This window comes from Streptomyces sp. NPDC059816 (assembly GCF_042732055.1).
Classification (GTDB): Bacteria; Actinomycetota; Actinomycetes; order Streptomycetales; family Streptomycetaceae; genus Streptomyces.
In genome coordinates, this window is record NZ_JBHWIQ010000010.1 from 127,306 (window position 1) to 183,274 (window position 55,969).

At 72.8% G+C, this 55,969-nt stretch carries 53 protein-coding genes (1 of these 53 cut by a window edge); 26 read left to right on the plus strand and 27 right to left on the minus strand.

Going from position 1 to position 55,969, the window contains the following annotated elements; all coding sequences use genetic code 11:
- The 3 genes in view from ACFV88_RS15645 to ACFV88_RS15655 are tightly spaced (at most 28 nt apart) and all read left to right on the plus strand, a layout consistent with a single transcriptional unit that may run on beyond the window.
- Positions 1–325, plus strand: partial view of an aspartate aminotransferase family protein gene (locus tag ACFV88_RS15645; RefSeq protein ID WP_385490913.1) — the final stretch only. The gene continues 959 nt to the left of window position 1, outside the view; only the last 325 of its 1,284 coding nucleotides appear in the window; its start codon lies off the left edge, out of view; the stop codon is at positions 323–325.
- A 13-nt stretch (positions 326–338) separates the two neighbouring features.
- The gene (gene hydA / locus ACFV88_RS15650; RefSeq protein WP_385490915.1) at positions 339–1,739 is read left to right on the plus strand and encodes a dihydropyrimidinase; all 1,401 of its coding nucleotides are present in this window, start codon (positions 339–341) and stop codon (positions 1,737–1,739) included.
- Between the two features lie 28 nt (positions 1,740–1,767).
- Complete coding sequence (locus tag ACFV88_RS15655; RefSeq protein WP_385490918.1) at positions 1,768–2,769, plus strand: TIGR03842 family LLM class F420-dependent oxidoreductase; 1,002 nt, start codon at positions 1,768–1,770, stop codon at positions 2,767–2,769.
- A 17-nt stretch (positions 2,770–2,786) separates the two neighbouring features.
- On the opposite strand, the gene ACFV88_RS15660 is transcribed toward ACFV88_RS15655, so the two are convergent.
- From ACFV88_RS15660 to ACFV88_RS15690, 7 genes are all read right to left on the minus strand, one after another.
- Positions 2,787–3,857, minus strand: a complete 1,071-nt coding sequence (locus ACFV88_RS15660; protein ID WP_385490921.1) for an LLM class flavin-dependent oxidoreductase — start codon at positions 3,855–3,857, stop codon at positions 2,787–2,789.
- A 3-nt stretch (positions 3,858–3,860) separates the two neighbouring features.
- Positions 3,861–4,727 (minus strand): ABC transporter substrate-binding protein, encoded by an 867-nt coding sequence (locus ACFV88_RS15665; protein WP_385490924.1) that lies wholly within the window; start codon positions 4,725–4,727, stop codon positions 3,861–3,863.
- Complete coding sequence (locus ACFV88_RS15670) at positions 4,724–5,491, minus strand: ABC transporter ATP-binding protein (protein WP_385490926.1); 768 nt, start codon at positions 5,489–5,491, stop codon at positions 4,724–4,726. The genes ACFV88_RS15665 and ACFV88_RS15670 overlap by 4 nt, the downstream gene beginning before the upstream one ends.
- A complete protein-coding gene (locus ACFV88_RS15675) occupies positions 5,488–6,318 on the minus strand; it encodes an ABC transporter permease (RefSeq protein ID WP_385490929.1) in 831 nt (276 codons plus the stop codon). The genes ACFV88_RS15670 and ACFV88_RS15675 overlap by 4 nt, the downstream gene beginning before the upstream one ends.
- Positions 6,315–7,325: an ABC transporter substrate-binding protein gene (locus tag ACFV88_RS15680; RefSeq protein WP_385490932.1), complete on the minus strand. Its 1,011-nt coding sequence runs from the start codon at positions 7,323–7,325 to the stop codon at positions 6,315–6,317. Before ACFV88_RS15680 ends, ACFV88_RS15675 begins: the two co-directional genes overlap by 4 nt.
- The gene (locus ACFV88_RS15685) at positions 7,322–8,341 is read right to left on the minus strand and encodes an ABC transporter substrate-binding protein (RefSeq protein ID WP_385490935.1); all 1,020 of its coding nucleotides are present in this window, start codon (positions 8,339–8,341) and stop codon (positions 7,322–7,324) included. The genes ACFV88_RS15680 and ACFV88_RS15685 overlap by 4 nt, the downstream gene beginning before the upstream one ends.
- A 275-nt stretch (positions 8,342–8,616) precedes the next feature.
- On the minus strand, positions 8,617–8,724 hold the full coding sequence (locus tag ACFV88_RS15690; protein ID WP_385490938.1) for a putative leader peptide: 108 nt from the start codon (positions 8,722–8,724) through the stop codon (positions 8,617–8,619).
- 344 nt (positions 8,725–9,068) lie between these two features.
- Between ACFV88_RS15690 and ACFV88_RS15695 the strand changes: the two genes are divergently transcribed.
- A complete protein-coding gene (locus ACFV88_RS15695; RefSeq protein WP_385490941.1) occupies positions 9,069–9,815 on the plus strand; it encodes an IclR family transcriptional regulator in 747 nt (248 codons plus the stop codon).
- A gap of 259 nt (positions 9,816–10,074) precedes the next feature.
- On the opposite strand, the gene ACFV88_RS15700 is transcribed toward ACFV88_RS15695, so the two are convergent.
- On the minus strand, positions 10,075–10,809 hold the full coding sequence (locus ACFV88_RS15700; protein WP_385490944.1) for an alpha/beta fold hydrolase: 735 nt from the start codon (positions 10,807–10,809) through the stop codon (positions 10,075–10,077).
- Positions 10,810–11,025: 216 nt separating this feature from the next.
- On the opposite strand from ACFV88_RS15700, the gene ACFV88_RS15705 reads away from it, so the two are divergent.
- The 9 genes from ACFV88_RS15705 (at position 11,026) to ACFV88_RS15745 (ending at position 19,916) form a co-directional block, all read left to right on the plus strand.
- Positions 11,026–11,706: a DUF4232 domain-containing protein gene (locus tag ACFV88_RS15705; protein WP_385490947.1), complete on the plus strand. Its 681-nt coding sequence runs from the start codon at positions 11,026–11,028 to the stop codon at positions 11,704–11,706.
- A gap of 156 nt (positions 11,707–11,862) precedes the next feature.
- Positions 11,863–12,690, plus strand: a complete 828-nt coding sequence (locus ACFV88_RS15710; RefSeq protein WP_385490950.1) for an inositol monophosphatase family protein — start codon at positions 11,863–11,865, stop codon at positions 12,688–12,690.
- Between the two features lie 72 nt (positions 12,691–12,762).
- Complete coding sequence (locus tag ACFV88_RS15715; RefSeq protein WP_385490952.1) at positions 12,763–14,184, plus strand: phytoene desaturase family protein; 1,422 nt, start codon at positions 12,763–12,765, stop codon at positions 14,182–14,184.
- Positions 14,185–14,375: 191 nt separating this feature from the next.
- Positions 14,376–14,531, plus strand: a complete 156-nt coding sequence (locus tag ACFV88_RS15720) for a hypothetical protein (protein WP_385490954.1) — start codon at positions 14,376–14,378, stop codon at positions 14,529–14,531.
- 140 nt (positions 14,532–14,671) lie between these two features.
- Entirely contained in the window at positions 14,672–15,931 is a 1,260-nt protein-coding gene (locus ACFV88_RS15725; RefSeq protein WP_385490956.1) for a hypothetical protein, read from the plus strand.
- Positions 15,928–16,440, plus strand: coding sequence for a hypothetical protein (locus ACFV88_RS15730; RefSeq protein WP_385490958.1), 513 nt, complete (start codon positions 15,928–15,930; stop codon positions 16,438–16,440). Before ACFV88_RS15725 ends, ACFV88_RS15730 begins: the two co-directional genes overlap by 4 nt.
- 56 nt (positions 16,441–16,496) lie before the next feature.
- Positions 16,497–17,792: an MFS transporter gene (locus tag ACFV88_RS15735; RefSeq protein WP_385490960.1), complete on the plus strand. Its 1,296-nt coding sequence runs from the start codon at positions 16,497–16,499 to the stop codon at positions 17,790–17,792.
- Between the two features lie 97 nt (positions 17,793–17,889).
- Positions 17,890–19,368 (plus strand): AlkA N-terminal domain-containing protein, encoded by a 1,479-nt coding sequence (locus ACFV88_RS15740; protein ID WP_385491224.1) that lies wholly within the window; start codon positions 17,890–17,892, stop codon positions 19,366–19,368.
- A gap of 47 nt (positions 19,369–19,415) precedes the next feature.
- Complete coding sequence (locus ACFV88_RS15745; protein ID WP_385490962.1) at positions 19,416–19,916, plus strand: methylated-DNA--[protein]-cysteine S-methyltransferase; 501 nt, start codon at positions 19,416–19,418, stop codon at positions 19,914–19,916.
- A 19-nt stretch (positions 19,917–19,935) separates the two neighbouring features.
- Here the strand turns inward: ACFV88_RS15745 and ACFV88_RS15750 are convergent, their stop codons facing one another.
- From ACFV88_RS15750 to ACFV88_RS15795, 10 genes are all read right to left on the minus strand, one after another.
- Complete coding sequence (locus tag ACFV88_RS15750; protein ID WP_385490964.1) at positions 19,936–21,624, minus strand: BCCT family transporter; 1,689 nt, start codon at positions 21,622–21,624, stop codon at positions 19,936–19,938.
- Positions 21,625–22,089: 465 nt separating this feature from the next.
- The gene (gene pssA, locus ACFV88_RS15755; protein ID WP_385491227.1) at positions 22,090–22,869 is read right to left on the minus strand and encodes a CDP-diacylglycerol--serine O-phosphatidyltransferase; all 780 of its coding nucleotides are present in this window, start codon (positions 22,867–22,869) and stop codon (positions 22,090–22,092) included.
- Between the two features lie 91 nt (positions 22,870–22,960).
- Positions 22,961–23,608: a phosphatidylserine decarboxylase gene (locus ACFV88_RS15760; protein ID WP_385490966.1), complete on the minus strand. Its 648-nt coding sequence runs from the start codon at positions 23,606–23,608 to the stop codon at positions 22,961–22,963.
- A gap of 181 nt (positions 23,609–23,789) precedes the next feature.
- A complete protein-coding gene (locus ACFV88_RS15765) occupies positions 23,790–24,995 on the minus strand; it encodes an acyl-CoA dehydrogenase family protein (RefSeq protein ID WP_385490968.1) in 1,206 nt (401 codons plus the stop codon).
- A 4-nt stretch (positions 24,996–24,999) separates the two neighbouring features.
- Positions 25,000–25,527 (minus strand): MaoC family dehydratase, encoded by a 528-nt coding sequence (locus tag ACFV88_RS15770; RefSeq protein ID WP_385491229.1) that lies wholly within the window; start codon positions 25,525–25,527, stop codon positions 25,000–25,002.
- Positions 25,528–25,532: 5 nt separating this feature from the next.
- Positions 25,533–26,498 (minus strand): HpcH/HpaI aldolase/citrate lyase family protein, encoded by a 966-nt coding sequence (locus ACFV88_RS15775; protein ID WP_385490970.1) that lies wholly within the window; start codon positions 26,496–26,498, stop codon positions 25,533–25,535.
- Positions 26,495–28,522 carry a protein meaA gene (locus ACFV88_RS15780; RefSeq protein ID WP_385490972.1) on the minus strand — a complete coding sequence of 676 codons (2,028 nt, stop codon included), beginning with the start codon at positions 28,520–28,522 and terminating at the stop codon, positions 26,495–26,497. Before ACFV88_RS15780 ends, ACFV88_RS15775 begins: the two co-directional genes overlap by 4 nt.
- Positions 28,523–28,543: 21 nt before the next feature.
- Positions 28,544–29,881, minus strand: a complete 1,338-nt coding sequence (ccrA, locus tag ACFV88_RS15785) for a crotonyl-CoA carboxylase/reductase (protein WP_385490974.1) — start codon at positions 29,879–29,881, stop codon at positions 28,544–28,546.
- Positions 29,882–30,371: 490 nt separating this feature from the next.
- Complete coding sequence (locus ACFV88_RS15790; RefSeq protein ID WP_385490976.1) at positions 30,372–31,187, minus strand: TetR family transcriptional regulator; 816 nt, start codon at positions 31,185–31,187, stop codon at positions 30,372–30,374.
- Positions 31,188–31,363: 176 nt separating this feature from the next.
- Positions 31,364–33,238, minus strand: a complete 1,875-nt coding sequence (locus ACFV88_RS15795) for a 3-hydroxyacyl-CoA dehydrogenase family protein (RefSeq protein ID WP_385490978.1) — start codon at positions 33,236–33,238, stop codon at positions 31,364–31,366.
- A gap of 326 nt (positions 33,239–33,564) precedes the next feature.
- Here ACFV88_RS15795 and ACFV88_RS15800 point away from each other — a divergent pair, with 326 nt between their 5' ends.
- Positions 33,565–34,131, plus strand: a complete 567-nt coding sequence (locus ACFV88_RS15800) for a HEAT repeat domain-containing protein (protein ID WP_385490980.1) — start codon at positions 33,565–33,567, stop codon at positions 34,129–34,131.
- A 15-nt stretch (positions 34,132–34,146) separates the two neighbouring features.
- Here the strand turns inward: ACFV88_RS15800 and ACFV88_RS15805 are convergent, their stop codons facing one another.
- From ACFV88_RS15805 to ACFV88_RS15815, 3 genes are all read right to left on the minus strand, one after another.
- On the minus strand, positions 34,147–34,572 hold the full coding sequence (locus ACFV88_RS15805) for a RidA family protein (protein ID WP_385490983.1): 426 nt from the start codon (positions 34,570–34,572) through the stop codon (positions 34,147–34,149).
- Between the two features lie 47 nt (positions 34,573–34,619).
- Complete coding sequence (locus ACFV88_RS15810; RefSeq protein ID WP_385490986.1) at positions 34,620–36,209, minus strand: alpha/beta hydrolase; 1,590 nt, start codon at positions 36,207–36,209, stop codon at positions 34,620–34,622.
- Positions 36,210–36,391: 182 nt separating this feature from the next.
- On the minus strand, positions 36,392–37,438 hold the full coding sequence (locus tag ACFV88_RS15815) for an Rv2578c family radical SAM protein (protein WP_385490989.1): 1,047 nt from the start codon (positions 37,436–37,438) through the stop codon (positions 36,392–36,394).
- A 208-nt stretch (positions 37,439–37,646) separates the two neighbouring features.
- On the opposite strand from ACFV88_RS15815, the gene ACFV88_RS15820 reads away from it, so the two are divergent.
- Both ACFV88_RS15820 and ACFV88_RS15825 read left to right on the plus strand, forming a co-directional pair.
- Positions 37,647–38,090, plus strand: a complete 444-nt coding sequence (locus ACFV88_RS15820; RefSeq protein ID WP_385490992.1) for an SRPBCC family protein — start codon at positions 37,647–37,649, stop codon at positions 38,088–38,090.
- Between the two features lie 231 nt (positions 38,091–38,321).
- Positions 38,322–40,931, plus strand: coding sequence for a SpoIIE family protein phosphatase (locus tag ACFV88_RS15825; protein WP_385490995.1), 2,610 nt, complete (start codon positions 38,322–38,324; stop codon positions 40,929–40,931).
- Between the two features lie 19 nt (positions 40,932–40,950).
- Here ACFV88_RS15825 and ACFV88_RS15830 read toward each other — a convergent pair whose 3' ends face one another.
- Positions 40,951–41,457 carry a MarR family winged helix-turn-helix transcriptional regulator gene (locus tag ACFV88_RS15830; RefSeq protein WP_385490998.1) on the minus strand — a complete coding sequence of 169 codons (507 nt, stop codon included), beginning with the start codon at positions 41,455–41,457 and terminating at the stop codon, positions 40,951–40,953.
- A gap of 144 nt (positions 41,458–41,601) precedes the next feature.
- Between ACFV88_RS15830 and ACFV88_RS15835 the strand changes: the two genes are divergently transcribed.
- Positions 41,602–42,291, plus strand: coding sequence for an NAD(P)-dependent oxidoreductase (locus ACFV88_RS15835; protein WP_385491001.1), 690 nt, complete (start codon positions 41,602–41,604; stop codon positions 42,289–42,291).
- 31 nt (positions 42,292–42,322) lie between these two features.
- Here the strand turns inward: ACFV88_RS15835 and ACFV88_RS15840 are convergent, their stop codons facing one another.
- Together ACFV88_RS15840 and ACFV88_RS15845 are read right to left on the minus strand one after the other, a co-directional pair.
- Positions 42,323–43,315 (minus strand): alpha/beta hydrolase family protein, encoded by a 993-nt coding sequence (locus ACFV88_RS15840; protein WP_385491003.1) that lies wholly within the window; start codon positions 43,313–43,315, stop codon positions 42,323–42,325.
- A gap of 5 nt (positions 43,316–43,320) precedes the next feature.
- The gene (locus ACFV88_RS15845) at positions 43,321–44,241 is read right to left on the minus strand and encodes a zinc-binding dehydrogenase (protein WP_385491006.1); all 921 of its coding nucleotides are present in this window, start codon (positions 44,239–44,241) and stop codon (positions 43,321–43,323) included.
- An 89-nt stretch (positions 44,242–44,330) separates the two neighbouring features.
- On the opposite strand from ACFV88_RS15845, the gene ACFV88_RS15850 reads away from it, so the two are divergent.
- The 8 genes from ACFV88_RS15850 to ACFV88_RS15885 all read left to right on the plus strand — a co-directional run bounded on the left by ACFV88_RS15850 (position 44,331) and on the right by ACFV88_RS15885 (position 52,889).
- Positions 44,331–45,302, plus strand: coding sequence for a LysR family transcriptional regulator (locus tag ACFV88_RS15850; protein WP_385491009.1), 972 nt, complete (start codon positions 44,331–44,333; stop codon positions 45,300–45,302).
- A 55-nt stretch (positions 45,303–45,357) separates the two neighbouring features.
- Positions 45,358–46,080, plus strand: a complete 723-nt coding sequence (locus tag ACFV88_RS15855; RefSeq protein WP_385491012.1) for a class I SAM-dependent methyltransferase — start codon at positions 45,358–45,360, stop codon at positions 46,078–46,080.
- Between the two features lie 127 nt (positions 46,081–46,207).
- Positions 46,208–47,041, plus strand: a complete 834-nt coding sequence (locus tag ACFV88_RS15860) for a M55 family metallopeptidase (RefSeq protein WP_385491015.1) — start codon at positions 46,208–46,210, stop codon at positions 47,039–47,041.
- Positions 47,034–48,404, plus strand: coding sequence for a M20/M25/M40 family metallo-hydrolase (locus ACFV88_RS15865; RefSeq protein WP_385491018.1), 1,371 nt, complete (start codon positions 47,034–47,036; stop codon positions 48,402–48,404). The genes ACFV88_RS15860 and ACFV88_RS15865 overlap by 8 nt, the downstream gene beginning before the upstream one ends.
- Positions 48,401–49,411, plus strand: coding sequence for an LD-carboxypeptidase (locus ACFV88_RS15870; RefSeq protein ID WP_385491021.1), 1,011 nt, complete (start codon positions 48,401–48,403; stop codon positions 49,409–49,411). Before ACFV88_RS15865 ends, ACFV88_RS15870 begins: the two co-directional genes overlap by 4 nt.
- 135 nt (positions 49,412–49,546) lie before the next feature.
- Positions 49,547–49,795 carry a DUF1049 domain-containing protein gene (locus ACFV88_RS15875; RefSeq protein WP_385491024.1) on the plus strand — a complete coding sequence of 83 codons (249 nt, stop codon included), beginning with the start codon at positions 49,547–49,549 and terminating at the stop codon, positions 49,793–49,795.
- A gap of 69 nt (positions 49,796–49,864) precedes the next feature.
- Positions 49,865–50,803: an arginase family protein gene (locus ACFV88_RS15880; protein WP_385491027.1), complete on the plus strand. Its 939-nt coding sequence runs from the start codon at positions 49,865–49,867 to the stop codon at positions 50,801–50,803.
- 85 nt (positions 50,804–50,888) lie between these two features.
- On the plus strand, positions 50,889–52,889 hold the full coding sequence (locus ACFV88_RS15885) for a DUF5107 domain-containing protein (RefSeq protein ID WP_385491029.1): 2,001 nt from the start codon (positions 50,889–50,891) through the stop codon (positions 52,887–52,889).
- 60 nt (positions 52,890–52,949) lie between these two features.
- On the opposite strand, the gene ACFV88_RS15890 is transcribed toward ACFV88_RS15885, so the two are convergent.
- Together ACFV88_RS15890 and ACFV88_RS15895 are read right to left on the minus strand one after the other, a co-directional pair.
- Positions 52,950–53,480, minus strand: a complete 531-nt coding sequence (locus tag ACFV88_RS15890) for an RICIN domain-containing protein (RefSeq protein ID WP_385491032.1) — start codon at positions 53,478–53,480, stop codon at positions 52,950–52,952.
- Between the two features lie 211 nt (positions 53,481–53,691).
- On the minus strand, positions 53,692–54,045 hold the full coding sequence (locus tag ACFV88_RS15895) for a VOC family protein (protein ID WP_385491035.1): 354 nt from the start codon (positions 54,043–54,045) through the stop codon (positions 53,692–53,694).
- A 243-nt stretch (positions 54,046–54,288) separates the two neighbouring features.
- Between ACFV88_RS15895 and ACFV88_RS15900 the strand changes: the two genes are divergently transcribed.
- Entirely contained in the window at positions 54,289–54,981 is a 693-nt protein-coding gene (locus tag ACFV88_RS15900) for a GvpL/GvpF family gas vesicle protein (RefSeq protein ID WP_385491038.1), read from the plus strand.
- Positions 54,982–55,062: 81 nt separating this feature from the next.
- On the opposite strand, the gene ACFV88_RS15905 is transcribed toward ACFV88_RS15900, so the two are convergent.
- Complete coding sequence (locus ACFV88_RS15905) at positions 55,063–55,872, minus strand: methyltransferase domain-containing protein (protein ID WP_385491041.1); 810 nt, start codon at positions 55,870–55,872, stop codon at positions 55,063–55,065.
- Positions 55,873–55,969: the final 97 nt, after the last annotated feature.

Here is a 55,969-nt window from a genome sequence, read left to right on the forward strand (position 1 = left end):
CCACGACCTCCCGGGCAACGCCCGCCGGGTCGGCGGACTGCTGATCGAACGGCTGCGGGCCGCAGCCGCCCGGGTGCCCGCGGTCCGGGAGGTGCGGGGGCGGGGGCTGATGATCGGGGTGGAGCTGGTCCGGCCCGGCACCGACGAGGCCGACCCGGACGCCACGTCCAGGGTCCTCGAAGCGGCCCGGGAGGGCGGCCTGCTGATCGGCAAGGGCGGCGGCCACGCCACCAGCGTGCTGCGGATCGCCCCGCCGCTGTCCCTGACGGTGGCCGAGGCCGAAGAGGGCGCCGCGATCCTGGAAGCCGCCCTGCACGCCCGCTGAAACGGAGCGCACCATGAGCACCCGCACCCTGATCCAGGGCGGACTGGTCGTCACCGCGACCGACGAGGTCCATGCGGACGTCCTGATCGAGAACGGCCAGGTCGCCGCGCTCGCCGGCCACCTCACGGACACCGCCCGCTCCTGGACCGCCGACCGGGTCATCGACGCCCGCGACCGGTACGTGATCCCGGGCGGTGTCGACGCCCACACCCACATGGAACTGCCGTTCGGCGGCACCGCCGCGTCCGACACCTTCGAGACCGGGACGCGGGCCGCCGCCTGGGGCGGGACGACGACGATCGTCGACTTCGCGGTGCAGTCGCCCGGACAGTCGCTGCGGGCGGGCCTGGACGCCTGGTTCGCGAAGGCCGACGGGAACTGCGCGATCGACTACGCGTTCCACCTGATCGTCTCGGACGTCAACGAACACACCCTGCGGGAGATGGACCGACTCGTCGCGGAGGGGGTCAGCTCGTTCAAGTTGTTCATGGCGTACCCGGGGGTCTTCTACTCGGACGACGGGCAGATCCTGCGCGCCATGCAACGGGCCTCCGGCAACGGCGGGCTGATCATGATGCATGCGGAGAACGGCCTCGCGATCGACGTCCTGGTCGAACAGGCCCTGGCCCGCGGGCACACCGAGCCCCGCTACCACGGCGAGGTCCGCAAGGTGCTGTTGGAGGCCGAGGCCACCCACCGGGCGATCCAGCTCGCCCGGGTCGCCGGCGCCCCGCTGTACGTCGTGCACGTCTCGGCGCAGGAGGCGCTGGCCGAAGTGGCCGCGGCCCGCGCCCGGGACCTGCCGGTCTTCGGCGAGACCTGCCCGCAGTACCTGTTCCTGTCCACCGACGACCTCGCCGAGCCGGACTTCCAGGGCGCCAAGTACGTCTGCTCCACCCCGCTGCGGCCCGCGGAGCACCAGGCGGCGCTGTGGCGGGGACTGCGGACCAACGCCCTCCAGGTGGTCTCCACCGACCACTGCCCGTTCTGCTTCCGCGGCCAGAAGGAGCTGGGCCGCGGGGACTTCTCCAAGATCCCCAACGGGCTACCGGGGGTGGAGAACCGGATGGACCTGCTCCACCAGGCCGTGCTGGACGGGCACCTCAGCCGCCGCCGCTGGATCGAGATCGCCTGCGCGAGCCCGGCCCGGATGTTCGGCCTCTACCCCCAGAAGGGCACGATCGCGCCGGGCTCGGACGCCGACATCGTGCTCTACGACCCGCACGCCGAGCAGACCCTCTCCGCCGGGACGCACCACATGAACGTGGACTACTCGGCGTACGAGGGCCGACGGATCACCGGGCGCGTCGACACCGTGCTCTCGCGCGGCCACCTCGTGCTCGACCGCCGCGAGTACACCGGTCGGGCCGGCCACGGGACCTTCGTCCCCCGCTCCACCTGCCAGTACCTGTAAGCCCCGCACGCAGCAAGGAGCCGCCCCCGTGGACTTCGGCCTCGTCCTCCAGACCGATCCGCCCGCCTCCCGGGTCGTCAGCCTCATGCAGCGCGCGGAACGCAACGGCTTCCGCTACGGCTGGACCTTCGACTCGGCGGTGCTCTGGCAGGAGCCCTTCGTCATCCACAGCCGCGTCCTGGCCCACACGCAGCAACTGCGCGTGGGCCCGATGGTCACCAACCCGTCCACCCGCACCTGGGAGGTGACCGCCTCCACCTTCGCCACCCTCAACGACATGTACGGCAACCGCACGGTGTGCGGGATCGGCCGCGGGGACTCCGCGATGCGGGTGGCCGGCAGGCCCCCCAACACCCTGGCCCGCCTCGGCGAGGCCATCGACGTCATCCGCGACCTCGCCGAGGGACGCGAGGCGCGGATCGACGGCCACCCGATCCGCATCCCCTGGATCCGCGACGGCGAGCTGCCGGTCTGGATGGCCGCGTACGGCCCCAAGGCCCTGGCCCTGGCCGGCCGGAAGGCGGACGGGTTCATCCTCCAGCTCGCGGACCCCTACCTCACCGAGTGGATGGTCAAGTCGGTCCGCGAGGCCGCCGCGGACGCCGGACGCGATCCGGACGCGATCACCATCTGCGTCGCGGCCCCCGCCTACGTGGGCGACGACCTCGCCCACGCGCGCGACCAGTGCCGGTGGTTCGGCGGGATGGTCGGCAACCACGTCGCCGACCTGGTCGCCCGCTACGGCGAGCACTCCTCGCTGGTCCCCGAGGAGCTGACCTCGTACATCACGTCCCGACACGGCTACGACTACGGCCACCACGGCCGGGCCGGGAACCCGTCCGCCGACTTCGTCCCCGACGAGATCGTCGACCGCTTCTGCCTGCTGGGCCCCGCCCAGGCCCACATCGCGAAACTCCGCGCCCTGCGCGACCTCGGCGTGGACCAGTTCGCCGTCTACGCCATGCACGACGCCCGGGAACACGTCATCGACACCTACGGACAGCGGATCATCCCGGCGGTCAACGGCTGACCTCGTCGACCCGGGCGTCAGCCGCGCACCCCCAGCGCCGGCAGGACCGTCTCCGCCACCCGGTACGCCTCCTCCAACAGGGGGTTGCCCGACAGGATGAACGTGTCGACACCGAGGGACTCGTACTCCGCGAGCCGCTCCACGACCTGGGCCGTTGAGCCCACGACCGCGGTACCGGGGCCCGGCCGGAAGAGGCTCATGCCCGGCCAGATGTTGCGGTGCTCCTCCAGGTCGCGGGCGCGGGCCGGAACCCGCCCGCCGTGCCGGAACTGACGCTGCCAGCCGACCCCGTCCTCCGTCGCCTTCACCCCGAGCTGCCGGGCGTAGGTGGCCTCGCTGGTGACCTCCAACAGCCGGTCGGCCGCCGCCCACGCCGCGTCCTCCGTGTCCCGGACGATCAGATGGACCCGCAGCCCGATCCGCAGGACCCGGCCGTGCGCCGCGGCCCGTTCCCGTACCCGGTCCAGCTTCTCCTTCAGCAGGTGCGGCGGCTCGGCCCAGGTGAGGTACACGTCCACGTGCTCGGCGGCCATCTCGATGCCGGCCGCGGACGAACCGCCGAACCACAGCGGGACGTGCGGTTCCTGGACGGGGGGCAGCTCGCGCAGCGACGCCCCCGCGTCCCGCAGGTCGTAGTACTGCCCCCGGTGGTCGAACACCTCGCCCGCGGTCAGCCGCTTCACGATCGACCAGTACTCGGCGCTCAACGCGTACCGCTCGTCGTGCTCCACGTGGAGGCCGAACTCCCGCAGGGACGCGGTGGAACCGTTGACCACGTTGAACCGCAGCCGGCCGCCGAACAAGTGGTCGAACGTCAGCGCCATCTTGGCCAGCAGGGTCGGTGCGATCAGCCCGGGGTGCACGGCCAGCAACGGCTTGAACCCGGGGCCGGTCGACGCGGCGAGCGCACTGCCCAGCGGCCACACGTCGTACAGGTCGGTGGCCAGCAACGCGCCGCTGTACCCCAGGCGGTCCACCGTCCCCGCGAGTTGCTGGAGGTAACCCAGGTCCACGGGGCGACGGCCCGCGGGCTCCCAGGGATAGGCCCCTTCCCGGGGGATGACGTACCAGAGGAACTCGGAGGCCACGGCTCAGCCCGCCGTACGCGCGACGGCGTGCGCGGTGGTCACCGGGCGGGACAGGAACCCGGCGCCGTGCAGGATGTCGGCGGCCTCCTGCTGCTCCGCGAGGAACGCCCCGGTGACCGGTTCGACGCGCCAGGGCAGCGCGGTCAGGGCGGTCTCCCAGTCCTCGGCGGCGCCACCCAGCTCCTCGGCGGCGATCAGGGCCGCCTCACGGGGGTGCTCGGCGGCCCAGTCGTCGGCCTGCTGGAGGGCGGTGACCAGGGCGGCGACGACCTCGGGGCGCTGCTCGGCGAAGTCGCGGCGGGCGAAGAACACGGAGCGGTCGGTGATCACGTCGCCGGAGCGCCGCAGGACCCTGGCCCGGCCGCTGCGCAGCGCGGCGGCGAGGTCGGCGCCCTGGGTGATCCAGCCGGTGATCGCGCCGTCCGCGAGGAGCCGTGCACTGTCCTCTCCGGCGGCTGCGGGGGTGACGTCCGTGCCGTAGGAGAGTCCGACGGAGTGGAGCGCCTTGGCGAGCAGATGCGTCTGCCAGGAGCCGATGCCGAGGTGGACGGTGCCGCCCTTCAGGTCCGCGACGTCGTGGACCGGCCCGTCGGCGGCGACGAGGAGGGCGCCGTGCTCGGGGCGGGGCGCGGAGACGGCGGTGTAGACGATGTCGTGGCCGTCGGCCTGGGCGCTGATCGGCGGGGTGGAGCCGGTGCCGCCGAAGTCGAAGGTCCCCGCGCTCAACAGGGCGCCGGTGGTGACCCCGTTGGTGTAGTGGTGGAAGACGACGGTCTCGCCCAGGGGCGCGAGGGCCAGCGCGGCGTGGTCGAGCCGGGAGAGGTAGGTCAGGGTCGGGTTGTTGGCGTGGACGCCGATGGTGACGGTCATGACAGGGTCGCTCCAGTGGGTGCGGGTGCTTCGGGTCGGGGCTGGGGTTCGGGGGACGGCGCGTCCTGGTGCACTCCGAGGTCGCCGAGGAGTCGGCGGCGCAGTGCCGCGAACGCGGGGTGCGCGGGGTCCCGGGGGTGGTCGATGCCGACCGGCGCATCGGTGACGAGGTGCCCGTCGCGCAGCACCGCGACCCGGTCCGCGAGCCGGACCGCCTCGTCGACGTCATGGGTGACCAGCAGCACGGCCGGCCGGTGCCGGCGGCACAGCTCGCCCACGAGGTCCTGCATCCGCAGCCGGGTCAGCGCGTCGAGCGCGGCGAACGGCTCGTCCAGCAACAGGAGTTCCGGTTGGCGCACCAGGGCGCGGGCGAGGGCGACGCGCTGGGCCTCGCCGCCGGAGAGGGTGCCGGGCCAGGCGTCGGCGTGGGAGGCGAGCCCGACCTCGCGCAGGGCCCGTAGCCCGGTCTCCCGGGTGGCGGCGCCCCGCGGCATGGCCACGACGGTGTTGGCGAGCACCTTCTTGGACGGGATCAGCCGGGGTTCCTGGAAGACGATGGTGCGCGCCTCGGGCACCAGGACCTGTCCGCCGTCGGAGCGGTCGAGGGCGCCGAGGATGCGCAGCAGGGTGGTCTTGCCGCTGCCACTGGCACCGAGCAGGGCGACGAACTCCCCGCGGGCGATGCTCAGATCGAGTCCGTCGAGCACGGCCCGCTCGCCGAACACCCGGCGCAGCCCGCGGACCTGGACGGCGGTGTCGGTCATCGGACCGCCCCCAGCGTGCGCCACGGCATCAGGAACCGCTCCAGCAGCCGGACGATGCCGTCGGCGGTGAGCCCGAGCACGGCGTACACGAGGATGCACACCGCGAGGACGTCGGTACGGGCGTACGCCTGGGCCTGGGCCATCAGATACCCGATGCCCGCGGTGGCGTTGATCTCCTCGGCGGCGACCAGCGCGATCACGCTGAGGGTCATGGACAGCCGCAGTCCGGACAGCAGCGACGGCAGCGCGCCGGGGAGCACGACCTCGCGGACGAGGGCCAGCCGGCCCATCCCGAAGGACCGCATCGCCTCCAGCAGTTTGCGGTCGACGCCCCGTACCCCGCCGGCGGTGCTGACGTACATGGGGAACGTCGTCGCGAAGGCGATCAGCAGGATCTTCGCCGTCTCGGTGATCCCGAACCAGACCATGAACAGCGGGACCAGGGCGAGGAACGGGATCGTGCGCATGGCCTGGAGGGAGGAGTCGAGCAGTTCGTCGCCGGGTCGGCTGAATCCGGTGATGACTCCGAGGACGACGCCGGCGACCAGTCCCAGGAGCAGCCCGGTGCCGGAGCGGGTCAGCGAGGCGGCGAGCGCGTCGGGCAGTTCGCCGTTGCCCCACAGTTCGCCCACCGCGCGCACCACGTCGGGCGGCCCGGCGAGCACGTCGGGGGTGAGCAGTCCGGTGGCGGACGCGGTCCACCAGGTGCCGATCAGCAGCAGCGGGCCGAGGGCGCGCACGGTGAGGGAGACGGCCCGCGGTCGCTCGCGGGGCAGTTGGGGCCGCGGGGCGACCAGCTTGCCGGGGGGCGGGGTCGTGGTGCTCATCCCAGGGCCTCGACGTCGAGGACGTGGGGCTTGATGTCGACCGGCTTCCTGAGCACCTTCTGGTCCAGGTAGAAACGGGCCACGGACTCGAAGCGCTCGATGTCCTCGGCCCCGATCGGCTCGACGGTCCCGCCCTCGCGCAGGATGCGGAGTTGCAGTTCCTTGGCCGTGCCGGTCACGGCGGTCGGGCCGCGGTCGGTGAAGACGTTGACGTACTTCTCCGGGTCGGCCTTCTGGGCGGCGCTGCCGGTGCGGAGGTACGCGTACAGGGCCTTCACCACCTCGGGATGCTGCTCGGCGAAGCCGGTGCGCACGGCGTGGAAGCTGTAGTTGTCCGAGCCGACGGCTGCCCCGTCGGCGACGAAACGGGAGTCGCCGCTGCCGAGTTCCGCGACGGAGTAGGCGGCCCAGGACGCCCAGGCGTCCACCTGGCCCGTCTTGTAGACGGAGGCGGTCTGGTCGGGGCGCAGATAGACGCGTTCGACGTCCTTCGCCGGGACACCGTGCCGGGCCAACGCCTTGAGGAGCAGGTATTCGCCGGTGCCGCCCTGGTTGACGGCGACCTTCCGTCCGGCGAGGTCCTTGACGGTCTTGATCCCGGAGTCCTTGCGGACGAGGATGCCCTCGCCGGAGCCGTCCGGGGTGGTGGCGCTGAAGAGCTTGAACCCGGGTTTCTGGGTGAGGGCGGTGACTCCGGAGGTGATGGAGCCGGTGGCCACGTCGAGTTGTCCGGCGTTGAGGGCCTGCGCGGCGGGGGCGAACGGCCCGCTGCTGCCGGTCCACTCGACTCTGGCCCCGACCTTCGCGAGTGCCTTGCCGAGACTGCCGTTCTTCTTCCCGAGGGCGAGGACGCCCGAGTTCTTCGGGTCGGGGATGCGGACGACGACGGTGTCCCCGTCGCCCGCCGAGTCGCCCTCGGCGGTACCGCAGGCGGCGAGCGGGAACAGGGCGGCGGTGGTGGCGAGGGCGGCGGCGGTGCGCACTGCCCGACGGTTCAGGGGGTTCACTGGTGGTCCTCTGCGGTGGTGGTGGTTCGGTCGGTGCGGGTGGCTGCCCGGCGGAGCGGTTCGGGGGCCGCCCAGTCCCGTACGTCGACGGGGGCGGCGAGGAATCCCCGGGCCCGCAGGGCGTGTTCCTGCTGGGCGAGCAGGTCGAGACGTTCCTCGGACAGGTCGATGCGCAGGTCGTCGTGGCCCCGGGCGCGGTAGGCGCCGGCCACACCGGTGGCGCCGGCGCCGGTCTCCCGACTCAGCACCCGGGAGAGTTCGTCGGGGTGGTCAGCGGCCCAGCCGGCGGCTCGGACCAGGACGGCGAGGAACCGGTCGACCAGCTCGGGGTGGTCCTCCAGCAGGCTCTCCCGGACGGTGATCGGGCGCGGGGTGCCGTTGTTGACCCGGGTGCGCCGGTCGGGGTGGTCGTCGAGTTCGACGGCGATCCGTGCGCCGTACCGTGCGGCGGCCTCGACGGCGGTGGCCCCCTTGGCGTACACCGCATCGACGGTTCCGGCGCGCAGGGCGGCCAGTTCGGTGGCCCACTGGTCGGCCCCGGCGTCCACCGGAACGTCGACCGGGACGGCGTCGTCGAGGGTGAGCCCCGCACCGGACAGCGCGCCCTCGAAGCCGCGCAGGGCCATCGCCCGCCAGAAGTCGATCGGCAGCGGATGCCGGGGGACGGCGAGCCGCCTGCCCTTCAGGTCCCCGGCCTCGTGCACCGGGGAGTCGGCCGCGACCAGGACGACTTGGCGTTCCTCGATCCAGGTGAGGCCGATGAGTCGGGTGGGTTCGCCGTGCGACCGGGTCCACAGGGCGGGGACGTTGCCGCCCTCGCGGAACAGGCCCTCCAACGCGTGGGTGTAGTGGTGGTCCCGGGCGGTGGCGGCGGACACGGCCTGGAGGGAGGAGACGGTGATCCCGTCGGGGGAGAACTCCTCGTCCAACCAGCCGAGATCGGCGGCGATCCCGGTGGCGGTGGGCACCGGGCAGCGGGTGAACCACAGGGTGGTGGGCGGCGTGGAGTGCGTCATGGGCCCTTCTCGGCCGGAGGAACGGAACGGGGGTGAACACCCCCGGGATCGCTGGACGGATCGCAGGCGGGGTCGACGGACGTGCACGGGGGAGCCGGGGCGTCCGGAGGGTTTGCGGGGGCCGGCGGGGCGCGCGGCTGGGGGCGCGGGTCCGCCGACTGGCATCCGGTCCGGTGCGCGCGCCGGACCGGCGAACGTCACGGGACGAACGTCACGCGGCGGGCGTCACGGGGCGGACGAGCGGGGCGGGTACGGCACGGGGCCGTCGTCCGGGGTCAGCGACAGCCGGAACTGGCGACCCGGACCAGGTCGATGTGGCGACGGCTGCTGAGCGCAGGCGTGACCGAGGGCGCCAGCGCGACGAAGGTCCGGCGGACGGTCATGGCGGCACTCCTCTCGACGAGCGACGGGGTCGGTGCGCAGACTCTGCCACGGGCTTTGCCACAGAGACAAGCCGCTTCCCACGATGTGGGACATTCGGTCTCGTTGGCGCCTCCCGTGAACGCGTCGCCGGCCCCGTGGGCACTACGACCGCCCGGGCAGGGCGAGTTGACCCGACGCGCAAGTCAGGGAAGGCTGCCACATCATGGGAAGCTCAATCGATGACGCCCCGACCGTCCCACGCTCCCCCCGGCGGCCCGGGGGCACCGTGCCACCGTCGGAACCCGTCCGCGGGCCCCGACGACCGGCCGCGACGAACCCGGCTGCCCCCACCGGATCGCAGGCCGTGAGCCGGGCCCTGGGCGTCCTGCACTGTTTCCGCGACAACGGCACCCCGCTGAGCGCTTCGGACCTCGCGCGCCGCACGTCCCTGTCGGTCTCGACGGCCCACCGACTGGCCCGGACCCTGGTGGCCGCCGGATTCCTAGAACAGGACGCCCACACCGCCCGCTACCGGCTGGGTCCCGCCGTCACCGAACTCGGCCAACTCTCCTACCACCAACGCGGACTGCACCTCACCGTCCCCGAACTCGCCGACCTCGCGGCGCGCACCGGGGCCACCGCCGACCTCGCCCTGCGGGACGGCGTCCACGCGCTGATCCTCGTCGGCGGTTCGGTGCGCCACGACACCGGCATCGGGTTGCGCCGACCGCTGCACTCCACCGCGCTCGGCAAGGTGCTGCTCGCCTGGCCGGGCGACGATCCCGACCCGGTCGGCGCGCTCCCCGGGCTGGCCGCCTTCACGGAACGCACCATCGTCGACCCGGACGCCCTGCGCACTGAACTCGCCCGGGTGCGCGAGCGGGGTCACGCCGTCAACGACGGCGAGTCGGCGCTCGGCATCCGTACGGTGGCCGTCCCGGTGTTCGACCACACCGAACGCGCACGCTTCGCCCTCGCGCTCCGGGCTACCCCGGCCGTGCTCACCGATGACCGGCTGCCCTGGTTCGCCGACCAGGCCCGGGCCTGCGCCGCGGCTCTGGAGGTCCTGCTGCTCCCACCGGTCGAACGCCGCCCCGCCGTCGGTCCGTAACCGCACGGACCGCGCCCGGCCGCTGAGCGCATCGACGGCGAGGACGCGGACATCCCGCTCGCGCGGGAGCACGGCGGCAGCCACCTGGCCGGGTCCTTGTCCGCCGGACCACCCCCGCTCGCGCGGGGAGCACCCTTTTTGACCTGGGGTTTCGGAGGGGCTTTGCCACTCGTTGACCATGGCGCCGGCCCACGGGAGTTCATGATGCCAGAGCTGGCCACGAAGGAGTGCTGACGGCGACCCGGACGGGTGGCCGGCCTCAGCGGCGCGTCGACCGCGGCGCGCTGGACCGCAAGGTGTGGGGTCGCCCGTTCCACGGCGGTGTGGAGGGGAGGGGAGCGAGTCCGACGAGCGCCGCGGCGAGTCGTGCGGTCGTGCGGTGCCACTGGCGGGCGTGGCGGATCATCGCGTGGCCGCCGTGGGGCATGGAGATGCCCATGGACCGGGCGCCGTCGTGCTGGGCGCGGGTGAGGTAGGACCAGGTGTCTGCCGCTGACGTGACGCGGTCGCGCTCGTCGTGGAGGGCGATGACGGTGCGCCCTTCGAGGTGGGCGGTGGGTTCGCCGGGTGGACACCAGGGCGCGAGGGCGACGACTCCGGCGATCTGGGGGTCCTCCGCAGCGCGGAGCGCGGCGCGGGCGCCCATCGAGTGCCCGACGAGGACGACGGGTACCGGCCCGGTCAGGGTGCGGAGTTCGGCGAGCGCACGGTGGGTGTCGGCCACGGGGTCGGCGCGGTCCCCGTTCCATCCGCGATGGCGGTAGCGGACCCGGGCGACGAGGACGTGGGCCTGTGCGGTGGCGTGTGCGATGGCGGTGGCGAAGGGCCGCATCCGCAGGGCGGGCGGGTCGAGGCGGGCGGGCGGCTTGAGGGAGTTTTCGCGGCCGCCGGGGAGGAGGAGGACCGCGGCCGTCGCCCCGTGCGGGGGACGGTGTCCGTGGACGGGGAGCAGGGCAGGACTCCGGCCGTCGGGCAGGGTGCCGTGGGCGTTCACGTGCCGTCTCCTCGCGGTCGGGGTGGCTGGGCGACGAAGCCGCTGGTGGGGGAAGCGTATGCGGCCCGGCCGGGGCGGTCGGCCAAGCGGGTTCGAGGAGTCGTCCGCCGTCGCCGACAGTGCGCAGCAGGGCATGGCGATGGGGGCAGGAGGGGGAGGCCAACGGTCTGTCAGGCGTGACACGTTCCATGCGATGCGCGTGCCATGATCGGGCGGATGAGCGCGATACGAGGGCGATCCGCCCCCCGGTGCCTGGCCGTCACCCTGCTGACCCTGGCGGCGCTGCCCGGCTGCGGGCTGTCGGCGGAGCTGGAGCGGGAGCGCCACCCGAGCGGACGCCCCACGGAGCCCGCGTTGGGGGTCGACTCACCGGCGCCGCCCAGCACCCTCGCGCCCCTGCCAGGGAGCCGCCCGTCCGGCCCCAGCGCCCTCGACGACATCACCGCCGATACCTCCGCAGCGCCGGACGGGGCACCGAGCGGCGCCTCCTGCGACGGCCCGGGCATCCGTCTGCGGGCCGAGCACACGGGCTCGGCCATGGGGCTGCGGGCCATGTCGGTGACCCTCACCAACTGCGACTCCGAGCCGTACGCGCTCGACGGTCACCCCCTCATCCGGCTGGTCGACGAGCACGGCGTGCAGCCCCCGGGCATCCGGGTCGTCGACGACCTGGACGTCGTGCCCATGGCGCCCTCGGCGGCGCCCGCCACCGCGTTCACGCTGGAGCGCGGCGAGAGCGCGGTGACCGACGTGATGTGGCGCGCCAACGCCGAGGACGTCCCCTCCTTGCGCATCCGGGCCGGGTCCGACGCGCCCGAGGTGGTGGTGACCCCCGACGACCCCCTGGACGTGGGCCCGCGCAATGTGGTCGGCACCTCCCCGTGGCGCCCCACCTGAGCCCGGATTCCGGTGCCCCGGCGCTCCCGCACCCTCCCCAGTGCCCCGCCGTGACCGGAAACCGTCGGTCGGCCGGGCACCCGGAGTTCACCGGACATCCACCCAGCGTGCGGAAACGGGGTACGGAATGTCAGCGGCGCGTGCTTCGATGGACACATGATCAACGAATTCCTCGCCCATGACCTCCCCCAGGTGGAAGCCGCGGTCCGCGAGGCCGCCGCGGTCGAGATCATGCCCCGCTTCCGCCGCCTCGCCCTCGACGAGATCGTGGAGAAGGCGGGCCCGCACGATCTGGTCACGGTCGCCGACCGACTCGCCGAGAAGCACCTGACGGCCGCGCTCACCGCCCTGCTCCCGGGCTCCGTGGTGGTCGGTGAGGAGGCCGTTTCGGAAGACCCCGCGACCTATGAGGCGCTCCAGGGCGACGCCCCGGTCTGGATAGTGGACCCGGTCGACGGCACCCAACAGTTCGTCCACGGCGACCCCGGCTTCTGCACCCTGGTGGCCCTGGCGCACCACGGCGAACTGCTCGCCTCGTGGACGTACGCGCCGGTCGCCGGGGAGTTGGCGGTCGCGGTCCGCGGCGGCGGCGCCCACCTCAACGGCGCCCGACTGACCGCCGGTTCCCCCGAGCCCGGTGCGGACCTCCGCATCGCCAAGTCCCACCCCGACTACACCACCCCAAAGGAGAAGCGGGCCCTGCTCGGGCTGAACACCCAGGGAGTGGCCTCGCGTGACTGCGGCTCCGCGGGACTGGAGTACCTCCGCATCGCCCGGGGCGCGCTGGACGCCGTCGCGTTCTCCTGGGAGAACGCATGGGACCACGCGGCGGGCCTCCTACTGGTCGCGGAGGCCGGCGGCGGCCACGCCACCTTGGACGGCACCCCGTTCCGACTGGCCGGCGGCAACACCCTGCCCTTCACGGCGGCCCGTGACGCCGCCACCGTCACCCGCGTCCTGGAGCTGCTGCGGGCGGGTGCCTGAGCGCCGTCCGGCCCGCACGGCCGGGCCTATCCTGGTCGTCCCTGGCCAACGGCTGACGAAGGAGTCCCCCAGATGCCGTCGATGCTCGACGTGGTCGTCGTGGGTGCGGGGCCGAACGGGTTGACCGCGGCCGTCGAACTGGCCCGGCGCGGCTCCTCCGTAGCCGTGTTCGAGGCCCGGGACACGGTGGGCGGCGGTGCCCGCACCGAGGAGTTGACGCTCCCCGGCTTCCGGCACGATCCCTGTTCGGCCGTGCACCCGCTGGGGCTCGCCTCCCCGGCCTTCGGGGCGATGCCCCTGGCGCGGTACGGGCTGGAGTGGCTGCACGCGCCGCTGCCCATGGCCCATCCCTTCCTCGACGGCACGGCGGCCGTGCTGTCCCGCTCCATCGCCGAGACCGCCGCCTCCTTCGGCCCCCGGGACGCCGGCGCCTACCGGCGTCTGGTCACCCCGTTCGCGGCCCGCTGGGACACCCTCCTCCGGGACTTCATGGCGCTGCCGTTGACCTCACTGCCCCGCGATCCGGTCACCCTGGCCCGATTCGGCCTCGTCGGACTGCCGCCCTCCACCTGGCTGATGCGGCGCTTCAAGGACGACCGGGCCAAGGCCCTGTTCGCCGGGCTCGTCGCCCATGTCATCGCCCCGCTGGAGGGCCTCGCCACCAGCGCCGTCGGCCTGGTCTTCGCGCTGGCCGCGCACACCGGCGGTTGGCCGGTCGCCCGGGGCGGCTCCCAGAGCATCTCCGACGCCCTCGCGGCGTATCTGAAGGACCTCGGCGGTCAGATCCACACCGACTTCGAGGTGAAGCGGCTGGACGACCTGCCGCCCGCCCGCGCCTACGTCTTCGACACCTCCCCGCTCGCCCTGGCCCGGATCGCCGGCCTCGGCCGTTACTACGACGGCTACCGGTACGGCGCCGCCGCCTTCAAGATCGATTACGCGCTGGACGGACCGGTGCCCTGGACCGCCGAGGCGCCGCGCCGCGCCGGGACCGTCCAGATCGGTGCGAGCAGCGCGGAGATCGGTGCCGCCCTGCGCGCCGCGTCCCGGGAGGGCCGCGCGCCCGAGGCGCCCTTCCTGATCACCGCACAGCCGTCCCTCGTGGACCCGAGCCGGGCGCCCGAGGGCAAACACGTCTTCTGGGCGTACGGGCACGTCCCCAGCGGCTGGGACGGTGACCTCACCGACGCCATCGAGCGCCAGTTGGAGCGGTTCGCCCCCGGGTTCCGCGACCGGATCCTCGCCCGCGCCACGGCGGGCCCGCCGCAACTCGCCGCCCGCAACGCCAACTACATCGGCGGGGACATCGCCTGTGGCGCGGCCGACGGACTGCAACTGCTGCTGCGTCCCCGGACCGGTCTGCGACCGTACCGCACCCCCCACCCCGCCGTGTTCCTCTGCTCGTCCGCGACCCCGCCCGGGCCGGGCGTGCACGGCATGTCCGGGCACAACGCCGCCAAGGCCGTCTGGCGGCGACTGAACGCGACCGGATGAGCCCGTGCCCGGCCCCGGCCGACCGTGCTGGCTGAAAGCTGCCGGGGCAGGTCACATTCCCCTTCCCCGGGCCCGCTGACCATGAGTGTTTTCTCATTTCAGTTTCCATTGACACGCATAGCTGCGGACTTCTAGCTTCCAGTCATCGAAAGCGCGGCCATGGTCGTGCTCGCCCCCCACCGGAGGTTGAAATGGAACAGCTCATCAAGAAGATGGCCCAGGACGACAACTGGCAGGCGTGGAACGCGCTCAACTCCGCGACGGCCGGTGACAAGACTGGTTGCATCAGCGCCACGCCGAAGAGCGGCTGCATCAGCGCGGCGCCCAAGACGGGCTGTATTTCCTGACGTTGGTCCCCTTCGGGCGCTGACGTGAAAACCGAGCACCCGGGCGGCAGCAGCCGGTCGTCGTCCGGGGTTTTTTCTGGCTTGCCGTCCATTCGACAGCCACATTCTGTTGCCCTGTTCCGCACCCCACGAAGGTGAACATGGACAGCCAGCCCGCCCCTGACGTGATCGACTGCATCAGGGACATTCCGATCTATCAGGAATCCTTTGCGCGCGGCCACTTCCCCGTCCTGGAGAAACCAGAAATAGCCCAGGGGTTCCCGGAGAACTGGATGACCCCCCGGCTGGCCACCGCACTGGACCGCGGCGAAGCCGAGTTCGTCCTGTCGACGGGCACCAACCACGCCCGCATGCAGCTCATCAGGCCGCCGTACTTCCTGCTCAAGAGCTACTACCGGCTGTGGAGCGACCACCCCGACCTCGCCAGGACCTGGCGCGAGGGGTGCCGGCGGGTGTCGCTGACGACCGTGCTCGCCACGGAACACGTGGCCCGGGTCAACGCCAGGAAGCGCGGCACGTCGCCCGACCCCGCGCCCGGCCTCGAGGACCGCCGCCTCGACGACCGTACGGTCTACCTGAACCAGCGGCTCGACCCCGACCTGTGGGAGCGCGCCGACGTCGAGCGCATGGTCGGCGAGATCCAGGACGAGCGCAGCACCCACCCCGAGGGCTGGTACCACCTGGACTGCTCCGGCTACCACCTCGCCCACCTGGTGCGCAAAGCCGTCCAGTGGGACGTGTGGGAGGCGTTCCCCCGACCGGAAACCGTGATCACGGCCTACGAGTACACGCCGCTGAACGTCCGGCGCTTCCTCGAAAGCCGCCTCGGACGCCCGGTGATCGACCTCTTCGGCAGCACCGAACTCGGCTACCTCTACTACAGCGACCAGGCCGGGCGGTACCACCCGTACCTCGACCGGATGAGCCTCGAACTCCTCCCGATCGCCCCCGGGAGCACCCTGTTCAGCCTCATCGTCACGAGCGTGCGCAATCCGTACATGCCGCTGGTCCGCTACCGCTCGGGCGACTGCGTGCGCACCCTCGACGGGACCCCGGACCCGGAGAAGGTCGTCCGCATCTGCGGCCGGGAGAAAGAGCTCCTGCATTCCCCGACCGGTCTGGTGGCCCAAGGCGACCTGGACGAGTGCGTGGCCGCTGCGTCATCCCGCGTCTTCCTCTACCAGCTGCGCACCAAGGGCCCGGAAGACGTACAACTCCTCTTCACCACGTTCGACGACACCCCCCTCGAACCGTCCGAAACGTCGGCGCTGGAAAAACTCGTCGGAGACCTGACCGGAATGCGCTGCAACGCCGTGCACCGCAATCACATTCCGGTGGGACCCTCGGGAAAGTACGCCTGGCTGGTGACGGAACCCCTCACCCGTACTGGAGAACGATGAAGACGCGGCGGCGCATCACGGAATCAGATCTCATAAGTCTGCTCGGCGAGCCCCTGCACGAAGAAGTCGTCACCTATTTCGTGAAGGACACGGGAGCGACCCGACAGGACGTCGAACGGCAGGTCGCCGAATGCCTGCGGTACCTGTTCCTCGTTTCCCGTTACCGCTCGGAACTCGCAGGTCTCTTCCTGCCCGTGGAGCAGCACATCGACGAGATATGGCACTACCTCATCCTCCAGACCCGGGAGTACCGGGCGTTGTGTGAGGAGCGGCTGCCGGGCCGGGTCTTCATCGACCACCGCAGCATCGGCTACGAGGAGTACGCCGAGCAACCCGGGCGCGAGCGGACCATCGAGGAAGCGCTCCGCTGGATCCCGCTGTACTGCGAGGAGTTCGGCCCCTTCGAGGAGGAGGCCGTCGCGCACTGGACCATCGTCCGCTTCCTCCGCGACCGCATGGACCTGTCCCTGACCGACATCGCCGCGTTGCGCTCGGCGCACGCCGCGTAGCCGATCAGGACCGGGGCGCGTCCACCGCCCTCCCGCACCCGACGAGGAGCGAGCCAGTGGCGTCCCCCACCGCATCGAACGTCACCACCGACCACGACGAGCACCCCGCGCAACGGCGGGTCCTCGCGGTCCTGGTGACCACCCAGATCCTGAACGGCGCGGCCCTCGCGGCCGGAATCACCGTCGGCGCTCTGCTCGCCGAGGAGATGCTCGGCTCCACCGGCCTCGCCGGGGTGCCGAGCGCGCTGTTCACCATAGGCGCGGCAGTGGGGGCCGCGGGGATCGGCCGGGCCTGTCAGCGCTGGGGCAGACGGCCCGGCCTCACCCTCGGCTACGGCATAGGCGCCCTCGGGAGCCTCGTCGTGGTCGCCGCCACCGCCTGGGACAGCGTGCCGCTGCTCTTCCTGGGACTGCTCGTGTACGGAGCCGGCACCGCTTCGGTCATGCTCGCCCGGTACGCGGGCGCCGACCTCGCCGCGCCGGCCCGGCGCGGCCGTGCGGTCAGCACCGTACTGTTCGCCACCGCCGCCGGGGCGATCGCCGGCCCGGGACTCGTCGGAGCGACGGGAGACCTCGCCCGCTCCTGGGACCTGCCACGTCTGTCCGGGCCCTTCCTGCTGGCGTTCGTCGCCTTCCTGGCCGCCGCGCTGGTGCTCGGGGCCCTGCTGCGCCCCGATCCGCTGCTCCTGGCCCGCGCGACGGCCGGCGGCCCGGCCCCGGACGCGACCACCGGACCCCGTGGTGGCCGAACGACGCTCCGGGGGCTCCCGCCCGAGGACCTGCGGCGCATGGTGGCCGGAGCGGCGGTGATGGTGCTCAGCCAGGTCGTGATGATCGCGATCATGACGATGACGCCGGTACACATGACCGACCACGGCCACGCCACGGGCACCGCGGGGCTCGTCATCGGACTGCACATGGGGGCGATGTACCTCTCCTCACCGCTCTCCGGGTACCTGGTCGACCGGACCGGACGGACCCCCACCGCCGCCCTCGGGGCCGTGGTGCTGTGCGGGGCCGCACTCCTCGCCTCCGCCGCCCCGCCCGGTTCGGCGCCCGCTCTGGCGCTCGCCCTGGTCCTGCTCGGCATCGGCTGGAACCTCGGCTTCGTCAGCGGGACGACGATGGTCACCGACGCCGCTCCGCCCGACCGTCGGGCCGCCTACCAGGGCTTCATGGACGTCGGTGTGCTGATCGCCGGTGCCTCCGGCGGACTGGCCTCCGGAGTGCTGGTCGCCGCCGGCGGCTTCGGGCTGCTCACCGGGGCCGGAGCGGTGCTGGCGCTGCTGTTCACCCTGTACCTCGTGGCCCGCGGCGGTCTGCCCGGCAGCCGCGTGCGCGGCGACGGATAGGCCCGTCCCGGGGCGGACGCCCCGCGCAACGTCCATGTCGAATTCTCGCTAGCCGCCGTGGGTGCGCCTCCCGGATGCTGGAGGCATGCACAGCGCGATGCACGCCGACACCGAGCGGTGCGTGAGAGCGGTCCAGTCCAAGGACGGCCGTTTCGACGGCTGGTTCTACACGGCCGTGCTCACCACCCGGATCTACTGCCGCCCGAGCTGCCCCGTGGTACCGCCCAAGCCGGAGAACATGGTGTTCTACCCGAGTGCGGCGGCCTGCCAGCAGGAGGGCTTCCGGGCGTGCAAGCGGTGCCGTCCCGACACCAGCCCCGGATCACCCGAGTGGAACCAGCGGGCGGACCTCGTCGCGCGGGCCATGCGGCTGATCGCCGACGGCCTGGTGGACCGCGAGGGCGTACCGGGACTCGCCGCGCACCTCGGCTACAGCACCCGCCAGGTCGAGCGCCAGCTCCTGGCCGAACTGGGCGCGGGGCCCCTCGCCCTCGCCCGGGCGCAGCGGGCCCAGACCGCACGGCTACTGATCGAGACGACCACGCTGCCGATGGCCGAGATCGCCTTCGCCGCGGGGTTCGCCTCCATCCGCACCTTCAACGACACCGTCCGCGAGGTCTTCGCGCTGGCGCCGAGCGAACTGCGCGCCAAGGCGGCCCGACGCCGCGGCCCGGCCGTCGCCGGGGCGCCCGGCACGCTGTCCCTGCGGTTGCCGTTCCGAGCCCCCCTCACCCCCGACAACCTCTTCGGCCACCTGGCGGCGACGGCGGTGCCCGGGGTGGAGGAGTGGCACGAGGGCGCCTACCGCCGCACCCTGCGACTGCCCCACGGGCACGGTACGGTCGCCCTCACCCCGAACCCGGACCACATCGGCTGCCGACTGACCCTCACCGATCCGCGGGACCTCACCGTCGCGATCAGCCGCTGCCGCCGACTGCTGGACCTCGACGCCGACCCGGTCGCCGTGGACGCCCAACTCCACGCCGATCCGCTGCTCGCGCCCCTGATCGACCGGGCCCCCGGCCGTAGGGTGCCGCGGACCGTCGACGAGGCCGAGTTCGCCGTCCGGGCGGTCCTCGGCCAGCAGGTCTCGACGGCGGCCGCGCGCACCCACGCGGCCCGGTTGGTCCTTGCGCACGGCGAGCCGATCGAGGACCCCGCGGGCGGCCTCACCCACCTCTTCCCCACCCCCGAGGCGCTGGCCGCGCTGGACCCCGAGGCGCTGGCCCTGCCGCGCAGCCGGCGGGCGACCCTGACGACGCTCGTCGCGCGGCTGGCCGAGGGTTCGCTGCGGCTGGGCGCCGAGTCCGACTGGGCGAAGGCCCGCACCCAGCTCGGCGCACTGCCCGGCTTCGGGCCGTGGACCGTCGAGGTCATCGCCATGCGCGCGCTGGGCGACCCGGACGCCTTCCTCGCCACCGACCTGGGGGTGCGCCGGGCCGCCGAAGGGCTTGGCCTGCCGTCCACCCCCGCCGCCCTCACCTCCCGCGCCGCCGCCTGGCGTCCCTGGCGCGCGTACGCGGTGCAGTACCTCTGGGCGACCGACGACCACCCGATCAACGTCCTCCCCGGGTGACGACCCCTCCCGTACCGCCGCACCCGCCACGACCAGGAGCACCGGCCATGAGCGCCACCAAGCACCACAGCCACATCGACAGCCCGTACGGCACGCTGACCCTGGTCGCCACCGAAGGCGTCCTCAGCGGGGTGTACATGACCGACCAGCGGCACCGCCCACCCCAGGAGTCCTTCGGCGACCGCGACCCCGGACCCTTCGCCGAGGCGACCCGCCAACTCGACGCGTACTTCTCGGCCGACCTGACCGAGTTCGACCTGCCCCTACGACTCGACGGCACGCCCTTCCAACGGTCCGTCTGGGAAGAACTCCTCACGATCCCGTACGGCGAGACCCGCACCTACGGGGAGTTGGCCGAGGCGCTAGGCAATCCGTCGGCGTCGCGCGCCGTGGGCCTCGCCAACGGCAAGAATCCGATCAGCGTGATCGTCCCCTGCCACCGGGTCATCGGGGCGAACGGCAACCTCACCGGTTACGGCGGCGGTCTGCCCCGCAAGCAGCGCCTGCTCGACTTCGAACGGGGTACGGGCACGGCCGCCCTGTTCTGACGGAGCGACCCGCGGGGCCTCAGGCGTCCGGACCGGGCTCGTCCGGCCCCGGCTCCCGGCGGGCCAGCCGCCGCAACCGCCGGTGCCGTTCGGGCCCCGCCTCGGAGATCGCCTCCCCGACCATCGCCCGCACCGCGTCCCGCAAGCCGTGCAACCGCTGCTGTCGGGGGAACCCGGCCCCCGGGTCCGTCCGCAGTTCCGTCACCAGGGCCCAGCACAGCACCAGCATCACCACCACGAACGGCACCGCCACCAGGATGGTCGCGGTCTGGAGCGATTCGAGTCCGCCGGCGACGAGCAGCACCGCCGCCACCGCCGCCATCAGCACCCCCCACGTCACGACCAGCCAGGTCCGCGGGTGCAGCGTTCCCCGGCTGGTCAGCGACCCCATCACCAGCGAGGCGGAATCCGCGCTGGTGACGAAGTACGTCATGACCAGCAGCATCGCCACCCAGGCGGTGATCGAACCGAGCGGCAGCGCTTCGAGCATCGCGAACAGCGACGCCTCGGCGCCCTCCTCGACCTTCGCCGCCATGTCGACCCGGCCGGTCTCGTCCAGCCGGATGCCCGTCCCGCCCATGACGCAGAACCAGATGACGGTGGCCCCGCTGGGCACCAGCAGCACCCCCACCAGGAACTCACGGATCGTGCGGCCGTGCGAGATCCGTGCGATGAACGTCCCCACGAAGGGCGCCCAGGACAGCCACCACGCCCAGTAGAAGATGGTCCAGGCACCCAGCCACTCGCTGTCCGTGAAGGCACCGGTGCGGGTCGCCAGGGGCAGCAGTTCGTGCAGGTAACCGCCGAGGCTCGCGGGGATGGCGTCCAGGATGTAGACCGTCGGGCCGAACAGGAAGACGAAGACCATCAGACAGGCGGCGAGCACGATGTTGAGGGTGCTCAGCCACTTCACTCCCTTGTGGAGCCCCGAGAACGCCGAGATCACGAACGCCGCCGACAGCACCACCACGATGAGCAGTTGCAGGGTCGTCGAGTCCTTGATCCCCGCGGTCAGCCCGAGGCCCGTCGCGACCTGGAGCGTGCCGACGCCGAGGCTCGTCGCCGTGCCGAACACCGTCGCGAACACCGCGAGCAGGTCGATCACCCGCCCCGGCCAGCCGTCCGCCCGGCGCTCCCCGAGCAACGGCACGAAGACCGAACTGAGGCGGTTGCCGCGGCCCTTGCGGAAGCCCGCGTAGGCGAGGGCGAGGCCGGCGATCCCGTAGATCGCCCAGGGCGTCAGCGTCCAGTGGAAGAACGAGTACTCCAGCGCGACCTGGGCGGCGGCCCCCGTCCGCGGCTCCACCCCGCTGGCCGGCGGCGGGTTCAGGTAGTGGGTGAGCGGTTCCCCCACGCCGTAGAACATCAGCCCGATGCCCATGCCCGCGCTGAACATCATCGCGATCCACGCCAGGCTGGTGAACTCGGGTTCGCTGTCGTCGGCCCCCAGTTTGACGCGCCCGAACCGGGAGAGGGCGAGCACCACGCACAGCACGAGGAAGACGTCCGCGGCGATCACGAACAGCCAGGCGAAGTTGGCGAGGACCCAGTCCAGCGCGGTGCTCGAAACGGTGTCGAAGGACTTCTTGCCGATCGCGGCCCAGCTGACCACGCCGAGGACGACGAGGACTCCTACGCCGACCACTACCGCGTCGGGTGCGGTGTTCTCGTCGTCCTGTGGGGCGGTGGCCTCTGTCTCTACGCTCATCGTGCCCCACTATGGGGGGAATCATCCCCGTCCCAGGTGAGCCGCGCCGCGCAGTCCCCCGCGCCCCTCGGGGTGCGTTCCCGTGCGGGTGCGCTGCTAGGCGGGCGTGCGCTGTGGATTCGCGCAGTTCCCCGCGCCCCTTATCGGGCCCGCCGCCGCCCGTCCGCCCCCCCCGGAGGACTACCCCCACCCGCGCAGGCCACCCCGTCCCCCTCCAGGGCGCCCCATCAGGGGCGCGAGGAACGGCGCGAGCAACCCCCGCGGTCCCGCAGGGAAGACCCGACCGGTGGGCCCCGTCAGGGGCGCGGGCAACCACCCGGCACCCGCAGGGAAGGCTCGGCCGGTGGGCCCCGTGAGGGGCGCGGGGAACGGCGCGGGTGACCGGTCGCGACCCGCACCGGAAAACGGGTGTGGCCCCCCGGTCGCGAGGACCGGGAGGCCACACCCGTTACCTACTGGCCGCCGCTACGGCATGTGCGCACGAGCCTCACGCCGATTGTCACGGAAGTTGTTCACCCGACGAGCGGTCGCGAAGAGCGGGATCACCGCTCCCATCACGAGCTGGAGCGCGCAGCCGGTCTGGAGCAGCAGCAGGCCCTCCGGCGCGTCGAACGCCCAGGCCGCCAGCAACCCCATGCTCAGCACGATCCAGGACAGCATCGCCACCGCGGTCCATCCCCGTGGCTTCGGGTACTCGACCCGGCTCACCATCAGCCACGCGGTGCCCACGATCGCGAGCAGCGTCGCGAAGAAGGGCAGGCCGAGCAGCACGATGGACACCACGGTCAGCGCCCCGAAGGGGCTGGGCATGCCCTGGAACACGCCCTCCCGCACGGTCACGCACGAGAACCGGGCGAGTCTCAGCACCACCGCCAGCAACACCACGATCGCCCCGACCGCAGCGACCTTCTGGTACGCGTCGTCGGCGACCATGCCGTAGACGAGCACGAAGTACGCGGGGGCGAGGCCGAAGCTGATCAGGTCGGAGAGGTTGTCCAGCTCCGCCCCCATCGGCGACGACCGCAGCTTGCGGGCCACGAGACCGTCGAAGAGGTCGAAGACCGCCGCGCACAGCATCAGGATCACCGCGGTGGCGGCGGAGTGCCGGGCCATGCCGGACTCGTCGCTGCCGGTGAGGTGCGGGATCAGGATGCCCGTGGTGGTGAAGTACACCGCCATGAAGCCACAGGTGGCGTTACCGAGGGTGAGGGTGTCCGCTATCGACAACCGCAGGGACAGCGGCATGTCCTCCGCATCGTCCTCCGCGCCGTCGGGCCCCTCGGACGCCTCGGCCTCCGGCACCCAGCCGGGTTGGGCCGGAGGCGAGGTCTCGGGATCAATCACGGTCAATGCGAGTCACCCCCGCGGTTGTCTTCTGTCCGACCTCGACATCCACGTCCACGCCCTCGGGCAGGTAGATGTCGACGCGCGAGCCGAAGCGGATCAGTCCGATCCGGTCACCCTGCTCGACCTTGGTGCCCTGCGGCACGTAAGGCACGATGCGGCGCGCGACCGCTCCGGCGATCTGCACCATCTCGATGTCGCCCAGCTCGGTGTCGAAGTGCCAGACGACGCGCTCGTTGTTCTCGCTCTCCTTGTTGAACGCCGGAACGAACCCGCCCGGGATGTGCTCGACCGACGTCACCGTGCCGGAGAGGGGGGCACGGTTGACGTGGACGTTGAGCGGGCTCATGAAGATCGCGACCCGGGTCCGTCCGTCCTTCCACGGCATGATGCTCTGCACCACTCCGTCGGCGGGGGAGATGACCCGGCCCTGGGCGATCTCGCGCTCGGGGTCGCGGAAGAACCAGAGCATGCCGGCCGCGAGCGCGGTGGCCGGCACGGCGATGACGGCCGCCTTCGAGGAGCGACGCGACCGGGCCAGGCTGAGGGCAGCGGTGGCGACGGTCGGCAGGAGCCACGGCGACGCTCCGCGAGCGAGGCGGACCCGGCCGCGAGGTGCAGAGATTTGGCTGTCGGGCATGGATGACCTTCGTAGCGGATGATTGCCGCGCTGTACGGGGGACGGCGGCTGTACCGCGATCGTATCGGTTGCGGGCCGCAACTGGGCAAGCCAGGAAGCCGAGTCGGAGCCCGAACAAGGTGGACAGGATGTGACGTTCTTCTCGAAGAAACCACCCTTATCGGGGCAACCGACCCGATGCTCACCCGTGAAGTCGATACTCCTCAAGCAGCCTGCGCCCGATGATCATCTTCTGGATTTCCGCGGTTCCTTCGCCGATCAGCAGCATCGGGGCCTCACGGTAGAGGCGCTCGATCTCGTACTCCTTGGAGAAGCCGTAGCCGCCGTGGATCCGGAAGGCGTCCTCCACGACCTCTTTGCAGTACTCGGAGGCGAGGTACTTCGCCATCCCTGCCTCAAGGTCGTTTCGTTCCCCGGAGTCCTTTTTGCGCGCTGCGTTCACCATCATCGCATGGGCGGCCTCGACCTTGGTAGCCATCTCGGCCAGCTTGAACTGGATGGCCTGGTGCTCGGCGATCGGCTTTCCGAATGCGTGCCGTTGCTGTGCGTAAGAAACGCCCAACTCGAAAGCACGGTGCGCGACCCCGCAGCCACGCGCGGCGACGTTCACCCGCCCGACCTCGACGCCGTCCATCATCTGGTAGAAGCCGCGGCCGGTGTCACCCCCCAGGACGCGATTGGCCGGAATGCGCAGGCCATCCATGATCAACTCAGTGGTGTCGACGCCCTTGTACCCCATCTTCTCGATCTTCCCGGGGATGGTGAGGCCCGGCCTGACCTCCCCGAACCCGGGTTCCTTCTCGATGAGGAAGGTCGTCATCGAACGGTGCGGAGCGGTCCCCTCCGGGTGTCCCTCGTCACTGCGCACCAGCACGGCGACCAGGTTCGCGGTGCCCCCGTTGGTGAGCCACATCTTCTGCCCGTCCAGGACGTACTCCTCGCCGTCCCGCACCGCCCGGGAGGTGATCGCCGAGACGTCCGAGCCGAGCCCCGGCTCCGACATGGAGAAGGCCCCGCGCACCTCGCCGGTCGCCATCCTGGGAAGGAAGTGCTCCCGCTGTTCCGGCGTGCCGTGCTGCTTGATCATGTACGCGACGATGAAGTGGGTGTTGACGATCCCCGAGACGGACATCCAGCCGCGGGCGATCTCCTCCACGCACAACGCGTACGTGAGCAGTGACTCGCCCAGGCCCCCGTACTCCTCGGGGATCATCAGCCCGAAGAGGCCCAGTTCCCGCAGGCCGTCGACGATCTCCTGCGGGTAGGCGTCGCGGTGCTCCAGTTCCGTCGCGACCGGGATGATCTCCTTGTCGACGAACTCCCGGACGGTCGCCAGGATCTCCTGCTGGACCTCGGTGAGGCCGTGGGTCTGGGCGAGTCGGCTCATGGCGTCACTTCTCCTGCGGCTTCTGGGTCGGGTCGAGGGGTACGGGGCGGCCCGGCTGTTCACCGCCGCGCTCCGCGACGTGGGCCCGCGTGGGCACCATGACCTTGCGGCGGAACACGCACACCAGCGTGCCGTCCTGCTTGTGCCCCCGGGTCTCCACCTGGACGACGCCCCGGTCGCCCTTCGACCGTGACGGGGTCTTGCCGAGGACGGTCGTCTCCCCGTAGATCGTGTCCCCGTGGAACGTCGGCGCGACGTGGCGCAGCGACTCGACCTCCAGGTTCGCGATCGCCTTGCCCGACACGTCCGGCACCGACATGCCCAGCAGCAGGGAGTAGACGTAGTTGCCCACGACCACGTTCCGACCGAAGTCGGTCGCCCGCTCGGCGTAGTGGGCGTCCAGGTGCAGCGGGTGGTGGTTCATGGTGAGCAGACAGAACAGGTGGTCGTCGTACTCCGTGACCGTCTTGCCGGGCCAGTGCTTGTACACGGCGCCGACCTCGAACTCCTCGTAGGTGCGGCCGAACTGCATCGCGCTCACCCCCGGGGTGCTTCGAAGGCGGAGGTGCGGGACAGTCCGGCGGCCCGGCCCTTGCCCGCGATCACCAGGGCCATCTTGCGGGACGCCTCGTCGATCATCTCGTCGCCGAGCATCGCCGACCCCTTCATCCCGCCCGCCTCGGAGGTGTGGTGGGCGTAGGCGTCGAGGATCAGCTCGGCGTGGTCGTAGTCCTCCTGCGCGGGCGAGAACACCTCGTTCGCCGCCTCCACCTGCCCGGGGTGCAGCACCCACTTGCCGTCGAAGCCGAGCGCCGCGGCCCGGCCCGCGACCTCCCGGAAGCCGTCCACGTTGCGGATCTGGAGGTAGGGGCCGTCGATCGCCTGGAGGTCGTGCGCCCGGGCGGCCATCAGGATGCGCATCAGGATGTAGTGGTAGGCGTCCGCCGGGTACCCCGGCGGCTGCTCGCCGACGACCAGCGTCCGCATGTTGATGGAGGCCATGAAGTCCGCGGGGCCGAAGACGATCGTCTCCAGCCGGGGCGAGGCCGCGGCGATGGCGTCGACGTTCAGCAGGCCCCGGGCGTTCTCGATCTGCGCCTCGATGCCGATCCGTCCGACCTCGAAGCCCATGGTCTTCTCGATCTGTGTCAGCAGCAGGTCCAGCGCCACGATCTGCTGGGCGTCCTGCACCTTCGGCAGCATGATGCAGTCGAGGTTCTGGCCGGCGCCCTCGACCACCGTCACGACGTCGCGGTAGGTCCACTCGGTCGTCCAGTCGTTGACCCGCACCACCCGGGTCTTGCCGCTCCAGTCGCCCTCGTTGAGGAACGTGACGATCGTGTGCCGGGCGGCCGGCTTGGCGAGCGGTGCGCAGGCGTCCTCCAGGTCCAGGAACACCTGGTCGGCGGGGAGCTGCTGGGCCTTCTCCAGGAACCGCGGATTGGAACCCGGCACCGCCAGGCAGGAGCGGCGCGGACGCAGTCGGTTGACGGGGGCGGTCATGCGGGGACCTCCAGGGGGGCTAGCTCGTTCGCTGTGCGGATCTCGTCGACGATACGGCCGATGATCTCGGTGATGCCGAAGTCCTTCGGGGTGAACACGGCGGCCACTCCGGCCTGCCGCAGCTGCTCGGCGTCGCCGTTCGGGATGATCCCGCCGACGATCACCGGCACCTCCGCGGCCCCGGCCGCCCGCATCCGCTCCAGTACGTCGGGGACCAGCGCGGTGTGCGACCCGGACAGGATCGACAGGCCCACGCAGTGCACGTCCTCGGCGAGCGCCGCGGCCACGATCTGTTCCGGGGTGAGCCGGATGCCCTGGTAGACCACCTCGAAACCGGCGTCCCGGGCGCGCACGGCGATCTGCTCGGCGCCGTTGGAGTGCCCGTCCAGGCCCGGCTTGCCGACCAGCAGCCGCAGCTTGCCCGCCCCCAGGTCCGCGGCGGTCCGGGCCACCCGGGTGCGCACCAGGGCCAGCGGGGTGCCCGCCTCGGCGCTCACCGCGACCGGGGCCGACGACACGCCGGTGGGTGCCCGGAACTCCCCGAACACCTCCCGCAGCGCCCCGGCCCACTCCCCGGTGGTCACCCCGGCGCGGGCGCACTCCAGGGTGGCCTCCATGAGGTTGTCCGTGCCGGCCGCGGCCGTCTTGAGCCGTTCCAGCGCCTTGCAGGGCCTCGGATGGTTGAAGGGCGGCTGGTAGCGGGTGTCCCGCCAGGCGCGCAGTGCGGCCACCGCCTGGGCCTCCACCGCCGGGTCGACCGACTGGACGGCCGTGTCCAGATCGGCCGTCAGCGGATTCGGCTCGCTCGTCGCGAAGACGTTGACCCCGACGATCTTCTCGGTGCCCGCTTCGATCCGGGCCCGGCGCTCGGCGTGCGAGGCCACCAGGCGCCCCTTCAGATAACCCGACTCGACGGCGGCCATCGCCCCGCCCATCTCCTCGATCCGGTCCATCTCCGCCAGCGCCTCGGCGGTCAGGGCGATCACCTTCTCCTCGACCACGTGCGAACCGGCGAACAGGTCCTCGTACTCCAGCAGGTCCGACTCGTGGGCCAGCACCTGTTGGATGCGCAGGCTCCACTGTTGGTCCCAGGGCCGGGGCAGCCCCAGGGCCTCGTTCCACGCGGGCAGCTGCACGGCCCGGGCCCGGGCGTCCTTCGACAGCGTCACGGCCAGCATCTCCAGCACGATCCGCTGCACGTTGTTCTCGGGCTGGGCCTCCGTCAGGCCGAGCGAGTTGACCTGCACGCCGTAGCGGAACCGCCGCTTCTTGGGGTCCGTGACGCCGTACCGGTCCCGGGCCACCCGGTCCCAGATCCGGCCGAAGGCGCGCATCTTGCACATCTCCTCGACGAAGCGGACGCCTGCGTTCACGAAGAAGGAGATCCGTGCCACGACGTCGCCGAACTCCTCCTCGGGCACCTGCCCGCCGGCGCGCACCGCGTCCAGCACGGCGATCGCGGTGCTCATGGCGTACGCGATCTCCTGGACGGGCGTCGCACCCGCCTCCTGGAGGTGGTACGAGCAGATGTTGATGGGGTTCCACCGGGGGAGGTACCGGACGGTGTACGCGATCATGTCCGTGGTCAGTCGGAGCGAGGGGCCGGGCGGGAAGACGTGCGTCCCGCGCGACAGGTACTCCTTGACGATGTCGTTCTGCGTGGTGCCCTGGAGCGCGGTGAGGTCGGCGCCCTGTTCCTCGGCGACCACCTGGTAGAGGGCCAACAGCCACATGGCGGTGGCGTTGATCGTCATGGAGGTGTTCATCCGCTCCAGCGGGATGTCCCGGAACAGCCGCCGCAGGTCCCCGAGGTGGGACACCGGCACCCCGACCCGTCCGACCTCACCGCGGGCGAGCACGTGATCCGGGTCGTAGCCGGTCTGCGTCGGCAGGTCGAACGCCACCGAAAGACCGGTCTGGCCCTTGGACAGGCCCAGCCGGTACAGCTCGTTGGACGCCTCGGCGGTGGAGTGGCCCGCGTACGTCCGCATCAGCCACGGCCGGTCCTTGGATCGCTCGGTCATGCGTGCGCTCCCTTCCCGCGCTCAGACGTTCCGGAAGCGGTTGATGGCGTCGAGGTGCCGGGCGCGGGTCTCCCCGTCGCGCACGCCGAGCCCTTCCTCGGGTGCCAGGCACAGCACGCCGACCTTGCCCTGGTGGAGGTTGCGGTGCACGTCGTACGCGGCCTGCCCGGTGTCCTCCAGCGCGTACACCCGGGACAGCGTGGGGTGGATCTTCGCCTTGGCGACGAGCCGGTTGGCCTCCCACGCCTCGCGGTAGTTGGCGAAGTGCGAGCCGATGATCCGCTTCAGCGACATCCACAGGTAGCGGTTGTCGTAGGTGTGTTGGTAGCCGGAGGTCGAGGCGCAGGTCACGACGGTGCCGCCCTTGCGGGTGACGTAGACGGAAGCGCCGAAGGTCTCCCGGCCGGGGTGTTCGAAGACGATGTCGACGTCCTCGCCCCCGGTGAGCTCACGGATGCGCTGGCCGAAGCGCTTCCACTCGCGCGGGTCCTGCTCGTGTTCGTCGCGCCAGAAGCGGTAGTCCTCGGCGTCCCGGTCGATGATCGCATCGGCGCCCATGGCGCGGCAGATCTCCGCCTTCTCGGGACTGCTGACGACGCAGATCGGGGTGGCGCCGCCGGCCAGCGCGAACTGGGTCGCGTAGGAGCCGAGCCCTCCGCTCGCGCCCCAGATGAGGACGTTGTCGCCCTGTTTCATGCCCGCCCCGTTGCGCGAGACCAACTGCCGGTAGGCGGTGGAGTTGACCAGGCCGGGAGCCGCCGCCTCCTCCCAGCTGAGGTGGGCGGGCTTGGGCATCAGCTGGTTGGACTTGACGAGGGCGATCTCGGCGAGCCCCCCGAAGTTCGTCTCGAAGCCCCAGATGCGCTGTTCGGGGTCGAGCATGGTGTCGTTGTGCCCGTCGGAGCTCTCCAGTTCGACCGAGAGGCAGTGCGCGACGACCTCGTCCCCGGGGCGCCAGGCGTTGACCCCGGGTCCGGTGCGCAGCACCACGCCCGCGAGGTCCGAGCCGATGACGTGGTACGGCAGGTCGTGGCGTCGGGTCAGCTCGGACAGCCTGCCGTACCGCTCCAGGAAGCCGAAGGTGGACAGCGGTTCGAAGATCGACGTCCACACGGTGTTGTAGTTCACCGAGGAGGCCATCACGGCCACCAGGGCCTCGCCCGGGCCCAGTTCGGGCACCGGCACCTCGTCCAGGTGGAGCGAGTCGCGCGGGTCCTTCTGCCGGGTGCTGAGGCCCGCGAACATCTCGGTCTCGTCCTGGTGCACGGTGACCGCGCGGTACGAGTCCGGGATGCGCAGGGCGGCGAAGTCGGCGGCCGTGCTGTCCGGCGACTGGATCGCGTCCAGGATTTCCTTCACGGTGTTGCCTCCGGCGAAGCGGTGTTCCCCGCGGGGCGGAGAACACGAGAGGGAATGCGGGGAACGCTCGGGGGCCCCGGGGCGGGGCGGGTGAGGTGCGTGGGGCTGCCGTCGGTCCGGCGGAGGTGCGTGGGGCGCGGGTGGCGCCGAAGGTGCTGCCTGTGACGCAGGCGTCCGGGCGCACGAGCGGGTGCTCGTGGGGACAGTCGACGTACGGGGAATCCCGTGTCGTCGACCGCCCGGACCACTTCACGGTATTGGCACCCCGTGCCGCATAGCAAGACACTGCGTGCCAAGAGTTGGTCTCATCTGGCTGATGTTTCCCTCAGATGAGCGATGATCGATCGTTGGTCCCCGCTCAGCCGGTCAGGCAGGCGATCGCTCGGCCGCCCGGGTACCCCATGGGCACGGGAAACGCGCACGGCCCTGGTGACACCCCTCGTCGGGTGTCACCAGGGCCGTGCGGGTCCCGCCGGGGGACGTCGTGTGCTCAGTCGCCCGCGGGATGGCGCAGCGCGTGCTCGATGGTCCGCATGACCTCGTCCAACGGCGCGTCGGTGCGGGCGACGGCCACCAGCACCTGACCCTCGGTGCCCTCGGCGGTCGACACCGCCGTACTGCGGCCCGAGCCGATCCCGGTGCCGAACGTCCGACGGACGATGGCGAAGGCGTGGTCCAACTGTCCCTCGACGTCCCCCTCGCCGCCGGCCCGCAGCCACCGCCGCAGCACGTGGTTGTGCGCGGTCACCACCGCGGACGCGGCCACCTCGGCGAGCAGCGGGTCGTCATTGCCGTGGTGGTGCGCCTGCTCGTCGAAGTGGGCCAGCAGATAACGCGTGAACAACCGCTCGTAGCGGGCCACGGAGGCGATCTCCCGCTCCCGCAGGGTGGGCACCTCCCGGGTGAGCCGGTAGCGCTCCACGGACACCGCGGGCGAGGCGGCGTACATCTTCATGACCTCCTTGATCCCGCGGCACACCGTGTCGAGCGGATGTTCGTGCGGCGGGGCCGCGTTGAGCACGGCCTCGGCCCGGATCAGGGTGTCGTCGTGATCGGGGAAGATCGCCTCTTCCTTGGACCGGAAGTGCCGGAAGAAGGTCCGCCGCGCGACCCCCGCCGCCGCCGCGATCTCGTCGACCGTCGTGGCCTCGTACCCCTTCGTCGCGAACAGCTCCATGGCTGCCGCTGCCAGCTCCCGGCGCATCTTGAGCCGCTGGGCGGCGGCACGGCTCCCGGCCGCGCTCTCGGGTGCGTCGGGCGTGGACGAGCGGGGTGCACGGCGGGCGGAATCCGCGGACTGGGACATGCCACGAACGTACTCCATCCCCACGCACGGGCGCGCACGTCCCCGCTCCCCGCGCAACGCGGACGCGAGCAGCGCGCGGGGGCGGCGGGCGGGGCGGACGCGACCCCGCCCGCCACCGGGCCCGCCCCGCCCGAACCGGCCGGCTCCCGTGGGCGGTCGGGCCGCCGCCCGACGGCTCAGCGACGGGCGTGCTCGCGGAAGCCGCGCCCCGACTTGCGACCCAGGCAGCCCGCGGCCACCAGGTGCTCCAGCAGCGGCGCCGGGGCGAGGCCCGGGTCCCGGAACTCGGCGTGCAGCACCTTCTCGATGGCCAGCGAGACATCGAGCCCGACCACGTCCAGCAACTCGAACGGCCCCATCGGATAGCCCCCGCCCAGCTTCATCGCGGCGTCGACGTCGTCGGGGGTCGCATAGTGCTCCTGCACCATCTTCACCGCGTCGTTGAGGTACGGGAACAGCAGGGCGTTCACGATGAACCCGGCCCGGTCACCGCAGTCCACGGGGTGCCTGCGGATGCCGCCGCAGACCTCCCGGACGGTCGCGTGCACGTCGTCCGCGGTCAGCACCGTCCGCACGACCTCGACCAGCTTCATCGCCGGCGCCGGGTTGAAGAAGTGCATCCCGATGACGTCCTCGGGCCGGTCGGTGGCCCGGGCGCAGGCGATGACGGGCAGCGACGAGGTGGTGGTGGCGAGCACCGCACCCGGCCGGCACACCCCGTCCAGCACGCCGAACAGCCGCTGTTTGACCCCCAGGTCCTCGGCGACGGCCTCGACCACGAGGTCCACCGGGGCGAACGCCTCGTACCCGCCGGCGGGGGTGATCCGGTCCAGCACCAGGGCGGCGGCCTCGGCGGAGGTCCGGCCCCGGGCGACCGAGCGGTCCAGGGAGGCACCGATCCGGGTCCGGGCGGCCTCGGCCTTCGACCGGCTCCGGGCGGCGAGCACCACCTCGTACCCGGCCCCGGCGAAGACCTCGGCGATCCCGGAGGCCATGGTCCCCGACCCGGCCACCCCCACGGACCGCACGGGCCGCCCGGCGGCGGTACGCGGACCCGGCAGTCCGGGAGTGAGGGCGTCGGGGACCACCGCGGCGCCACCGCGCTCCGCGTAGGTGTAGAAGCCGCGGCCCGTCTTGCGCCCCGTCAGGCCCGCCGCGCCGAGCTGCCCGAGGACCGGGGCGGGCGCGTACAGCCGGTCGCCGGAGGCCGCGTACAGGGCCTCCAGCACGGTGCGGGCGGTGTCGACGCCGATCAGGTCGAGCAGGGCGAGCGGCCCCATGGGCAGTCCGCAGCCGAGCCGCATCGCCGCGTCGATGTCCTCGCGGCTGGCGTACTTCGACTCGTACATGGCGGCTGCCCGGTTGAGGTAGCCGAACAGCAGCCCGTCGGCGACGAACCCGGGGCGGTCGCCCACCGCGACGGGTTCCTTGCCGAGTTCCACCACGAGGTCCGTGACGGCGGCCACGGCGGCGGGTGCGGTGAGCACCGAGGAGACCACCTCGACCAGTCGCATCGCGGGCGCCGGGTTGAAGAAGTGCAGTCCGAGGAGGCGTTCGGGGCGGGCGGACCCGGCGGCGAGCCGCGTCACCGACAGCGCGTTGGTGCCGGTCGCGAGGACGGCATCGGGGGCCACGACCGCGTCGAGCGCCCGGATCACCTGCTGTTTGGTCTCGTAGGCCTCCGGGGTGACCTCGATGACGAGGTCCGCATCGGCGGCGGCCCGCAGATCGGTGGTGGCCCGGAACCGGGCGAGTGCGTCGGAGCGTTCGGGTTCGCTGAGCCGCCCGCGGCGCACCGCGCGGGCGGTGGACGCCGCCAAGGTGCTGACGGCCCGCGCCACGAGCTCGTCGGTGAGGTCCACGCCGACGACCTCGCGCCCGGCGCGCGTCAGCACCTCGGCGATTCCGGTGCCCATGGTGCCGAGGCCGATGACGGCCACCTTGCGCAGCGGACGGGAACCGGGCGCGTCGGGAGAGCCGAGAGAGCGGGGAGAGGGGGAGGGGAGGGGTGCGGGGGACAGGGGGGACAGGGGGGACGCGGGAGTTGCCATCGAGGGGACTCCAGGGAGGGAAGGGGTGACGTGCGTCCCGGGCCGCGAGGGCAGGCCCGGGGAGGGGAGCGGCGCGCCCTGTCCCGAGCCGCGCCGTGAGGAGACGTCCGGCGGCGGATGACGTGCCGTCACCGGGCCACCGGTCGCCGAACCGACCGCACTCCCGCCGGCTGCGTCACCAGGCCACCGGAAGCCGTACACGGGAGTTCGTCCCGCTCGAATGAGCTTAACTCGCGAGTAATGAGCGCGCTAGCCCTCGGGGATGCGGCATTCCGGTCACCGATGGCGACTGTGCGGTGACCCACTGCATCGATAGGCTCGTGGGCATGGACGAAGAGTTGCGAGCGCTCACGGAACGTCTGTGCAAGGAGTCCGGCGGGGCGGATCCGTTCGGGCCGCTCACCGCAACCGGTGACCCCGAGGTGTTGGCCGCGGTGCTGACCGCGCCGGGCCAGCCCCTGTGGGCCCGTGAGCTGGCCGCCTTCCGGCTCGGCGGCGCCGGCGACCGGCGTGCCTTCGAGTCGCTGGTGCTGCTGCTCAACCACCGTGATCCCGCGCGGTGCGCGAGCGCCGCCACCGCGTTGGCCCGGCTCGCCGACCCGCGCACCGCCCGGGCGGCGGCGGCGCTCGCCACCAATGAACTGCGCGTGGCGTACGCACTGCACCCCGTGCGCCTGTTGGTCGCCCTGCGCGCCCCCGAGTCGGTGCCCGCGCTGATCACCGCGCTGGAGCGCCGGTTGAGCCCGGACGACCCGTACCGTGCGGTGGCCCTCGCCTGTGTGGAGGGGCTGGGCGAGCTGGCGGACCCGCGGGCCCGCCCGGTGCTGCGGGCGGCCCGTGCGCGTCCGGCGTTGACCGGGGCGGCGCAACGGGCGCTGGAACTGACCGACTGAACCGTGCCGGGGCCGTCAGCCGTCGGTGACGGGCGCGCCGGGATCGGCGACGACGGCGTACGCCTCGATCTCCATCAGGAACTCCGGGGCGACCAGCGCGCCGACCTGGACGGCTGAACTCGCGGGCAGTCGGGCCGGGTCGAGGAACTCGCCGCGCACCGTGCGGACCGCGTCCAGCTGGGCGATGTCCACCATGAAGTAGGTGAGCTTCACGACGTCGTCGAAGGTGGCGCCCGCGGCGGCCAGGCAGCGGCCGAGGTTGGTGAACACCTGACGGGCCTGGGCGACCGGGTCGCCCTCGCCGACCAGGCGCCCCCCTTCGCCGAGGGCCAGTTGGCCGGAGATCGCCACGAACCGTCCGGTCCCCAGGACGACATGGGTGTAGGCGGTGGCGGGGAAGACCCCGTCGGGTGCGGGCAGGCGGGTGAGATGGCTGGTCATGTCGCCATCCTCACCCACCTGTTCCCGGGCCCGACGGGCGCCCCCGGTCAGCCCCGGAACCCGAGCAGTCCGTGCAGGGCGGCGCCCCGGGCGGCGGCGGAGCCGCGCGGGGCCCGCGGTGCGGGTTCGGGAAGACGCGCGCACACCGCGTCCGCCCCGGTACCGGAACCGTCCGGCACCCGCCCGGTGGCCAGGTAGTCGGACAGATGGCGGTCGAGGCAGGCGTTCCCGCTGAGGGTGACCCCGTGGTTGCCGCCTCCCTCCTCCACGACCAGTCGGGAGCCGCCCAGTGCGCGGCGCAGCGCGTAGGCGCCCGCCACGGGGGTGGCCCCGTCGTCCGTCGCCTGGAGGAGCAGTACGGGCGGGAGGTCGTCGGTGCCGACGTCCGGCGGTACCAGCGGTGCGGTCGGCCAGTGAGCGCACGGTGCGTTGTACCAGGCGTTGTTCCAGGTGGAGAACGGTGCCTTGGCGTGGGTCCGACGGTTGTCCGCCCGCCAGTCGTCCCAGTCGCGGGTCCACCAGGCGTCACGGCACTGCACCGCGGTGTAGGCGCTGTAGCCGTTGTCGCCCTTGGCGTCGACCGTGCCGAACGCCTCGTACGCCGCGACGAGCACGTCCGGGTCCTGCCGCTCGGTGTACGCGGCGAACGCCTCGGCCAGGTACGGCCAGTAGCCGTCGAAGTAGGCGCCGGGCAGGAAGGTGTCCTCCAGTTCGGCGCCGCCCACCGTGCCGCCCGCCGGTTCGCGGGTCACGGCGGTGCGCATCGCGTACCACGCCTCCTCGATCCGGGCCGGGTCGGTGCCGAGCCCGTAGACGGCGTCGTGCCGTGCGATCCAGGCGAGGAACGCGTGGTGCCGGGCCTGGAAGGCGGTGTCCTGGCCGAGGTTCGCCTCGTACCAGACCTCGTCCGGGTCCACCACCGAGTCGAGGGCCATCCGACGCACCCGCTGCGGGTACTGCGTGGCGTACACCGATCCCAGGTAGGTGCCGTACGAGTAGCCGAGGTAGCTGATCTGCGGGGCGCCGAGCGCGGCGCGGACGGCCTCCACGTCCCGCACCGTGCTCAGGGTGTCGATGTACGGGAGCACGTCCCCGTGCTTGACGCCGCACGCCCGGGCGAAGGCCCTGGCCCGTTCGGTGTTCGCCTCTTCGACGGCGGGGGTGTCCGGCACGCTGGCCGGCCGCACCGGGTCGAAGTGACCGGGGAGGCAGTCCAGTGTGGGCTCGCTCTTCCCGACGCCGCGCGGGTCGAAGCCGATGACGTCGTACTGGGCGGCCACCTCCGCGGGCAGTTCCCGGGCGACGTGTCCGGCGAGGGAGAGACCGCTGCCGCCGGGGCCGCCGGGGTTCACCAGGAGCGGGCCCTGCGAGGACTTCGCGGTGTGCGGGATCCGGGACAGGGCGAGGGTGATCCGTCGGCCGTCCGGGTCGGTGTGGTCGAGCGGCACGTCGAGGGAGGCGCACTGGAGTTTCGGGTACCGCCCGGTGCCGCACGCCTTCCACCGCAGGGTGGTGGCGGTCGGGGCGTTTGCGGCGGTGGTGGTGGAGGGGATGGCGGTCGCGGAGTGGGGGAGGGCCGTGAGCGTCCCGGTCAGCGCCACGGCGATGCCGCAGAGCGCGGCTGCACGTTTCTTCATGGGGCCTTCAAGGGCTGAGGGTGCGGGGCCGTGGGCCCACGGCCCCCCGGGGCATGCTTCCGGACGCGGGCGTCGGATCGGCCCCGGCCGGCGGGGTGTTGCCGACCGTTGACCCGAAGGGGTGACCGCCCGGGCGTCCGCCCAGGTGTCCGTGCCCGGGCGGCCCGCCGTCGCCCCGGGGGTCACAGCAGCGACAGCTGGGTGGCTCCGGGAGTCGGGGGCGAGGGGCGGGGCGCGTCGTGGTCGGGCGTCCGGCCGGGCCGGCCCGGGCCCGCCGGGCCGATCCCGTACTCCTCGGCCAGTTGGTGGACCTGGCGGGTGATGCCGCGCTGGTACCAGTTCGGTGCGTACGCCCCGTGCGCGTAGAGCCGTTCGTAGCGCGGCACCAGCTGCGGGTGGTGGCGGGTCAGCCAGGACGTGAACCACTCCCGGGCGCCGGGCCGCAGGTGCAGCACCAGCGGGGTGACGGAGCTCGCCCCGGCCGCCGCGATGGCCCGGACCGTGTCGCGCAGCTGTTCGTGACGGTCGCCGAGGAACGGCACCACCGGAGCCATCAGCACCCCGCATCCGATGCCCCGTTCGGCGAGTGCCCGGACGACGTCGAGGCGGCGCCGGGGAGCGGGTGTTCCCGGCTCGATGCTCCGCCACAGCGCCGGGTCGGTGAAGCCCACGGAGACGGAGACGCCGACCTCGGTGACTTCGGCGGCCTGTTGCAGCAGGTCCAGGTCCCGCAGGATCAGCGTGCCCTTGGTGAGGATCGAGAACGGGTTGGCGCGGTCGCGCAGGGCCGTGAGGATGCCCGGCATGAGTCCGTACCGTCCCTCCGCCCGCTGGTAGCAGTCCACGTTGGTGCCCATGGCGATGTGCTCGCCCTGCCAGCGGGGCGAGGCGAGTTGGCGCCGCAGCAGCTCGGGTGCGTTGACCTTGACGACGATCTGGGTGTCGAAGCCGATGCCGGTGTCCAGGTCGAGGTAGCCGTGCGACTTGCGCGCGAAGCAGTAGACGCAGGCGTGGGTGCACCCGCGGTACGGGTTCACCGTCCATTCGAACGGCATCCGGGAGGCCCCGGGCACCCGGTTCAGGATCGAGCGGGCCCGCACCTCGTGGAAGGTGACCCCGCGGAACTCGGGGGTGTCGAACGTCCTGGTGACGACCGCGTCCGCGTCGAACAGGGCGGGGGAGCGGTCCGGACGGTTCCCGGGCCCGTCGCTCAGGTTCTCCCAGCGCATGGCGCCTCCCTCGGTAGCACTCGTCCATAGAATAGAACACATGTTCCCTTCGGGTGGGGAGGGTGCCGGCGGGTCGTCTCCGTCGGTAGTCGACGGGGCGCCTTCGCGTCACGGTGCGGCGCGAAGGCCCACCCCGATTTGGGGGCCCGGCCACCGGGGTGGTTGGCTTTCCGCGGACCGTTGAAAGAACAAGCCTTGGAGGAGTGCAATGGCGCAGGTCGAGGCCACCACGGAGCGGACCATCGCGGCGAACCCCGACGACGTCTTCGACGCGCTGGCCGACTACAGCGGTATGCGCGGGAAGCTGCTGCCGGAGCACTTCAGCGAGTACGAGGTCCGCGAGGGCGGCGACGGTCGGGGCACCGTCGTCCACTGGAGGCTCCAGGCCACCAGCAAGCGGGTGCGCGACTGTCTGCTGGACGTCACCGAGCCCAACGAGGGCGAGCTCGTCGAGAAGGACCGCAACTCCTCGATGGTCACCACCTGGGTCGTCACCCCCGGTGGTGAGGGCCGGGCCCGGGTCGTGGTCACCAGCCGCTGGCAGGGCGCCACCGGCATCGGTGGCTTCTTCGAGCGGACCTTCGCTCCCAAGGGCCTCGCCAAGATCTACGACGCGATCCTCGCCCGCCTCGCCGCGGAGATGGAGAAGTAGCGTCCGGTCCGGGGGCGCCCTGTGGGGCGCCCCCGGACTCTCCCGCCACGCGCTCCGGGGCGCACTGCGGGAATCCGGGTCCGCGGGGATGCCGGAGCAGGGGGCGCACGGTAGTGGAAGACGGCGTGGGACGGCGCGAGTTCCTGCGTTGTCGCACACCGCAACACGGGCCGGACGTACCGTGGTCGCAGCGACCAGATCTTGTGGCACCGCCCGGAAGGAGCCTCGGTCATGGAGCACGGCACGGGACCGGTACGCCCCGAGGGTGCGGGGCGCGGCTCCCCGCGCCCGGCCGCCGGACGGGTCCCGCTGGCCGTCGTCGTCGTGGACGGCGGTGGCCTCGTCACCCACTGGAGTGCCGGCGCCCGCCGCCTCTTCGGGCACGCGCGGGAGACGGCCGTCGGGTGTCGGGCCACCGATCTGCTCCCGGTCTCCGGCGCACTGCGCGACCCGGACCACCCCCAACACCCTGGTGGCCCCGACGACCCCGGTGACCCGGAGGACCCCGACGGGTCGCCCGGGGCGCGCGAGGACCACGATCCGGACCTTGCCGCCCCGCTGCTCGGCCGGACCGCGTACGCCACCGCCGGCCGCGCCCGGCTCTCCGTCGATCCGGAACCGCCCGCCTACCTCTCCAACGGTGCGGCCGGGCCCGCCGACGACCGGGTGCCGCGCCCCCGCTCCTCGAACGGCCGTCCCCCGGCCGAGGGCGGCGGCACCCCGGCCGGTCCGCGGATCGACGTGCTGTGGTGGGCCTACCCGCTGGTCGGCCCGGGCCCGGAGCGGCTGCTCGTCCTCGCCGCCGAGGACCCGGGGTCGGGCGCGGACGGGACCCGGGTCGTCCCCGGGTTCGCCCGGCACACCGACTTCACCGGCGCCGACGACCTGGCCCGACGGCTGCCCGACATCCTGCCCAGCATGAGCGTCGCGGAGAGCGCCCGGATCGCCGCCCAGGTGCTCGAACTCGGCTACCCCGTGATGGAGTTCAGCCAGCACGACCGGGTTCCCGTCACCCCGGACTGGGGAGTGGCCCGGCGGGCCGAGCGGATCGCCCGCCGGGAGCGCGCGGCCCGGGCCGCCGCCACGGGTGCGCCCCCGCCGCAGGACGGGTCCGGCGTCGACGACCCCGACGGCGGGGTCGACCTGGAGTACGCGGCCGTCCGTGAGCGCCTGGAGTTCCTCAACGAGGTGAGCGGCCGGATCGGCTCCTCGCTCGACCTGTCGCGCACCATCATCGAGGTGAGCCGGGCCGTCGTGCCCCGGTTCACCGATGTCGCGGGCACCTATCTGCGGGAGCAGGTCGTCGCGGGCGAGGGGTTCCCCGAGGGCCCGCCGGACGCGACCACGATGTGGCACCGGGTGGCCGTCGAACACACCGACGAGCCCGGGCGCTGGGACGACGTGGTGCCCGTCGGCGAGTCGATGCCGTTCCCCGTGCACACCCCGTTCTTCCAGTGCATGACCACCGGGGATCCGGTGCTCGTCCCCCGGATCAGCGAGGAGATGGGCAACGCCATCGCCGCGCAGTTCGAGAAGCGGGACATCCGCCCGCTGATCAACCACCGCTCGATGTTGGTCGTCCCGCTGAAGGCCCGCAACGTGGTGCTCGGCTTCATGATCCTGCTGCGCCACCGCGAACGCCCGGTCTTCAACGACATGGACCGGGTCACCGGCGCCGAACTCGCCGCCCGCGCGGGGCTCGTGCTGGACAACGCCCGGATGTACACGTACCAGGAGAACGTGGCGGAGACGCTCCAGGACAGCATGCTGCCGCACATCGAGCCCCGCATGCCGGGCTGTGACATCGCCACCCGCTACCTCCCCGGCACCCTGCTCGGCCGGATCGGCGGCGACTGGTTCGACGCGGTGAAGCTGCCCGGCTCCCGTACCGCCCTCGTCGTCGGCGACGTGATGGGGCACGGGCTCAACTCGGCGGCGATGATGGGGCAGTTGCGGACGTCCGTGCAGACGATGGCGGCACTCGATCTACCGCCCGCCCAGTTGCTGCGCAATCTGGACGACCTGGCCCAGCGCCTCGGCGAGCACTATCTGGCGACCTGTCTGTACGCCGTGTACGACCCGGTCCGGGGACATCTGGAGATCGCCAACGCCGGGCACATCCCGCCCGTGGTGGTCCGGGCCGCCGACGGGCGCAGTGAACTCCTCGACCTGCCCACGGGTGCCCCCATCGGGGTCGGCGGGGTGCCGTTCGAGACGGTGCGGGTGCCGGTGTCACCCGGTGACCGGCTGGTGATGTGCACCGACGGCCTGGTCGAGATGCGCGGCGAGGACATCGGCGTGGGTCTGGCCACCCTGTGCGAGTCGGCGGCCCACCCGGCGGCCTCCATGGACCTCGCCTGCGACACCATCATCCGGACGCTGGCCCGCCGCGGCGGACGCAAGGACGACGTGGCGCTGCTGATGGCCCGGCTGAACGGCATCGCCCCCGAGGACGTGGCCCACCACCGGCTGCCCGCCGACCCCGCCCGGGTCGGCGAGGCCCGGACGTTCGTCGTGGACCAACTCGCCGCCTGGGGCCTCGCGCCACTCGCCGACACGGCCCGGCTGCTCGTCGGTGAACTCGTCGCCAACGCGGTACGGCACGCCGGGGGCGGTCGGGTCGGGGTGCGGCTGGTGCGCGGCGGGGGCGCCCTGCTGTGCGAGGTGACGGACGACGACCACCATCTGCCCACCCTGCTCAGTGCCGGACCGACGGCCGAGGCCGGGCGCGGACTGCGGGTCGTCAGCGCGCTCGCCCGCGCGTGGGGCTCCGGTCGCACGGCCACCGGCAAGACGGTCTGGTGCGAACTGCCCTTGCCGGCGCGGCGCCCGACCCGCTAGGACCGCCGCTGCGCGTGCGTCACTGCGGACCTCGCGGTACGTCGCCGAGTCCGGTCAGCAACTCCCGCAACAGGCCCGCCAGTTGGTCCTGCTTGCCGGCGTCGAGCGGGGCGAGGAGCTGCGACTCGGTGGCGAGGTGCCCGACGAGGGCGGCCTCCACCGTGCGGTGGCCCTCGGGAGTGAGGGTGATCAGCAGGCTGCGCCGGTTGTCGGGGTCGGTCTCCCGGGTCACCAGGTCCTTGGCGACCAGCCGGTTCAGACGGTTGGTCATCGCCCCCGAGGAGATCATCGACGCCTCGCTGAGCGCCCCCGCGGTGAGGCGGTACGGAGTGCCGGACCGCAGCAGGGTCGCCAGGATGTCGAACTCGCCCAACTGGAGGCCGTGGGTCGCGAACTGCTCGGACAGCTCGCGTTCGAGCAGTCGGGCGGCGCGCTGGATGCGGCCGATCACCCCCATCGGGGTCGCGTCGAGCCCGGGTTTCTCGGCCCGCCACTGGGCGAGCACCCGGTCCACGTTGTCGCCCATGTGCTGTCCCCGATCCCTGGTCGTGCCGGATTGCTTTACATCGAACTGTTTGACGTGAAGGTAGCAGATCCGTACTCTGCTTCATGTCGAACAGTTCCACGTCAAACAATCCGGGGCGGGGGTCCCGGAAGGGGAGGGACCGTCATGCGCGTCACCGTCTTCGGAGCCGCCGGGAACGCCGGCAGCCGGATCGTCAGCGAGGCCCTGGGTCGGGGGCACGAGGTCACCGCGGTCGTCCGCGACGCCGCCCGCTTCGCCCAGCTGCCCGCCCGGGTCGCCCCACGGGTCGGGGACGCCTCGCGGGCCGCCCAGGTGCGCGCCCTCGCCGCAGGGCAGGACGTGGTGATCGGCGCGACCCGCCCGCCGCAGGGCCGGGAGGACGAACTCGCCGCGGCGGCCCGGGGGCTGCTCGCGGGGCTCACGGGCACCGGGGTGCGGCTCCTGGTGGTCGGCGGCGCCGGAAGCCTCGTCGTGCCCGGCTCCGGCGGGCGGCTGCTGGTGGACGACCCCGTCTACGTGCCGCCCGCCTGGCGGCACGTCGCCCTCGGCAGCCAGCGGCAACTGGAGGTCTTCCGGGCCGCCACCGACGTCACCGGTACGGACTCCTCCGGCACCGACGTCTCCGCCACCGACGTCGACTGGGCCTACGTCAGCCCGCCCGCCATCCTGGAGCCCGGGGAACGCACCGGCCGCTACCGCACCGGTCACGACGAGGTGCTGACCGGGCCCGACGGACTGTCACGGATCTCGATGGAGGACCTGGCGATCGCCCTGCTGGACGAGGTGGAGCGCCCCCGCCACCACCGGACCCGCTTCACCGTCGTCGCCGACTGACGACGGCCCGCGCCCGCCTCGGCGCCGCGGTTCACGCCGGCGCTCCGGTCAAGGCACGTGCGAAGTGGTCACCGAGGTGGTGCAGCCAGTGCGACCGCGCGTTGCCCAGGAGGTGGTCGCCGTGCGGGACGGACAGATAGCTGCCGCGCGGCGCCAGACGGGCCAGCGGCGCGCCGTTCGTCACGCCGGGGATCACGTCCTGACCGCCGTCCACGACCAGCAGCGGGGCCGCGATGCGGGGCGCCAGGACGGCGAGGTCCACCTGGCGGGCGAACGCCCGGGCGGCGTCGGTTCCTCCGGTGCGTCGGGCCATCACGTCCCGTACCGGCGGGGGCAGCTCCTCCCAGTCGAGGCGGAAGGGGCCGCTGACCGTGGCGACGGCCGCCACGCGCGGTTCGAGCGCCGCGGCCCGGGCCGCGAAGTAGCCGCCCAGGCTCAGGCCGACGAGCCCGATGCGTGTGGCGTCGAGCGCGTCGACGACCCGCCCCACGACCCGCTCGAAGTCCGGTACGAGGGTCGTGCCGGCCGCGAGTGCGCCCTGCCCGGGGCCGTCCATCGCGAACACCGCCAGTCCCCTGGCCGTCAGCGCGGACACCAGATCGAGGAACTCCTCCTTGGCGGAGTCCAGGCCGGGGACGACCACCACGGTGCCCGGCGCGTCGGACGGGCCGCGCAGCCAGCCGGTGAACCCCTCGCCGCTCACCCGCCGGGCCTCGGGCTCCAGCAGGGCGAGCGCTCTGCCCAGGGCGTCATCCGCCTCCGCGGCGGCACGGGGTGCTTCCACACCCGGGCCCAGGGAGGCCAGGTGGAACCACCGGGCCGCCATCAGCAGGTGTTCACCCGCCGAGCGGGGCGATCCCGCGTCCTGCGCGTGTCGGAGGTGGCCGTGCCCGGTGCGCAGGAAGGCCGGCCCCCAGTCGGCGACGGAGGCGAGGCCCTCGGTGACCCGCCGGTACTCGTCGGGGTCCACGCCCGTGCCGATGGCACGGGTCCACCGGGCGGCGGCGAGCTCGCTCGTGCTCATGGTGCTCATCGTGTTCCTCCGGTCAGCAGGACGGCCTTGCCGCGTATCCGGCGCTCCCGCAGGTCGACCAGCGTGTCGGCGGTCTCGGCCCAGTCGGAGGTGCGGCCGATCTCCGGATGCAACCGGCCCTGTTCCACGAGGCGCACCAGTGTCGCGAGATCGGAGGCGTACGGGGCGCCGGCGTAGTGGAAGTGCTGGAGCGTGACCCGCTCGGGCCCTTCGAGCAGCTGGAAGAAGTCCAGGGACACCGGGGTGCGGCTCGCCTGGCCGAACCAGATCACCACACCGCCCGGGCGCACCTTCGTCAGGGCGAGTGCCAGATCCGGCCCACCCGTGGACTCCAACACCACGTCGAAGGGCCCCCGGGCGTCCGCGACCCGGTGCACCACCTCCGCGCCCAGGTCCGCGAGCCGTTCGCCGCGCACAGGGGTCGCCGTCACCGCGGTCAGCTCGGCCCCGGCCCCCACGGCGAGTTCGGTGACGTAGTGGCCGACGCCCCCCGACGCACCCGTCAGCAGCACCCGTCGACCGGCCAGGGAGCCGGCCGTGCGCAGCAGCCGCAGGGCGGTGATCCCGGCCAGGGGCAGCGCCGCCGCCCGTTCGCTGTCGACGCCGTCCGGGAGCACCGCGAGCGAGTCCGTGGGGACGGCCGCGTACTCGGCCCAGCCGCCCTGCGCCGGGTGCCCGACGACGCGGGTGCCGATGCCGGGGCCGGAGCCGTCGGCCGCCGCCTGGACGACGAGCCCCGCGACGTCCTTGCCGGGCAACAGCCCGGGCCGGGGCTGTTCGAGGAGAAACGTCTCGCCCCGGTTCGGGGCGAACGCCTCGACCTTGATCAGCGCCTCGAAGGGCTCCGGCAGGGGCGGGGGGACCTCGGCGAAGGCGACCGGGCGCTCCGCCTCTCCGGTGGGAATCAGTCTTTGCATGGAGGGGATGCAACCCCTGCGGGCGCCCCGTGATCCAACAACGGCCGAGCACGGCCGACAACCTTCGGTTGTCACCTAAGGTGAGGGCCATGGATCTCGACGTGGCGCAGGCCCGCGCCTTCGTGCGCACCGCCGAGGAACTGCACTTCGGCCGGGCGGCCGGGACCCTCGGGATCTCCCAACAGGCGCTGTCCAAGAGGGTCGCGCGGCTGGAATCCCTGCTCGGCACCGCACTGTTGCACCGCGACGGCAACGGCGTGCGCCTGACCGAGGCCGGACGGCGTTTCCTCGCACCGGCCCGGCAGGCCGTCGCCGCCGCCGACACCGCCGTCGCAGCGGTGCTCGGGACGCAACGTCCGCTGCGCGTGGACGTCTGGGGGCACCTCTACGCGCCGATGCGGACGCTGGCCCGGGTCGCCGGACGGGCCGGGGAACTGACCGCGGGACACGGGCGCGATCTGCCGTCGGTGACGACCGCGCTGCTCAACGGAGACATCGACGCGGCCCTCGGCCGGGTCCACCCCCCGCTGCCCGCCGGGCTGACGCACCGTCTCGTCCGCCTCGAACCGGTGGACGCCGTACTGGGCGCGGACCACCCGCTCGCAGCCGAACCGGCCCTGCGACCGGACCAACTGGGCGACAGCGTGCTGTGGGCACCGGGTTCGCTGGACCGGCTCGACTTCCTGCACCGGTTCGCCGACCGGTTCGGCATCCCCAACACCGCCACGAGCGTCAACCTGGGGCTCGCCCACTTCCTCGCCGAGGTGGTGGAAGGGCCGCGGCGCTTCTCGCTGGTGCCGGCCGACGTGCCGCTGCCCCAGGTGCCCGGGTTGCGCTCCGTGCCCCTCGTCGACCCCACGCCGCTGTACGCCTGGTCGCTGCTGTGGCGCTCCGGACACGGACACCCGGGGCTGAACGGCCTCGCCGCGGCCTGTGCCGAGGAGGCGGGCCGGAGCCGGTGGCTGGAGTACGACCCGACCCGCGACTGGCTGCCCGAACCGCCCACGAGCGGTACCCGTCCCGGCTCCGGACCCTTGCCGACGGGTCCCCGGGGACGGTAGACCGGTCGTACCGGTGTTCGGTGAGGGCTCGTACGAACGGTGGAGGGGGGCGCGGATGAGCGTGGGACAAGCGCACAGGGCGGCGTGGCAGGGGTTCTGGGAGGGCGCACCCGGGGAAGCGGGCGGAGTCTTCTGGGACGCCGAGCCGGCGACCACCGTCGAGGTCCACCTGACCCTGTTCGAGTCCCACTTCGTCGGCGGTCTGCCGCTCGTGGACGTCGGGTGCGGCAACGGCACCCAGACCCGCTACCTCGCCCACCGCTTCCCCCGGGTCATCGGGACGGACCTCGCCCCCGCCGCGATCGCGCACGCCCGGCGCGCCGACCCCCGGAGCACCGTCGACTTCCGCACGGCCGACATGACGGACCCCGTCGAGATCGGCCGGCTGCACGACGAACTCGGTGACACCCACGTCTACATGCGCGGGGTCCTCCACCAGTGCGCGCCCGAGGACCGGCAACCGCTGCTGGACGGGATCGCGACCCTGTTGGGTGCCCGGGGCCGCGGATTCCTCGTGGAACTGGGCGAGGCCGCCGGCAGCGTGCTCCGGGGTCTCGCCGGCTCCCCGGCCGGCCCCCCGGCGAAGCTCGCCCCGGTCCTCGCCCACGGCATCGCGCCCGGTGAGGTGTCCGACGAGTCCGTACCCGCGTACGTGCGGGCCGCCGGGCTGGACATCCTCGCCCGCGGAGAACTCCCGCTGGCCACCACGGAGGTCACCGAGGACGGTCCGATCGTGCTGCCGTCCCGCTGGATGCTGGTCACGGCCCGCGCCCGCTGAGCACCCGTCGCGGCGTCCGCCCGGGCCCGTGCCCGGGCGCAGACCCGGACCGGTGAACCGGGCCGCGGGCTCCTGGCCCGACCCCGCCCCGGCGCGTACCGTGACGGCAAGGAAGAGGGGAGCCCCCTTGAAGATCCTCATCAGCGCCGACATGGAGGGCGCGACCGGAGTGACCTGGCCCGCCGACGTCCTGCCGGGCACCCCGCAGTGGGAGCGCTGCCGGTCGATGTTCACCTCCGACGTGAACGCCGCGGTGCTCGGCTTCTTCGACGGGGGAGCCGATGCGGTCCTCGTCAACGAGGCCCACTGGACCATGCGCAACCTGCTGCTCGAACAGCTCGACGACCGGGTCGAGATGCTGACCGGCCAGCACAAGTCGCTGTCCATGGTCGAGGGCGTCCAACACGGGGACATCGACGGCATCGCCTTCGTCGGGTACCACACCGGCGCCGGGATGGAGGGCGTCCTCGCCCACACCTACCTCGCCAACTCGCTCACCGGCGTCTGGCTGAACGGCGAACGCGCCAGCGAGGGACTGCTCAACGCCCGAGTGGTCGCCGAGTACGGAGTCCCCGTCGTCCTCATCACCGGCGACGACCTGACCTGCGAGGACGCCCTCGGCTACGCACCCGGCGCGCTGAAGGTCGCCGTCAAGGACCATGTGTCGCGGTACGCCGCCGTGTGCCGTACCCCCACCCGTACCGCCGCCGCGATCCGCTCGGCCGCCAAGGAGGCGGCGGCCCTGGCGGAACGGCACGCACCCGTGTCCGACGGGCCGTTCACCGTGGAGATGGAGTTCGACGCGGAACACCTGAGCCTCGCGGCCACCGCGGTCCCCGGGGTGGCCCGCACCGGTGAGCGCAGGGTCGCCTACACCAACGACACCATGTACGAGGGCATCAGGACCTTCAAGACGGTGACGACCGTCGTCTCGGCGGCGGTGGAGGAGTGTTATGGCTGACGCGGACCGGTCCGCCCTCGTGGACGGCGACGCCGGCGCCCGCGACGGCGTCGACGGGCAGGCGCTGGACGAGGTGGTGCGGTTCACCTCCGACCTCATCCGCATCGACACCAGCAACGGGGGCGACGGGGACTGCCGCGAGCGGCCCGCCGCCGAGTACGCCGCAGCACTGCTCGCCGAGGCGGGCATCGAACCGACCCTCCTCGAACGGGTCCCGGGCCGCACCAACGTCGTCGCCCGCTACCCGGGCAGCGACCGCTCGGCGCCGGCACTGCTGCTCCACGGCCACCTCGACGTCGTCCCCGCCCGGCCCGCCGACTGGTCCGTGCACCCCTTCTCCGGGGAGGTCCGCGACGGCGTGGTCTGGGGGCGGGGCGCGGTCGACATGAAGGACATGGACGCGATGATCCTCGCGACCGTGCGCCGGTGGGCGCGCGACGGCGTCCGACCCCGGCGCGACGTGGTGATCGCCTTCACCGCCGACGAGGAGGCCAGCGCCGCCGACGGGGCGGGGTTCCTCGCCGACCGGCACGCCGACCTGTTCGAGGGCTGCACCGAGGGCGTCAGCGAATGCGGCGCCTACACCTTCCACGACGGGCGCGGCACCCAGATCTACCCGATCGGCGCCGGTGAACGCGGCACCGCCTGGGTGCGGCTCACCGCGCGCGGCCGGGCCGGACACGGCTCGAAGATCAACCACGCCAACGCCGTCACCCGGCTCGCCGCGGCGATCACCCGCATCGGCGACCACGCCTGGCCCGTCCGACTCACCCCGACCGTCCGCGCCTCCCTCACCGCCCTCGGCGCGCTGTACGGCCTCGACGCCGACCCCAGCGCACCCGACTTCGACGTCGACGCCTACCTCGACGCCCTCGGCCCCGCCGCCGCCCTGGTCGCCCCGGTCGTCCGCAACAGCACCAACCCGACCGTGCTGAACGCCGGCTACAAGGTCAACGTCATCCCCGGCGAGGCCACCGCCCTGGTCGACGGACGCTGTCTGCCGGGCACCGAGGAGGAGTTCCGCGACACCCTCGACACCCTCACCGGACCCGAGGTCAGCTGGGAGTTCCACCACCGGGAGATCCCGCTGCAATCGCCCGTCGACACCCCCCTCTACGCCCGGATGCGGGCCGCCCTGGAGGAGGCCGCGCCCGAGGCCCGGGTCGTGCCGTTCATGATGTCGGGCGGCACCGACGCCAAACACTTCTCCCGGCTCGGCATCACCGGGTACGGCTTCACCCCGTTGCGGCTGCCCCCGGGGTACGACTACGGCGCCATGTTCCACGGCGTGGACGAACGGGTCCCCGTCGACGCCCTCCACTTCGGCGTCAAGGTCCTCGACCGCTTCCTGCGCACCGCGTGACGCCCCTCCGCCCCCCGCGCACGGCGGCGGCCCGTCCCGCCCGGCTGCGACCGGGGGCCCGGGTCGCGGTCGTCGCGCCCAGCGGCCCCGTCCCCGCCGACCGGCTCGCCGCCGGGCTGGACGTGCTGCGCGGCTGGGGACTCGACGCCCACGCCACCCGCCACGTCCTCGACGGCCATCCGCGGCTCGGCCACCTCGCGGCCACCGACGCCGACCGGGCCGCCGACCTCCAGAGCGCCTGGTGCGACCCCTCCGTGGACGCGGTGCTCTGTGCCCGCGGCGGCTACGGCGCGCAGCGGATCGCCGACCTCCTCGACTGGACGGCGATCCGGGCCGCCGGGCCCAAGGCGTTCGCCGGGTTCAGCGACGTCACCGCACTGCACGAGGCGTTCGCCGTGCGCGCCGGGTTCGCCACCCTGCACGCACCGATGACGGCCACCGCCGACTTCCTCGCCCTGCCCCCGCCCGGGGCCCCGGAGCACCCCACGCACCCCGGGGCCCCCGACCGCACGGCCGCACCGGACGGCACCCGGGCCCGGGACCACCTGCGGGCCACCCTCTTCGCCCCGGAGACCGTCCGCACCCTCGCCCTGGGCCGACCCCTGGTCCCGGGTCGGGCCGAAGGCGTCACCCTCGGCGGCTGCCTGTCGGTGCTCGCCGCCGAACTCGGCACCCCGCACGCCCGCCCCTCGGCGGCCGGGGGACTGCTCTGCCTGGAGGACGTCGGGGAGGAGCCGTACCGGCTCGACCGCTATCTGACGCAACTGCTGCGCTCCGGCTGGCTGGACGGCGTCGCGGGCGTGCTCCTCGGCTCCTGGTGCGACTGCGGCCCCTACGAGGCGGTGCGCGCGGTGCTGCTCGACCGGCTCGGTCCGCTGCGGGTCCCGGTCCTCGAAGAGTGCGGCTTCGGCCACGCCCCCGGTGCCCGCACCGTTGCGCTGGGCGCCCGCGCGGTCCTCGACGCCGATGCCGGCACCCTCACCCTCGCGGACCCCGCCCTACGCTGACCGGTGCGTCCGGTCGCCGTGCGTAGCGGACCCCGGACGGCCGGTGACCGATGGCGTCCCCGCCGTGCAGGGCGGTCCTGCGCTGCCCATGCTGGTGGGGGAGGGGCGGGCCGGACCAGCGGAAGGGCATGCACCATGAGCCCCAGAACCACCACGAGCACCAAGTCCAAGAGCTCGGTCGGCGAGCTGGCCACCCCGGGCCGCGTCGTCGTCATCGTCCTCGCGATCCTCGCCCTGATCTTCATCTTCGAGAACACCCAGGACACGAAGATCAGGCTGCTGATCCCCGAAGTCACGATGCCGCTGTGGCTGGCGCTGCTCGCCATGTGGATCATCGGGGCGGTGTGCGGGGCGTACTTCATGCGACGCCGCGGACGCCGCTGACCCCCGACGCCAACGGGCCGACGGAACAACGGCGTTGTCATCGGGGTCGTCGCCGTCCAGGATGGCCCGATGCGACGGATCGTGGTTCTTGACGCACCCTCCAACCTGGGCCTTCGCCCGCCCGCTCCCGGAACGGTCCCCGGCTGCCACAAACTCGCCGGCGCCCTGCGGGACCAGCGGATCGTCCAGCGGCTGGGGGCGGTCGACGGCGGGGTCGTGGTCGCGCCCCGCTACGACCGGGGGGACTGGCAGGAGGGGGACGGCGTCTTCCACGCGGACGCGATCGCCGCGTACACCGTGCGGCTCGCCGACCGGATCGGTGCCCACGTCGCCGCCGGCGACCTCCCCCTCGTCCTCGGCGGCGACTGCTCCGTCCAACTGGGCGCCTCGCTCGCACTGCGCCGGGTCGGCCGCTACGGACTGGTCGCCGTCGACGCCTCCGCCGACTTCCGGCACCCCGGGAACTCCGACCGGATCGGCGCGGCGGCCGGCGAGGAACTGGCGATCGCCACCGGACGCGGCCCGGACGCCCTCGCCGACCTGGAGGGCCTGAAGCCCTACCTCAAGGACGAGGACGTCCGCCTCTTCGGCATCCGGGACGTCGACGAGGACCGTACGGAACTCGCCGCACTGCACATCCCGGTGACCACCGTCGGGGAGGTCCGGCGGTCGGACGCGGCCGACCTCGCACGGGCCGCCGAGCGCAGCTTCGCCTCCGACACCCACCGGGGGTTCTGGGTCCACCTCGACGCGGACGTCCTCGACCCGTCCGTGATGCCCGCCGTCGACAGCCCCGACCCGGACGGACTGCTGCCCCACGAGGTGACCGACCTGCTGCGGCCGTTGCTCGCCTCACCGCGCTGCGCCGGCATCAACATCACCATCTACGACCCCGACCTCGACCCCGACGGCACCGCGGGCGCCCTGCTCACCGACCTGGTGGTGGACGCCTTCCCCGCCGCCCGGGGCGGCCCGGCGGCGACCGGGAAAACCTTGGCGGAAACGTAACCGGCGAAAACCCTGGTCAGGACGGGCCCGGCGCTGTTCCATGGTCATCGTGAGGACGGGAACCGAAGAAGGAGAGGCTGCCGCCTTGACGCCGACGGCCACGACGATCCACCGCGACACCCTGACCCTGCCCGCCGCCGCGCTGGGCAGCGCCAACCCGCTGCCGCCGCTGCGGTCCCGGCACGAGGTCCACGAGCTGGACGAACGTTCGCTGGTCGGGCTCCCCCGGGACATGGCCCGTCAGATCGGCTACGAACCGCTCCGCAGCGCCCTGCCCGCCCGGATCCTCGACGGGTACGGGCGCGACCGTACGGCCACCGTCCTCGACACGATCGTCATCGAGAACGACAAGCTGCGCGTCACCGTGCTGCCCGGACTCGGCGGTCGCATCCACGCCCTCCACCACAAGCCCACCGGACGGGACCTCCTCTACACCAACCCGGTGTTCCAGCCGGCGGACTTCGCCCTCAACGGCGCCTGGTACTCCGGTGGCATCGAGTGGAACATCGGCGCCACCGGCCACGGCGCCCTGTCCTGCGCCCCGCACCACGCAGCGGTCGTCCCCGCCCCCGACGGCGGGTCGATGCTTCGGCTGTGGGAGTGGGAGCGGCTGCGCGACCTCCCCTTCCAGGTGGACCTGTGGCTGCCCGCGGACTCCGACTTCCTGTACGTCGGGGTCCGCATCCGCAACCCGCACGAGAAGCAGGCCCCCGTGTACTGGTGGTCGAACATCGCCGTCCCCGAGGAACGCCGGGTCCTCGCGCCCGCCGACGAGGCCTGGCACTTCGGCTACACACGCTCCCTGCGCAAGGTCCCCGTGCCCGCACTCGACGGCGTCGATTTGACCTACCCGCTGCGCAGCGTCCACCCGGCCGACTACTTCTACGACCTGCCCGACGAGCAGCGCCGCTGGATAGCCGCGCTGGACGGCGACGGACACGGTCTCGTGCAGACCTCCACCGACCCGTTGCGCGGCCGGAAGCTGTTCCTGTGGGGCAACGGCACCGGCGGCCGGCGCTGGCAGGACTGGCTCACCGAGCCGGGCACCGGCGGGTACGCCGAGATCCAGGCCGGCCTGGCCCGGACCCAGCTGGAACACGTCCGTCTCGACGCGGGCGCCGAGTTCAGCTGGCTGGAGGCGTACGGACCGCTCGGCGCGGACCCCGGGCTCGTGCACGGCGACGACTGGGCCGCGGCCCGGGCCGAGACCGAGGACCGACTCGCCGCGGCCCTGCCCCGGGAGGCCGTCGACGCCGCGTACGCCGCCTGGCTCCCGCACGCCGACGCCGAACCCGTCGAGACCCTGGCCACCGGCTCCGGCTGGGGCGCCCTCGAAGTGCTGCGCGGCGGCTACAAGCTCCCCGGCACCCCCTTCGACGAGGCCCACCTCGGACCTGACCAGGAACCCTGGCACGCACTGCTGAGCACCGGGGACTTCCCGGTGCCGGACCCCGCCGCGCCGCCCGGCCCCAGTCTGGTCGCCCCGCCCTGGCGGGACATGCTGGAGACGGCACTCGCCGAGCCCCACACCGAGTACCACCTCGGTGTGGCCCAGTGGCACGCCGGCGACCGGGCCCAGGCCGTCCGCAGTTGGGAGCGGGGCCTCGTCCTCGCCCCGTCGCGCTGGCCGTTGCTGCGCGCCCTCGCCGCGGCCGACCAGGTCGAGGGCTTCCCCGAACGGGCCGCCGACCACTACGCCGAGGCGTTCGACGCCCTGTGCGGGGAACGCCACGACGACGGACCGGAGTGGACCGCCACCACCGCAGCGCTCGGCCGGGAAGCACTCGCCGCGCTGATCGCCGTGGGGCGCACCGCCGAGGCCCGACGGGTGTGGGAGCAACTGCCCGCCGCGGTCCGGGCCCGGGGTGCCTTCCGGCTGGTCGAAGCCCAACTGCTGTTCGCCGAAGGGGATCCGGAGGCGGTCCGTGCGGTCTTCGCCGAGGGCTTCGAGGTGGCGGACCTGAAGGAGGGGGCCGAGGTCCTCGGGCAGCTGTGGGCGCGGGTCAGCGATGAACCCCTGCCCGCCCGCTACGACTTCCGGATGCGTCCGCCCGCCCCCGGGGACGGACGGACGACCGGCGACTGAGCACCGGCCGCAGTCTTCAGCTGCTTCCCACCGGGACCGCCCGGCTGCTGGTCGGTGGTGCTAGATCTCGCGGAGCCGGAAACTCTGATTGGAGTCGCCGCTGCAGCTGTACTGGATGATGCCCGCACCGGCCGCCTCATCGGCGTTCTCGACGTCGAAGCACCTGAGGTCAACGGTGTGGATCGTGGACAGTCCAGTGCCGGTCGGGAAGGTCAGGAAGGTCTGGGTGAACCGGGGGAGCGTTCCGCAGGGGTACTGGATGATCCTCGTCCCGTTGCCGCGCTTCGCGGCCTCCAGATCGAGACACAGGTTCCCGGCGGTCCGGATCTCCACACCGCCGGAAACGGTGTTCACCCAGAACCGCTGGGTACGGGAGTTGCTGTCGCAGTCGGCCTGCACCAGGGGAGCACCACTGTCCTCGGTCCGCACGTCGAGGCACTTGCTGGCGAAGGTCTCGACGGAGACCTGGGTTCCCGGTGGATCGGCCGACACGGCGGCTTCCGGTGCGGCGAGTGCTGCAGGACCGGTGATGACCCCCACGGCGGCGGCCAAGACGGCCAGAGCGGTCAACGCCTTGTGACGAGTACGCATGACGACACCTCAGTTCCTCGTGTTCTCCGGGGCAGCGTGTCGTGACGGGCCTGCCCCACGGCAGGAGGATGCTTGCCAGCCGAGGCTGTGGGAAACGGTGCAGGCCACTCGGTTCAGCCGTTCGGGTGAGGACGGAAGGGAACCGGGTGCGGCGCCAGGTGAAGTCGTGCTTGACCACGAACCCACCCCGCGAGTCGTGTGCCGACAGGAGCTAGCGTCCCGCTCCCCGGTCCGCGTACTCGAACACCGAACCGTCCGGGTGCACCGCGATCAGGTTGCGCCCGGCCGGGGTGTCCACGGGGCCCGCGAGGACCTTCGCGCCGGACGCGTCGAGTGCCGCGGCCGTCTCGCCCAGGTCCCGGACGGCGATGGTCGCGGTCACCCGGCGCAGTACGTCGAGTTCGTCCTCGGGTCCGCTCATCAGCAGGAAGCAGCCGACGGCGGCGGCCGACACCCCGCCCCGTTCGAAGCGCAGGGCCCGACTTCCCGTCAACCGCTCGTAGAAGGCCACCGAAGACTCCAGATCAGTGACGCAGATGCGCAGTGTGGTTCCCAGGATCTCCATGCGGGCGAGCCTAGTTGCGGACTGTGCGTCAGGTGATCGTTTCGTCCGAAGGCCGACCGGGGCGGTTCGGGGCGATCCGGGACGGTCCGGGGGCGGTGCGCTGGGGTGTACGGGGGCGCCGGGCGGGTAGCCGAGCAGCGATGCTCCGGGGGAGTACCCCGATCGGTTGGTCCTCGCCCCGGGTGCGCGCGGCCGGGCCCGGGAAACGCCGGCTCGGGGGGAGCGGAGGGAAGGCTGGGGACCATGACCGATCCGCGCTACCTGTACGCCGTCTGCCGCCCCTGGAACGCACCCATCCAGGTCGATCTCCGGGGCGTCGCCGGAGCCCCGCCCAAGGAACTGCGACACGGTTCCCTCGTCGCGGTCGTCAGCACCGTGCCCGCGCGTGACTTCGAGGGCGACGCACTGCGCGCGCACCTGGACGACCCTCAGTGGCGGGCCGACCTCATCCGGTCCCACGAGGCGGTCGTCGCCGCCCTCACGACGGTCACCACTCCGCTGCCCGTCCGGCCGGGGGCGGTGTTCCCCGACGACAGCGCGGTGCGGGTCCTGCTGGCGGCGGAGGCCGACCGACTGGACCGGGCGCTGGACCGGCTCGCGGACCGCGTGGAATGGGAGGTGACCGTCACCCTCGCCGCACCGGGCGCCGCGCAGGTCGACGGGGCCGACCCCGTAAGGGAGTTGCACGACCGGCTGTCGAGGCTGGCCGACGCCGCCAGGCTCGACCCGCCGGGCCGGTTCGGTACCCCGGCCGGCCCCGTGGAGCCGGTGCTGCTGCGCGCCGCGTACCTCGTGCCCCGCGGGGCCTGCGAGGAGTTCGTCGAAGCGGTCGAACGCCACCGGGCCGACCGGGGTGCGCGCCGCGGGCCCCAGGTGTCGCTGTCCGGCCCCTGGGCGCCGTACTCCTTCACGCCCGCCCCGTACGGCGACGGCTGACCCGCGGTTCGGGGCCCGTTCGACCGGGCCCCGAACACCGGACGTGTTCCTACGCGGTGGCGGTCCGCCCGGCTCCGCTCCTCAGACCCGGCACAGGACCTCCCCGTGCACCACCGAGAACCAGGCGTCCGGCGCGGCGCTCCACTCACGCCAGGCCCCGGCCACCGCGTCGAGCCCCGCCCGGTCGGTGTGGCCGCCCACGACGGCCCGGTCCGCGTAGTCCGAGGCCACCGTACGGTCCGCCCACAGCCCGCCCCACCAGGCCCGTTCCTCCTCGGTGGCGAAGCACCAGGTGCTGGCGGACGCGGTCACGTCGGTGAACCCGGCGGCCAGCGCCCAGGACTTGAGCCGTCGCCCCGCGTCCGGTTCCCCGCCGCCCGCCCGCGCCACCCGTTCGTACAGGTCCAGCCAGTCGTCCAGCCCCGGGGCGCCCGGGTACCAGACCATGGCCGCGTAGTCGGCGTCCCGGACGGCCACCAGCCCGCCCGGCCGGGTGACCCGCCGCATCTCGGACAGCGCCCGCACCGGATCGCCCACGTGCTGGAGCACCTGGTGGGCGTGCACGACGTCGAAGGAGTCGTCGGGGAAGTCGAGGTCGTGGACGTCCGCGACGGCGAAGTCCGTGTGGTGCAGGCCGCGGGCGGCGGCCGTGGCACGGGCCTGGTCCAGGATCTCCGGAGCCCGGTCCACCCCCGTGACGTGCCCGTCCGGGACCAGCGCGGCCAGGTCCGCGGTGATGGTGCCGGGGCCGCAGCCGATGTCCAGCACGGTCATGCCCGGGGTCAGCGACCCGATGAGGTAGGCGGCGGAGTTCGCGGCGGTCCGCCAGGTGTGCGACCGCAGCACCGACTCGTGGTGGCCGTGCGTGTAGACGGCGGTGTCCTTCGACATCTTCTGCTCCCCTGTCCCCTTGTTCCCGGTCCCCGCCCGAGGTTCCGCCCGGCCGGCGGCGCGGGTGGGACCACGGCCCCGCGCCCGCCCGGTCGGG

What these genes read in the sequence shown, in the direction of transcription:
- ACFV88_RS15835 (WP_385491001.1), top strand. Translation starts at nt 41,602, where the DNA reads ATGCGCGTCACCGTCTTCGGAGCCGCCGGGAACGCCGGCAGCCGGATC.
- ACFV88_RS15670 (WP_385490926.1), bottom strand. Translation starts at nt 5,491, where the DNA reads ATGACCGACACCGCCGTCCAGGTCCGCGGGCTGCGCCGGGTGTTCGGC.
- ACFV88_RS15830 (WP_385490998.1), bottom strand. Translation starts at nt 41,457, where the DNA reads ATGGGCGACAACGTGGACCGGGTGCTCGCCCAGTGGCGGGCCGAGAAA.
- ACFV88_RS15665 (WP_385490924.1), bottom strand. Translation starts at nt 4,727, where the DNA reads ATGACCGTCACCATCGGCGTCCACGCCAACAACCCGACCCTGACCTAC.
- ACFV88_RS15895 (WP_385491035.1), bottom strand. Translation starts at nt 54,045, where the DNA reads ATGGAGATCCTGGGAACCACACTGCGCATCTGCGTCACTGATCTGGAG.
- ACFV88_RS15690 (WP_385490938.1), bottom strand. Translation starts at nt 8,724, where the DNA reads ATGACCGTCCGCCGGACCTTCGTCGCGCTGGCGCCCTCGGTCACGCCT.
- ACFV88_RS15750 (WP_385490964.1), bottom strand. Translation starts at nt 21,624, where the DNA reads ATGAGCGTAGAGACAGAGGCCACCGCCCCACAGGACGACGAGAACACC.
- ACFV88_RS15790 (WP_385490976.1), bottom strand. Translation starts at nt 31,187, where the DNA reads ATGTCCCAGTCCGCGGATTCCGCCCGCCGTGCACCCCGCTCGTCCACG.
- ACFV88_RS15775 (WP_385490970.1), bottom strand. Translation starts at nt 26,498, where the DNA reads ATGACCGCCCCCGTCAACCGACTGCGTCCGCGCCGCTCCTGCCTGGCG.
- ACFV88_RS15745 (WP_385490962.1), top strand. Translation starts at nt 19,416, where the DNA reads ATGAGCGCCACCAAGCACCACAGCCACATCGACAGCCCGTACGGCACG.
- ACFV88_RS15825 (WP_385490995.1), top strand. Translation starts at nt 38,322, where the DNA reads ATGGAGCACGGCACGGGACCGGTACGCCCCGAGGGTGCGGGGCGCGGC.
- ACFV88_RS15760 (WP_385490966.1), bottom strand. Translation starts at nt 23,608, where the DNA reads ATGCCCGACAGCCAAATCTCTGCACCTCGCGGCCGGGTCCGCCTCGCT.
- ACFV88_RS15705 (WP_385490947.1), top strand. Translation starts at nt 11,026, where the DNA reads ATGAGCGCGATACGAGGGCGATCCGCCCCCCGGTGCCTGGCCGTCACC.
- ACFV88_RS15840 (WP_385491003.1), bottom strand. Translation starts at nt 43,315, where the DNA reads ATGAGCACGAGCGAGCTCGCCGCCGCCCGGTGGACCCGTGCCATCGGC.
- ACFV88_RS15880 (WP_385491027.1), top strand. Translation starts at nt 49,865, where the DNA reads ATGCGACGGATCGTGGTTCTTGACGCACCCTCCAACCTGGGCCTTCGC.
- ACFV88_RS15855 (WP_385491012.1), top strand. Translation starts at nt 45,358, where the DNA reads ATGAGCGTGGGACAAGCGCACAGGGCGGCGTGGCAGGGGTTCTGGGAG.
- ACFV88_RS15715 (WP_385490952.1), top strand. Translation starts at nt 12,763, where the DNA reads ATGCCGTCGATGCTCGACGTGGTCGTCGTGGGTGCGGGGCCGAACGGG.
- ACFV88_RS15730 (WP_385490958.1), top strand. Translation starts at nt 15,928, where the DNA reads ATGAAGACGCGGCGGCGCATCACGGAATCAGATCTCATAAGTCTGCTC.
- ACFV88_RS15710 (WP_385490950.1), top strand. Translation starts at nt 11,863, where the DNA reads ATGATCAACGAATTCCTCGCCCATGACCTCCCCCAGGTGGAAGCCGCG.
- ACFV88_RS15800 (WP_385490980.1), top strand. Translation starts at nt 33,565, where the DNA reads ATGGACGAAGAGTTGCGAGCGCTCACGGAACGTCTGTGCAAGGAGTCC.
- ACFV88_RS15725 (WP_385490956.1), top strand. Translation starts at nt 14,672, where the DNA reads ATGGACAGCCAGCCCGCCCCTGACGTGATCGACTGCATCAGGGACATT.
- ACFV88_RS15685 (WP_385490935.1), bottom strand. Translation starts at nt 8,341, where the DNA reads ATGACGCACTCCACGCCGCCCACCACCCTGTGGTTCACCCGCTGCCCG.
- hydA (WP_385490915.1), top strand. Translation starts at nt 339, where the DNA reads ATGAGCACCCGCACCCTGATCCAGGGCGGACTGGTCGTCACCGCGACC.
- ACFV88_RS15740 (WP_385491224.1), top strand. Translation starts at nt 17,890, where the DNA reads ATGCACGCCGACACCGAGCGGTGCGTGAGAGCGGTCCAGTCCAAGGAC.
- ACFV88_RS15805 (WP_385490983.1), bottom strand. Translation starts at nt 34,572, where the DNA reads ATGACCAGCCATCTCACCCGCCTGCCCGCACCCGACGGGGTCTTCCCC.
- ACFV88_RS15890 (WP_385491032.1), bottom strand. Translation starts at nt 53,480, where the DNA reads ATGCGTACTCGTCACAAGGCGTTGACCGCTCTGGCCGTCTTGGCCGCC.
- ACFV88_RS15720 (WP_385490954.1), top strand. Translation starts at nt 14,376, where the DNA reads ATGGAACAGCTCATCAAGAAGATGGCCCAGGACGACAACTGGCAGGCG.
- ACFV88_RS15795 (WP_385490978.1), bottom strand. Translation starts at nt 33,238, where the DNA reads ATGGCAACTCCCGCGTCCCCCCTGTCCCCCCTGTCCCCCGCACCCCTC.
- ACFV88_RS15875 (WP_385491024.1), top strand. Translation starts at nt 49,547, where the DNA reads ATGAGCCCCAGAACCACCACGAGCACCAAGTCCAAGAGCTCGGTCGGC.
- ACFV88_RS15770 (WP_385491229.1), bottom strand. Translation starts at nt 25,527, where the DNA reads ATGCAGTTCGGCCGCACCTACGAGGAGTTCGAGGTCGGCGCCGTGTAC.
- ACFV88_RS15815 (WP_385490989.1), bottom strand. Translation starts at nt 37,438, where the DNA reads ATGCGCTGGGAGAACCTGAGCGACGGGCCCGGGAACCGTCCGGACCGC.
- ACFV88_RS15820 (WP_385490992.1), top strand. Translation starts at nt 37,647, where the DNA reads ATGGCGCAGGTCGAGGCCACCACGGAGCGGACCATCGCGGCGAACCCC.
- ACFV88_RS15850 (WP_385491009.1), top strand. Translation starts at nt 44,331, where the DNA reads ATGGATCTCGACGTGGCGCAGGCCCGCGCCTTCGTGCGCACCGCCGAG.
- ACFV88_RS15675 (WP_385490929.1), bottom strand. Translation starts at nt 6,318, where the DNA reads ATGAGCACCACGACCCCGCCCCCCGGCAAGCTGGTCGCCCCGCGGCCC.
- ACFV88_RS15905 (WP_385491041.1), bottom strand. Translation starts at nt 55,872, where the DNA reads ATGTCGAAGGACACCGCCGTCTACACGCACGGCCACCACGAGTCGGTG.
- ACFV88_RS15810 (WP_385490986.1), bottom strand. Translation starts at nt 36,209, where the DNA reads ATGAAGAAACGTGCAGCCGCGCTCTGCGGCATCGCCGTGGCGCTGACC.
- ACFV88_RS15845 (WP_385491006.1), bottom strand. Translation starts at nt 44,241, where the DNA reads ATGCAAAGACTGATTCCCACCGGAGAGGCGGAGCGCCCGGTCGCCTTC.
- ACFV88_RS15780 (WP_385490972.1), bottom strand. Translation starts at nt 28,522, where the DNA reads ATGACCGAGCGATCCAAGGACCGGCCGTGGCTGATGCGGACGTACGCG.
- ACFV88_RS15765 (WP_385490968.1), bottom strand. Translation starts at nt 24,995, where the DNA reads ATGAGCCGACTCGCCCAGACCCACGGCCTCACCGAGGTCCAGCAGGAG.
- ACFV88_RS15900 (WP_385491038.1), top strand. Translation starts at nt 54,289, where the DNA reads ATGACCGATCCGCGCTACCTGTACGCCGTCTGCCGCCCCTGGAACGCA.
- pssA (WP_385491227.1), bottom strand. Translation starts at nt 22,869, where the DNA reads ATGCCGCTGTCCCTGCGGTTGTCGATAGCGGACACCCTCACCCTCGGT.
- ACFV88_RS15865 (WP_385491018.1), top strand. Translation starts at nt 47,034, where the DNA reads ATGGCTGACGCGGACCGGTCCGCCCTCGTGGACGGCGACGCCGGCGCC.